This is a genomic window from Halomonas sp. MMH1-48 (assembly GCF_022348105.1).
In the GTDB taxonomy this organism is placed as follows: domain Bacteria; phylum Pseudomonadota; class Gammaproteobacteria; order Pseudomonadales; family Halomonadaceae; genus Vreelandella; species Vreelandella piezotolerans.
Genome location: NZ_JAKRFL010000001.1, coordinates 398,565 through 440,444, shown reverse-complemented (window position 1 = coordinate 440,444; position 41,880 = coordinate 398,565). Strand labels below are relative to the sequence as shown.

General features: G+C 58.4%; 43 protein-coding genes. 26 read left to right on the top strand and 17 right to left on the bottom strand.

The genetic code is table 11. The annotated features are described in order from the left end of the window. The first annotated feature begins 170 nt into the window (after positions 1 to 170). The gene (locus tag MHM37_RS02100; protein WP_044629929.1) at positions 171 to 827 is read left to right on the top strand and encodes a LysE family translocator; all 657 of its coding nucleotides are present in this window, start codon (positions 171 to 173) and stop codon (positions 825 to 827) included. A 29-nt stretch (positions 828 to 856) separates the two neighbouring features. On the opposite strand, the gene MHM37_RS02095 is transcribed toward MHM37_RS02100, so the two are convergent. Further along, a complete protein-coding gene (locus tag MHM37_RS02095; RefSeq protein ID WP_137093097.1) occupies positions 857 to 2,806 on the bottom strand; it encodes a transglycosylase SLT domain-containing protein in 1,950 nt (649 codons plus the stop codon). Positions 2,807 to 2,923: 117 nt separating this feature from the next. On the opposite strand from MHM37_RS02095, the gene MHM37_RS02090 reads away from it, so the two are divergent. The 4 genes from MHM37_RS02090 (at position 2,924) to sixA (ending at position 6,989) form a co-directional block, all read left to right on the top strand. Next, on the top strand, positions 2,924 to 3,271 hold the full coding sequence (locus MHM37_RS02090) for a YkvA family protein (RefSeq protein ID WP_044629931.1): 348 nt from the start codon (positions 2,924 to 2,926) through the stop codon (positions 3,269 to 3,271). A gap of 98 nt (positions 3,272 to 3,369) precedes the next feature. Beyond that, positions 3,370 to 5,274, top strand: coding sequence for a molecular chaperone HtpG (htpG, locus tag MHM37_RS02085; RefSeq protein WP_058577867.1), 1,905 nt, complete (start codon positions 3,370 to 3,372; stop codon positions 5,272 to 5,274). A 124-nt stretch (positions 5,275 to 5,398) separates the two neighbouring features. Beyond that, positions 5,399 to 6,490 (top strand): NAD(P)H-dependent glycerol-3-phosphate dehydrogenase, encoded by a 1,092-nt coding sequence (locus tag MHM37_RS02080; protein WP_239295606.1) that lies wholly within the window; start codon positions 5,399 to 5,401, stop codon positions 6,488 to 6,490. Continuing rightward, a complete protein-coding gene (gene sixA, locus MHM37_RS02075) occupies positions 6,483 to 6,989 on the top strand; it encodes a phosphohistidine phosphatase SixA (RefSeq protein WP_139527144.1) in 507 nt (168 codons plus the stop codon). The genes MHM37_RS02080 and sixA overlap by 8 nt, the downstream gene beginning before the upstream one ends. A gap of 74 nt (positions 6,990 to 7,063) precedes the next feature. On the opposite strand, the gene gatB is transcribed toward sixA, so the two are convergent. From gatB to gatC, 3 genes are read right to left on the bottom strand one after another with little or no spacing between them, the layout of a single operon-like run. Continuing rightward, positions 7,064 to 8,518 (bottom strand): Asp-tRNA(Asn)/Glu-tRNA(Gln) amidotransferase subunit GatB, encoded by a 1,455-nt coding sequence (gene gatB, locus MHM37_RS02070; protein ID WP_139527145.1) that lies wholly within the window; start codon positions 8,516 to 8,518, stop codon positions 7,064 to 7,066. Beyond that, positions 8,518 to 9,978 carry an Asp-tRNA(Asn)/Glu-tRNA(Gln) amidotransferase subunit GatA gene (gene gatA / locus MHM37_RS02065; protein WP_239295607.1) on the bottom strand — a complete coding sequence of 487 codons (1,461 nt, stop codon included), beginning with the start codon at positions 9,976 to 9,978 and terminating at the stop codon, positions 8,518 to 8,520. Before gatA ends, gatB begins: the two co-directional genes overlap by 1 nt. Positions 9,979 to 10,037: 59 nt before the next feature. After that, entirely contained in the window at positions 10,038 to 10,325 is a 288-nt protein-coding gene (gene gatC / locus MHM37_RS02060; RefSeq protein ID WP_219861103.1) for an Asp-tRNA(Asn)/Glu-tRNA(Gln) amidotransferase subunit GatC, read from the bottom strand. Between the two features lie 229 nt (positions 10,326 to 10,554). On the opposite strand from gatC, the gene MHM37_RS02055 reads away from it, so the two are divergent. Genes MHM37_RS02055 through tldD form a run of 7 tightly spaced genes read left to right on the top strand, consistent with a single transcriptional unit; the run spans position 10,555 to position 20,468 of the window. Then, positions 10,555 to 11,592: a rod shape-determining protein gene (locus MHM37_RS02055; RefSeq protein ID WP_018915723.1), complete on the top strand. Its 1,038-nt coding sequence runs from the start codon at positions 10,555 to 10,557 to the stop codon at positions 11,590 to 11,592. 23 nt (positions 11,593 to 11,615) lie between these two features. Continuing rightward, entirely contained in the window at positions 11,616 to 12,557 is a 942-nt protein-coding gene (gene mreC, locus MHM37_RS02050; protein ID WP_239295608.1) for a rod shape-determining protein MreC, read from the top strand. Next, positions 12,557 to 13,045, top strand: a complete 489-nt coding sequence (gene mreD / locus MHM37_RS02045) for a rod shape-determining protein MreD (protein ID WP_139527149.1) — start codon at positions 12,557 to 12,559, stop codon at positions 13,043 to 13,045. Before mreC ends, mreD begins: the two co-directional genes overlap by 1 nt. Further along, complete coding sequence (locus MHM37_RS02040; protein WP_153842863.1) at positions 13,038 to 13,640, top strand: Maf family protein; 603 nt, start codon at positions 13,038 to 13,040, stop codon at positions 13,638 to 13,640. Before mreD ends, MHM37_RS02040 begins: the two co-directional genes overlap by 8 nt. Before the next feature lie 59 nt (positions 13,641 to 13,699). Continuing rightward, on the top strand, positions 13,700 to 15,163 hold the full coding sequence (rng, locus tag MHM37_RS02035; protein ID WP_139527151.1) for a ribonuclease G: 1,464 nt from the start codon (positions 13,700 to 13,702) through the stop codon (positions 15,161 to 15,163). A 2-nt stretch (positions 15,164 to 15,165) separates the two neighbouring features. After that, positions 15,166 to 19,017: an AsmA-like C-terminal region-containing protein gene (locus MHM37_RS02030; protein ID WP_239295609.1), complete on the top strand. Its 3,852-nt coding sequence runs from the start codon at positions 15,166 to 15,168 to the stop codon at positions 19,015 to 19,017. Beyond that, the gene (tldD, locus tag MHM37_RS02025; protein ID WP_239295610.1) at positions 19,014 to 20,468 is read left to right on the top strand and encodes a metalloprotease TldD; all 1,455 of its coding nucleotides are present in this window, start codon (positions 19,014 to 19,016) and stop codon (positions 20,466 to 20,468) included. The genes MHM37_RS02030 and tldD overlap by 4 nt, the downstream gene beginning before the upstream one ends. A gap of 5 nt (positions 20,469 to 20,473) precedes the next feature. Here the strand turns inward: tldD and yjgA are convergent, their stop codons facing one another. Further along, the gene (gene yjgA, locus MHM37_RS02020; RefSeq protein ID WP_239295611.1) at positions 20,474 to 20,995 is read right to left on the bottom strand and encodes a ribosome biogenesis factor YjgA; all 522 of its coding nucleotides are present in this window, start codon (positions 20,993 to 20,995) and stop codon (positions 20,474 to 20,476) included. Between the two features lie 95 nt (positions 20,996 to 21,090). Between yjgA and pmbA the strand changes: the two genes are divergently transcribed. Beyond that, positions 21,091 to 22,431 (top strand): metalloprotease PmbA, encoded by a 1,341-nt coding sequence (gene pmbA / locus MHM37_RS02015; RefSeq protein ID WP_239295612.1) that lies wholly within the window; start codon positions 21,091 to 21,093, stop codon positions 22,429 to 22,431. A 16-nt stretch (positions 22,432 to 22,447) separates the two neighbouring features. Here pmbA and MHM37_RS02010 read toward each other — a convergent pair whose 3' ends face one another. The 10 genes from MHM37_RS02010 to MHM37_RS01965 form a co-directional block, all read right to left on the bottom strand. Continuing rightward, positions 22,448 to 22,717 carry an HPr family phosphocarrier protein gene (locus tag MHM37_RS02010; protein ID WP_139527156.1) on the bottom strand — a complete coding sequence of 90 codons (270 nt, stop codon included), beginning with the start codon at positions 22,715 to 22,717 and terminating at the stop codon, positions 22,448 to 22,450. A 38-nt stretch (positions 22,718 to 22,755) separates the two neighbouring features. Then, complete coding sequence (gene rapZ / locus MHM37_RS02005; RefSeq protein WP_139527157.1) at positions 22,756 to 23,673, bottom strand: RNase adapter RapZ; 918 nt, start codon at positions 23,671 to 23,673, stop codon at positions 22,756 to 22,758. 58 nt (positions 23,674 to 23,731) lie between these two features. Beyond that, positions 23,732 to 24,199: a PTS IIA-like nitrogen regulatory protein PtsN gene (gene ptsN, locus MHM37_RS02000; RefSeq protein ID WP_139527158.1), complete on the bottom strand. Its 468-nt coding sequence runs from the start codon at positions 24,197 to 24,199 to the stop codon at positions 23,732 to 23,734. A 4-nt stretch (positions 24,200 to 24,203) separates the two neighbouring features. Beyond that, positions 24,204 to 24,512: a ribosome-associated translation inhibitor RaiA gene (raiA, locus tag MHM37_RS01995; RefSeq protein ID WP_027335376.1), complete on the bottom strand. Its 309-nt coding sequence runs from the start codon at positions 24,510 to 24,512 to the stop codon at positions 24,204 to 24,206. A gap of 97 nt (positions 24,513 to 24,609) precedes the next feature. Further along, complete coding sequence (locus MHM37_RS01990; RefSeq protein WP_139527159.1) at positions 24,610 to 26,025, bottom strand: RNA polymerase factor sigma-54; 1,416 nt, start codon at positions 26,023 to 26,025, stop codon at positions 24,610 to 24,612. Positions 26,026 to 26,130: 105 nt separating this feature from the next. Then, complete coding sequence (gene lptB, locus MHM37_RS01985; protein ID WP_139527160.1) at positions 26,131 to 26,889, bottom strand: LPS export ABC transporter ATP-binding protein; 759 nt, start codon at positions 26,887 to 26,889, stop codon at positions 26,131 to 26,133. Between the two features lie 13 nt (positions 26,890 to 26,902). Then, entirely contained in the window at positions 26,903 to 27,397 is a 495-nt protein-coding gene (gene lptA, locus MHM37_RS01980; protein WP_239295613.1) for a lipopolysaccharide transport periplasmic protein LptA, read from the bottom strand. An 8-nt stretch (positions 27,398 to 27,405) separates the two neighbouring features. Further along, positions 27,406 to 27,978 carry an LPS export ABC transporter periplasmic protein LptC gene (gene lptC / locus MHM37_RS01975; protein ID WP_139527162.1) on the bottom strand — a complete coding sequence of 191 codons (573 nt, stop codon included), beginning with the start codon at positions 27,976 to 27,978 and terminating at the stop codon, positions 27,406 to 27,408. Continuing rightward, the gene (locus MHM37_RS01970; protein WP_139527163.1) at positions 27,978 to 28,520 is read right to left on the bottom strand and encodes an HAD hydrolase family protein; all 543 of its coding nucleotides are present in this window, start codon (positions 28,518 to 28,520) and stop codon (positions 27,978 to 27,980) included. The genes lptC and MHM37_RS01970 overlap by 1 nt, the downstream gene beginning before the upstream one ends. A gap of 42 nt (positions 28,521 to 28,562) precedes the next feature. Next, entirely contained in the window at positions 28,563 to 29,549 is a 987-nt protein-coding gene (locus MHM37_RS01965) for a KpsF/GutQ family sugar-phosphate isomerase (protein ID WP_139527164.1), read from the bottom strand. Between the two features lie 271 nt (positions 29,550 to 29,820). Between MHM37_RS01965 and MHM37_RS01960 the strand changes: the two genes are divergently transcribed. The 9 genes from MHM37_RS01960 (at position 29,821) to hisD (ending at position 36,635) form a co-directional block, all read left to right on the top strand. Then, a complete protein-coding gene (locus MHM37_RS01960; RefSeq protein WP_239295614.1) occupies positions 29,821 to 30,642 on the top strand; it encodes an ATP-binding cassette domain-containing protein in 822 nt (273 codons plus the stop codon). Beyond that, positions 30,643 to 31,443, top strand: a complete 801-nt coding sequence (gene mlaE / locus MHM37_RS01955) for a lipid asymmetry maintenance ABC transporter permease subunit MlaE (RefSeq protein ID WP_139527166.1) — start codon at positions 30,643 to 30,645, stop codon at positions 31,441 to 31,443. Between the two features lie 15 nt (positions 31,444 to 31,458). Continuing rightward, on the top strand, positions 31,459 to 31,926 hold the full coding sequence (mlaD, locus tag MHM37_RS01950; protein WP_139527167.1) for an outer membrane lipid asymmetry maintenance protein MlaD: 468 nt from the start codon (positions 31,459 to 31,461) through the stop codon (positions 31,924 to 31,926). A gap of 43 nt (positions 31,927 to 31,969) precedes the next feature. Further along, the gene (locus MHM37_RS01945) at positions 31,970 to 32,629 is read left to right on the top strand and encodes an ABC transporter substrate-binding protein (RefSeq protein ID WP_139527168.1); all 660 of its coding nucleotides are present in this window, start codon (positions 31,970 to 31,972) and stop codon (positions 32,627 to 32,629) included. Further along, positions 32,626 to 32,964, top strand: coding sequence for an STAS domain-containing protein (locus MHM37_RS01940; RefSeq protein WP_239295615.1), 339 nt, complete (start codon positions 32,626 to 32,628; stop codon positions 32,962 to 32,964). Before MHM37_RS01945 ends, MHM37_RS01940 begins: the two co-directional genes overlap by 4 nt. 130 nt (positions 32,965 to 33,094) lie before the next feature. Continuing rightward, on the top strand, positions 33,095 to 33,346 hold the full coding sequence (locus tag MHM37_RS01935; RefSeq protein ID WP_139527170.1) for a BolA family protein: 252 nt from the start codon (positions 33,095 to 33,097) through the stop codon (positions 33,344 to 33,346). Between the two features lie 11 nt (positions 33,347 to 33,357). After that, complete coding sequence (gene murA, locus MHM37_RS01930) at positions 33,358 to 34,620, top strand: UDP-N-acetylglucosamine 1-carboxyvinyltransferase (RefSeq protein ID WP_139527171.1); 1,263 nt, start codon at positions 33,358 to 33,360, stop codon at positions 34,618 to 34,620. A gap of 28 nt (positions 34,621 to 34,648) precedes the next feature. After that, positions 34,649 to 35,302: an ATP phosphoribosyltransferase gene (gene hisG / locus MHM37_RS01925; RefSeq protein ID WP_139527172.1), complete on the top strand. Its 654-nt coding sequence runs from the start codon at positions 34,649 to 34,651 to the stop codon at positions 35,300 to 35,302. A 13-nt stretch (positions 35,303 to 35,315) separates the two neighbouring features. Beyond that, positions 35,316 to 36,635, top strand: coding sequence for a histidinol dehydrogenase (gene hisD, locus MHM37_RS01920; protein WP_239295616.1), 1,320 nt, complete (start codon positions 35,316 to 35,318; stop codon positions 36,633 to 36,635). 24 nt (positions 36,636 to 36,659) lie between these two features. On the opposite strand, the gene MHM37_RS01915 is transcribed toward hisD, so the two are convergent. Further along, positions 36,660 to 37,925 (bottom strand): Do family serine endopeptidase, encoded by a 1,266-nt coding sequence (locus MHM37_RS01915; RefSeq protein ID WP_139527174.1) that lies wholly within the window; start codon positions 37,923 to 37,925, stop codon positions 36,660 to 36,662. Positions 37,926 to 38,065: 140 nt separating this feature from the next. Here MHM37_RS01915 and MHM37_RS01910 point away from each other — a divergent pair, with 140 nt between their 5' ends. Next, positions 38,066 to 38,827, top strand: coding sequence for a Nif3-like dinuclear metal center hexameric protein (locus tag MHM37_RS01910; protein WP_153842871.1), 762 nt, complete (start codon positions 38,066 to 38,068; stop codon positions 38,825 to 38,827). Positions 38,828 to 38,924: 97 nt separating this feature from the next. Here the strand turns inward: MHM37_RS01910 and MHM37_RS01905 are convergent, their stop codons facing one another. Continuing rightward, positions 38,925 to 39,362 carry a DUF1043 family protein gene (locus tag MHM37_RS01905; RefSeq protein WP_239295617.1) on the bottom strand — a complete coding sequence of 146 codons (438 nt, stop codon included), beginning with the start codon at positions 39,360 to 39,362 and terminating at the stop codon, positions 38,925 to 38,927. A 216-nt stretch (positions 39,363 to 39,578) separates the two neighbouring features. Between MHM37_RS01905 and zapE the strand changes: the two genes are divergently transcribed. From zapE to rpsI, 3 genes are all read left to right on the top strand, one after another. Then, positions 39,579 to 40,760, top strand: a complete 1,182-nt coding sequence (gene zapE / locus MHM37_RS01900; protein ID WP_239295618.1) for a cell division protein ZapE — start codon at positions 39,579 to 39,581, stop codon at positions 40,758 to 40,760. 172 nt (positions 40,761 to 40,932) lie between these two features. Next, entirely contained in the window at positions 40,933 to 41,361 is a 429-nt protein-coding gene (gene rplM, locus MHM37_RS01895; protein ID WP_139527178.1) for a 50S ribosomal protein L13, read from the top strand. Positions 41,362 to 41,374: 13 nt separating this feature from the next. Further along, positions 41,375 to 41,764: a 30S ribosomal protein S9 gene (gene rpsI / locus MHM37_RS01890; RefSeq protein WP_139527179.1), complete on the top strand. Its 390-nt coding sequence runs from the start codon at positions 41,375 to 41,377 to the stop codon at positions 41,762 to 41,764. The last annotated feature ends 116 nt before the right edge of the window (positions 41,765 to 41,880 follow it).

The following is a 41,880-nucleotide window of genomic DNA, read 5'->3' as shown; positions in this document are numbered from 1 at the left end:
GAGGCGTGTGGGGTTCTTGCTGGAATTAGCGAAGGAAACATGCACCAGCAGTAGGTGAAGCATCAACCAGATAATCCGATGAGATGCCGGTCTGTCTCACTCTCATGCAAAGGTAAGATCAACCATTTAATCCGCTTACCCGATTTTTTATCACTCAGCGAGCCTGGCCCATGATGGAACTCAATCTTATTGATGCGCAGTTTATCCCTTTCGTTGTGGCAATTACGCTGCTATCGATAAGCCCAGGGGTAGACACGCTCTTGGTGATCCGTAATACAGCGCGAGGCGGGATTCGGGACGGGGTGGCCACTAGCGTAGCGATTTGCTGCGGCTTGTTTGTGCATGCCACCGTTTCTGCGTTAGGGATTTCATTCATTCTGCTGCAGTCGGCTTGGGCGTTTAATATGCTGAAGCTGGCAGGGGCGGCATATCTGATTTGGCTGGGTATCACTAGTCTGCTGGCAGCTCGCCAGGGAACACCGCTGCCGGTGAAAGGTGTTATGAAGGAGTCCATGCCAGTGCCGCTTTGGCAGCCGATCAAAGAGGGGCTTCTTTCGAATGTGCTGAATCCTAAAACCGTGATTTTCTATATGGCGTTTTTGCCGCAATTTATCGCACCCACCGACCCTGCGCTGCTGAAATCACTCTGGCTGGCAGGCGTACATTTTGTCATTGCTAATATCTGGCAGATCAGCGTGGTGCTGATGGTGGGAGGCGCCAGCAAATGGCTGGCCAGCGCGCGCTTTGCACAAACCCTGAATGCGGCCACGGGGGCGGTGCTGGTCATGTTCGGGCTGCGGCTGGCGCTGGAGCAGCGCCCGGTGTGACCGGGCGCGGGAGGGGAGCGGAGACAGGCTTAGCGTTGAACCAGCGCGCGGTCGTAGCGAACGCTCTGCTCGCTGTCGTTCAATAGCGAAACGCCTTCACTGCTACCGCCGTTGGCCAGGCTCTCGAAGATGACCCGATAGCTCAGTACGGCCTGCACGTAATCGCGGGTTTCGCGGAAGGGGATGCTCTCCACGAACAGGTCGAACGACTCCATGCTGTTGCTGCCCAGCCACTGGTCTACGCGACCAGGGCCAGCGTTATAAGCGGCAGTCGCCGCTAAGCGGTTGCCCTGATAGCGTTCTAACTTGTCGCGAAGGTAAGTGCTACCCAGGCGAATATTCAGCTCAGGCTCCAGTACGCCATAAGGCCCGGGGTCGTTAAGCCCCAACTGGCGGCTCACCTGCGCGGCAGTGCCCGGCATTAACTGCATTAAGCCACGTGCACCTGCAGGAGAGAGGGCAACCGGGTTATAGGCGCTTTCTCGGCGAGTGATTGCCATCAGCAGATAAGGGTCAACGCCGGTTTGATGACCCCAAGCCAAAAAGTCATCGCGGTAAGCGGGTGGAAAGCGCCACTCCAACGCATCCCACATCTCGCCAGCAATAGTGGTTTGTACTAGCCGGGCGTGCCACTGCTGATGGGCAGCGTAGTCGGCGAGGGCACGAGCCTGGTAAGGCGACGCTTCGCGCACGGCATGCAGCCACTCGCTGTTGGCCAGGCCCTCTTCGCCAATACGCAGCAGCGCTTGCGTGCGCTGTACGGCGGGCAGTCGCGCGATATCCTCGCGGGTGGCTTCGTCGAAGTGGTGGCGCTCGTGGTTGAGTCGGTACGGCTGGCCGATTTTCTCAGCGGCGGCAAAGCCATAGAAACTACGGTCCTGGGCAGCCTGCTGGTAGCGCGCCTGAGCAGCTTCCTGATTACCCAGCTGTTCGTTGGCACGCCCCAGCCAGTACTGCCAGCGGCTGCTCTCTTGCTGGCTGGAAGGCATTTCAGCAATCCAGTGCATCACCTCTGTCCACTGGCGGTCTGCCAAGGCGCGACGTACGCGCAGCTCCAGCACGCGTTCGCTCTCTAGAGAGGGCAGCACACTATCGACCCAGCCCAGAGTGCCAGGTACATTGCGTACAAGGGCATAGAACGCCAGTTCCTCATCGATCACTTGGCGCTCTAGCGACGTTAAGTTCAAGCGCGGCGAGAGCTGCTGCCAAGCGGCGAAAGCGGTAGGCGTGTCGTCTCGGGTCAGGCGCTGCATGGCGGCTTGGTAGAAAGCCGCCGTGGCTCTGCACTCCGGGCCTAGGCAGGTGGGGGCGCTGGTGATAGCCCTGGTGTTGTTGCTGACCGCGTCCACTGTGTCGAGGGCCGTTTGCCACTCGCTGCTCAGTAGTCCGCCTAGGTAGTTACTCAGGCGCGATTCGCCCGCTTGCCAAGCTAGCATCTTGCGTTCCCAGATGGCGGTCGCATCGATAGTGCCATCGGCCCGTAGGCGGTTGAAAAGGGGGTCACAGGCATCGGGCTGTGAGCTGCCTACTCGCCAAAGCGCCAAGCCCGCGCGGCGCGACTCTTCTGGGGCACGGTCGATGAGCGCCATGTAGTAGTAACACTGACGTGCCGTTCCAGCAGGCTCGCCATCGGCGACGGTGAGTAGATCGCCGTAACGTCCTGCATGACCATATTTGGCAATGGCTTGGCCGCGCATCCATTCCGATAGCGGAGAGTCGGCATGTTGTTCGATGAACTGCAGCACTTGACTGGCGGCCACGTTGGGCAACTGGTTGCGTAAGCGGTGATAGGTGACATAACCGCTGAGTATGTGTCCTTCGATGGCGCGCTCATCGATGTGTTGCCACTGCTGCTGGCGTGCGGCGTTGAGCGCATCACGCATAGCGTCATCAGTGGCTGCCCAACTCCCCGTCGGTAGGCCGATGATGGCTGCTGCGCATAGAGTGCGAAGGGTAGAACGTAATGGCGTAGCCGGCATGGCACTCCCTCTTGCTCGCTGGTAGGGTCAAAGGCGCAATAGTGAACTATACGGACAAGTGAACTATACGCACAGATAAGGTTCTGACAATCGTGACACTAAGAGGATTCGATAACGATGGCACGATTATCCGTTTGGGGATTGTTTCGTCGATTGAAAACACGCGTATGGGCCGTTAAACGTATCGCCCGTGCGCTCAAGCTATTTTTACCCATGACCCGCGATGTGCTGAAAGGAGATTTCAGGCCGATTCCCTGGTCTGCGTTTGGCACCATGGCGCTGGCGTTGGCCTACCTGGTCATGCCATTCGACCTGATCCCCGACTTTTTGGTGCTGCTAGGAGTGGTCGATGACGTATTGATCGTAGGCTGGTTACTAAACCGCGTCGATACGCAGTTGGCCGACTATCGCGCTTGGAAATCGGCTACTGAGGCAGCCACCGCTTCTTCACGCACACCTTCTTGAAATCCCTTCGCTTATCCCCATATTGAGTTCACTACCTTTTCCGCCTCTGCCTATGGGCAGAGGCGTCAAGCAACACGTGATCAATGAGGGCTAAGCGCATGACGACTGCGACCCATGAAGAAACTCTTGGCTTTCAGACGGAAGTCAAACAGCTCCTGAATCTAATGATCCACTCCCTGTACTCGAATCGGGAGATTTTTCTACGCGAGCTGATTTCCAACGCCGCTGATGCCTGTGACAAGTTACGCTATGCCGCACTCGATAACGACGCTCTATACGAAGGCGATAGCGAGCTGCGTATCGAGATCGAGCACGACCGCGACGCCAACACCATCACGCTGCGCGATAATGGTATCGGCATGAACCGCGAAGATGTGATTGCCAACTTGGGCACCATCGCGCGTTCCGGTACGGCAGAGTTTTTGAAGCAGCTCTCCGGCGAGCAGCAAAAAGACGCCAAGCTGATCGGTCAGTTCGGGGTTGGTTTCTATTCGGCCTTCATCGTGGCCGACGAAGTGGTCGTACGTACTCGTAAAGCGGGCACCGCCGCATCTGAAGGCGTCGAGTGGCGCTCCAAAGGCGAAGGCGAGTTTACTGTTGCCGACATCGAGCGTGACGCTCACGGCACGGAAATCACCCTGCATTTAAAAGACGATGCAAAAGAGTTCGCCGACGACTACCGCCTGCAAAGCTTGGTGCGCAAGTACTCTGACCACATCGAAGTGCCGGTGCGTATGCCCAAGGTCGAAACCGCCAAGGATGACGACGGTAACGAGATCGAAGGTAGCGAAGTGACGACGTGGGAAACCGTCAACGAAGCTACCGCGCTGTGGGCGCGCCCGAAGAGCGAGATCAGCGACGACGAGTATAAGGCGTTCTACAAGCACGTTGCCCACGACTTCAGTGACCCGCTTACCTGGAGTCACAACAAAGTCGAGGGTAAGCTCGAGTACACCAGCCTGCTCTACGTGCCGGGCCGCGCACCGTTCGACATGTTCGACCGTGATGGCTCGCGCGGTGTGAAGCTTTACGTGCAACGTGTCTTCATCATGGATGATGCCGAGCAGTTCCTGCCCCTCTACCTGCGTTTCATCAAGGGTGTGCTGGATACGCGCGATCTCTCATTGAACGTCTCTCGTGAGTTGTTGCAGCAAGATCCCAAGGTCGACAAGATCAAAGGGGCGCTCACCAAGCGTGCGCTGGACATGCTCAAGAAACTGTCCAAAGATAGCGAGCAGTATCAAACGTTCTGGAACACCTTTGGCAGTGTGCTGAAAGAGGGCCCAGGTGAAGACTTCGCTAACCGCGAAAAAATCGCCGGTCTGCTGCGCTTTGCTTCCACGCATACCGACACGTCCGCCCAGGAGCATTCTCTGGCCGAATACGTCGAGCGCATGAAGGAAGGTCAGAAGAAGATCTACTACGTGGTGGCGGATAGCTTCAATGCCGCGAAGAACAGCCCGCACCTGGAGATTTTCCGCAAGAAAGGTATCGAGGTGCTGCTCCTCTCCGATCGTATCGATGAGTGGCTGATGAGCCACCTGACCGAGTTCGATGGCAAGCCTTTCGCCGACGTGGCCAAAGGCGAGCTGGACCTGGGCGATGTCGAAGACGAAGCCGAGAAAAAAGCCCAGGAAGAGACGGCCAAGGCGAAAGAGGATCTCGTCAAGCGCGTCAAAGAGGCGCTGAGCGACGGTGTTCAAGAGGTGAAAATCACCCACCGCCTGACCGATTCACCCGCCTGTGTGGTACTGCCCGAGCACGAGATGGGCTACCAAATGCGCCGCATTATGGAAGCTGCAGGCCAGAAGCTGCCGGAGGTGAAGCCCATTCTGGAGCTCAACCCCAACCATGCCCTAGTGGCCCGTTTGGAAAATGCAGAGGGTGATCTATTTGGCCAGTTAGCCCACATCCTCCTGGATCAGGCGATCATTGCCGAGGGCGGCCATCTGGACGACCCGGCTGCCTACGTGAAGCGTCTCAATAGTGTGTTGACGGCTTAATGCCCTAAGCTCGCTAGTCGCGGCCCGCTTGGTCAACCAAGCGGGCCGCTTGTTTTGTTAAGATAGTGCTTATCAAAATGGGGGTTGAGGCCCACCGTTACGTAAAAGAACTCAGGACATGGCTATGGCAGAGCAGCAAAGTAACGTCGCGGTGCTGGGGGGCGGGAGTTTTGGTACCGCGCTGGCCAGTATCGCCGCCGACAATGGCGCTAACGTGCGTCAATGGTTGCGCGACGAGGCGCTGGTCGCGCAGATCAACCGAGAGCACCGCAACGGCCGCTATCTTCCCGACTATGCAATCAACCCTGCCGTCACCGCATCGACCGACTTGAAAACGGTGCTGTCGGGTGCCGAACTGGTGCTGATTGCCATCCCGTCGAAAGCGTTTCGCAGCGTGGTGCAAGCGGCCAAGCCTTGGCTCTCGCCCGAACAAATCCTGGTCAGCACCACCAAAGGGATTGAGCAAGTTGGCTTTTTACTGATGAGCCAAGTGCTGGAGCAAGAGACCGGATTCCCCCATATTGGCGTCATTGCAGGGCCTAATTTGGCCTCCGAGATTGCTGACAAGCAGTTGACCGCCACGGTGATCGCCAGTGCGGATGCGCTAACGCGCACTCGAGTACAGCAAGTGCTGGGCTGTCGCTATTTCCGCGTTTACGCCAGTAATGATCGTCACGGCGTGGAGCTGGGGGGCGCATTAAAGAATATTTACGCCATTGCAGCGGGCATGGCCGCGGCGCTGGGGATGGGGGAGAACACCCGCAGCATGCTGATGACCCGAGCGCTGGCCGAGATGAGCCGTTTCGCCGTTGCCCAGGGGGCCAACCCCATGACGTTTCTTGGTTTGGCAGGCGTGGGCGACCTGATCGTCACTTGCTCGTCTAACTTGTCGCGCAATTACCGCGTGGGCCATGCACTGGGTACGGGGCTGTCGTTAGAGGAAGCGGTGGCTGCGCTTGGCCAAGTGGCTGAAGGCGTCAATACCGTCAAGCTGGTCTGCGCAAAAGCGCGTGAGATGGGGGTTTATATGCCGTTGGCCGAAGGGTTGAATCGTGTACTCTTCGAAGGCGTGCCTGCCGAGGACATGGCGGGAACGCTCATGATGGGCGAGCAGAGTAGCGACGTGGAGTTCATTCTGCCCCGCGAAGCGGTCCAGCAGGCGCATCGCGAGCAGGCTCATCAGGATCAGCAAGGCAGCGGAGATTCCCATGAATAGCCACCGACAGCAAGGTAGTTGCAGCGTATTGATCATGCGTCATGGCGAAGCCGCGCCAGGTTTTCCAGACCACGCCCGGCCGCTGACGCCCAGGGGGGAGCACGAGGCCGAGACCATGGCTCGCTGGCTGGCGACGCGTATCGATCAAGGCGAGCTGTCTAGGCCAACGCTCTACGCCAGCCCTTACGTCCGTGCTCAGCAAACCGCCCAGCGAATCAGCGATGCCCTGGGCGCACCCCTCAATACGCTGTCCTTCATTACCCCGGAAGATCCGCCCGGCGATGTCAGCGACTGGTTGCTCAGGCATCCCGTTGACTCGCCGATCATGCTGGTTAGCCACATGCCGCTGGTGGGCGACTTGGCTGGGCTGTTGGTCGAAGGCGCGCCAAGCCAGGGCGTTGGCTTTCCCACGGCGGCCATTGCCGAGCTAGAGGCTGACGTCTGGGCGGCAGGCTGCGCGCAGCTCAAGCGTTTTACTCAGCCGAGTCAACTGGCTTAACGAGACGCTCGAGACCAAAAAAGCGGCTGCCGAGGCAGCCGCTTTTGGTTGATGGCCGTGCCGACTAGCCGTGGCTAGAGCAGCGCATCCAGCTTCTCTTTCAACAAGCCGTTGACCTGCTGGGGGTTGGCGGTGCCGCGTGAGGCTTTCATCACCTGGCCCACGAAGTAGCCAATCATCTTGCCGCGTTTCTCCGGCTCGGAGTCACGGTACTGCGCCACCTGTGCCGGGCTTTCGGCAATGACTTGGTCGATCATTGCTTCGATGGCGCCGGTGTCGGTGACCTGTTTTAGGCCTTTGGCCTCGATGACGGCATCTGCGCTCTCGCCCTGGCCGTTCCAAAGCGCTTGGAAGACCTGCTTCGCTGCCTTACCGTTGATGGTGTCGTCCAGTACGCGGCTGATCAACTCACCCAGCTGTTGGGCGGATACCGGACTGTGTTGAATGCTCAGGTTCTCCCGGTTCAATGCACCAGAGAGCTCGCCCTGTACCCAATTGGCTGCCTGCTTGGCGTCGCCACAGACGCGATGCACTTCTTCGAAGAACTCCGCCATGTCACGGCTGGCCGACAGCACGTTGGCGTCGTACGCCGAGAGGCCTAGTTCGCTCTGGAAACGGGCGCGCTTGTCGGCGGGCAGTTCCGGCAGTTGGCTGCGCAGGTGGTCCAGATAGGCCTGGTCCAACACCACCGGTAGCAGGTCGGGGCAGGGGAAGTAGCGGTAGTCGTTGGCTTCTTCCTTGGTCCGCATGCTGCGGGTCTCGTCACGCTCTGGATCGAACAGGCGAGTCTCTTGGACGACTTTACCGCCATCTTCGATGAGCTCGATCTGCCGCTCGACTTCGAACGCAATGGCGCGCTCGACGAAGCGGAAGGAGTTGACGTTCTTGATCTCCGCCCGGGTGCCAAACGCGTCTTGGCCTTTTGGACGTACCGACACGTTGACGTCGCAGCGCATCGAGCCCTCGGCCATGTTGCCATCGGAAATACCCAGGTAGGTCACGATGGAGTGAATCGCTTTTAGATAGGCGGCGGCTTCTTTGGCGCTGCGCATGTCCGGCTCGGAGACGATCTCTAAAAGCGGCGTGCCCGCCCGGTTCAGGTCGATCCCGGTCATGCCGTGGAAGTCTTCGTGCAGCGATTTGCCGGCGTCCTCTTCCAGGTGGGCGTGGTGAATACGAATCCGTTTGGTGGTGTCGTCATCCAGCGTGATCTCGACTTCACCCGCGCCCACGATGGGGTGGTACATCTGACTGGTTTGGTAGCCCTTCGGCAAATCTGGATAGAAGTAATTCTTACGGTCGAACACCGAGACTTCAGGGATCTCGGCGTGGACGGCGAGGCCAAACTGCACGGCCATGGCGACGGCCTGCTCATTGAGCACCGGCAGCACGCCCGGCAGGCCCAAGTCGACGGCGCAGGCCTGGGTGTTCGGCTCGGCGCCAAACGCAGTGGAGGCGCCGGAAAAGATCTTAGAGCGCGTTGCGAGCTGAACGTGGACCTCGAGCCCGATCACGGTTTCCCATTGCATTAGGCGTTCTCCTCGGCAAAAGCAGGCAGTTGAAGGTGCCAGTCGGTCGCTTGCTGGAACTGGTGAGCAACGTTGAGCAGCTGCGCTTCGGCAAAGTGGGTGCCCAGAATCTGCAGGCCTACCGGGCGGCCACCGGCAAAGCCAGCGGGAACGCTAATACCTGGGATGCCTGCCAGGTTGACGGCGATGGTGTAGATGTCTTGCAAATACATGGAAACCGGATCTTTCTTGGCGCCCAGGTCGAAGGCAGGCGTCGGTGAGGCGGGGCCCATGAGCACGTCGACATCCTCGAAAGCATCGAGAAAATCTTGACGAATCAAGCGACGAACCTGCTGCGCTTTGGTGTAGTAGGCGTCGAAGAAGCCCTCCGATAGCGTGTGTGTGCCAATGAGAATGCGGCGTTTCACCTCTTCACCGAACCCTTCCGCCCGTGAGCGGGTGTAGAGGTCGACGAGATCCGCAGGCGCATCGCAGCGATGACCAAAACGCACGCCGTCGAAGCGCGATAGGTTCGACGAGGCCTCGGCAGGGGCGATGACGTAGTAAGCCGGAATCGCGTAGTGGGTGTGCGGCAAGCTGACGTCGCGCACCGAAGCGCCCAGCGATTCATACACTTTCACCGCGTCACGAACGGCCTTCTCGACCTCGGGGTCCAGGCCGTCACCAAAATACTCCGTCGGTAGGCCGATTTTGAGGCCAGAGAGCGGGGCGTTGAGCGTCTCGGTGTAGTCCGGCACGCCACGGGCGACGCTGGTGGAGTCGCGTACATCGTGACCGGCAATCACGTTCATCAGGTGCGCACAATCTTCGGCAGTGCGTGCCATGGGGCCTGCCTGGTCGAGACTGGAGGCGTAGGCGATCATGCCGTAACGAGAGACACGTCCGTAAGTGGGCTTCAGACCGGTAATGCCACAAAATGCTGCTGGCTGGCGTATGGAGCCGCCGGTGTCGGTGCCCATCGCCGCGGGTACGAGCCCGGCAGCCACGGCAGCAGCGCTACCGCCCGAGCTTCCACCGGGCACGGCTGAGAGATCCCAAGGATTTTTGACGGCACCGTAGTGGCTGTTTTCGTTGGAAGAGCCCATGGCGAACTCATCCATATTGGTTTTACCCAGGCTAATGGTGCCTGCAGCGCTCAGTTTTTCGACCACGGTGGCATCGTAAGGCGCGATAAAGTTATCGAGCATTTTGGAGCCGCAGCTAGTTTTCACGCCTTGGGTACAAAAAATATCTTTTAGCGCTAGAGGAATTCCGGTGAGCTTGCCTGCTTTACCGCTGGCTCGTGCTTTATCAGCGGCGTCGGCTTTTATGAGCGCCTGCTCGGCGGTCACGGTAATGAAGCTATTGAGCTGGTCGTCGGTTTTCTCGATGCGCTGTAAAAAATGAGACGTCAGCTCTCGGCTGGAGAGTTCACCACTGTCTAAGGCGGCGGCGAGCTGCGTTACGGTTTTGTCATGCATGACCCGGAAGCTCCGTTCAGAGGCGGATGGAAGGAGTGGAAACGAACGACGAGCGTGGCTTATTCGACCACGCGCGGGACAAGATAAAGGCCGTTTTCCACTGCCGGGGCGCAGTGTTGGAACGTATCGCGCTGATTCGTTTCTGTGACTTCGTCGGCGCGAAGGCGCTGGGTCGCATCGAGCGGATGGGACAGCGGCGCGACGCCTTCGGTGTCCAGGCTCTGGAGCTGGTCGACCATGTCCAGAATGCGGCTAAGATCGTCGACGAAGCCGCTGGCTTGGTCGTCGCTAACGGCGAGTCGGGCCAAGTGTGCGGCCCGGCGCACATGAGATTCTTCAAGCGCCATGATCGAGGTTTCCTCGCAATGGTGATGGAACATATTTCGCTTTGAGCGGTATACGTACGGTCATCTTAAATTCGTCTGACGGAGCAGACGTGGAAAATAGCCGCAAAAGGTACCACATATTGGCCTTGGCGGGCAGTGTTCGGGACGACTCGTGCTTGCTGCCAAGGGGTTGCGGTGATACCGTTTGCATCCGCACAGGGTTCCCGGTCTGCACTAGGTAACAACATCCATGTTCAAACGTTTGAGGGGGCTGTTTTCCAGCGATCTGTCGATCGACTTGGGTACGGCCAACACACTGATTTATGTACGCGGTCGTGGCATCGTGCTCGATGAACCGTCCGTAGTCGCCATCCGCCAGTCTGGCAACATGCGCAGCGTCGCCTCGGTGGGTGCCGATGCCAAGCGCATGCTTGGTCGCACGCCTGGCAATATTACGGCCATTCGTCCGATGAAAGACGGTGTCATCGCCGACTTCACCGTTACCGAGCAGATGCTTCAGCACTTCATTCGTAAAGTGCATCAAAGTACGTTCCTCACCCCCAGTCCGCGCGTTCTAGTCTGCGTGCCCTGCATGTCGACGCAGGTGGAGCGACGCGCCATTCGTGAATCGGCGGAAGGCGCCGGCGCGCGTGAAGTGTTCCTGATCGAAGAGCCCATGGCGGCAGCGATCGGTGCTGGCTTGCCGGTGGAAGAAGCGCAGGGCTCGATGGTCGTGGATATCGGTGGGGGCACCACGGAAATCGCGATCATATCGCTCAACGGTGTCGTATATTCAGAATCGATCCGCGTAGGCGGTGACCGTTTTGATGAGGCGATCACCGCGTACGTGCGCCGTCACTATGGCAGCCTGATTGGTGAAGCGACGGCCGAGCGTATCAAAGAAGAGATTGGCTGTGCTTATCCAGGCGGCGAGCTGCGCGAGATCGATGTGCGTGGCCGTAACCTTGCCGAGGGTATTCCACGCAGCTTTACCTTGAACTCCCACGAAATTCTCGAAGCACTGCAAGAGACGCTGGGCTCTATCGTAGCCGCCGTCAAGAGCGCGCTGGAGCAGTCTCCACCCGAGCTGGCCTCAGATATCGCCGAGCGCGGCTTGGTGCTGACCGGCGGTGGCGCGCTGCTGCGTGACCTGGATAAGTTGATCGCCGAAGAGACCGGCTTGCCGGTGATCGTGGCGGAAGATCCGCTGACCTGCGTTGCACGTGGAGGCGGCAAGGCATTGGAGATGATCGATCAGCACACGTTTGAGTTGCTGTCGAGCGACTGATCGCAGCGGTTTATCGCGGGGGATTGCCTATCAAACCGCTGTTTTCACACGGGCCGCTACCCGGTTACCGGCTATTCTTCTGTGTTGTGGCGGCAAGCGCATTGATGTTTGTCGACCACCGTTTCACTCGCATGGAAGATCTGCGCGCCCAAATGACCACGATCGTTGCACCCATTCAGTGGGCGGTTAGTGTGCCCAGCGACCTGCTGAACTGGGGGGCGCTGGCGCTCTCCGACCAGCAGGCGCTGGTGGATGAAAATCGACGCTTGCGCGAGCAAATATTGACACTTTCCCACCGTGGTCAACGCTTGGCGAATTTGACTGCTGAGAACGCGGAGCTGCGCCAACTGCTGGGCGCCGCCGAGCGGCGGGACATTCCCTATATGACGGCGGAACTGCTGTCGTTGGACAACGACCCTTTTAGCCATCAGATGGTGGTCGACCGTGGGCATCGTAACGGTGCCTACGTGGGGCAGCCGGTGATCGATGCATCAGGACTCGTCGGCCAGGTGACGGCCGTCTCGGCATACTCGAGTCGGGTCTTGTTGCTGGCCGATGCCAGCCACGCGCTGCCGGTCCAGGTCAATCGCAACGGTCTGCGCTTCATCGTTCAGGGCACTGGCCGCTACGGCAGTGTGAACGTGCTTCACGTACCGGATACGGCCGATATCCGTGAAGGTGATCTGCTGACCACGTCCGGATTGGCGGGGCGCTTTCCGCCGGGATACCCCGTGGCGAGGGTAACTGAGGTTTATCACGATCCTGGCCAGCCGTTTGCTCGTGTGGTCGCTGAACCATCTGCTCAGCTCCAGCGTTCGCGACATTTTTTGCTGCTTTTTCCACCTCCCCGCGAAGAGTTGGATCCGTCTATTTGGGATGAGTCCATGGAGATTTCAGCCGACGCGCTCCATGCTGCTCAGCGGCTTGGGCAACCATCCCCCCTGTCCGAAGAGGAGGCGCGCTAATGGCACGTGCGCCGATGGTACCGCTCGTGGTGGTCTGGCTCAGTCTCGTATTGGCGCTGTGCCTGCAGGTCATGCCACTTGCTGATGGTTGGCAAGTGTTTCGCCCCGAATGGGTGGGGCTCATGCTCATCTACTGGTGCATGCGTGCCCCTGATAGAGTCGGTGTCTTTCATGGCTTCGTATTTGGCCTATTGATGGATCTCATCGAGGGGACGGCACTAGGGCAGCACGCGCTCATCCTGTCGTTACTGGCGTTCTTAGCGGCGCTGGTCTATCCCCGTTTCCGCGCTTACTCGTTGGTACAGCAATCGGTGCTGGTGCTGGTGCTGCTGGGACTGGTTCAGCTCATCGAGCAGTGGCTGCGCACGTTGACCGGCGACTTCTCGATCCACCTCTCTTTCTTGATTCCTTCGCTGGTGAGCGCGCTGCTGTGGCCGTGGCTGGCGACGATGTTCCACGCCATCGAACGGCGCATGGCCAATGCGTGACGTTGCCACGACTCCCGTGCTCTGCTTGGCGTCTGCTTCACCGCGACGCCAGGCGCTGCTCGCGTCGATCGGGGTGCCCGTCACCGTCATGCCCAGTAACGTCGACGAAACGCCCATCGAGGGAGAATCCCCCGCCGCTTATGTAGAGCGGCTGGCCATTGCCAAGGCAGAGGCAGCGACGGGGAAAACCACGCTGCCCGTGCTAGGGTCGGACACGGCGGTGGTCGTCGACGATACGATTCTGGGCAAGCCGCGCGACCAGCAGCACGCGGCTGATATGTTATCGCTGTTAGCAGGGCGGTCGCACCGAGTACTCACGGCAGTAGCGGTCAGCGGGTCGCGGGGTATACTCTCCTGCTGTGTGACCACCGAGGTCATCATGCGCGCGTTAACGGCAGACGAGATCGAATGCTATTGGCATACCGGTGAACCTGTCGATAAAGCGGGCGGGTATGCCATCCAGGGGCTAGCCGCTATTTTTATCGAACGAATTCAGGGCAGTCATTCCGCCGTGGTAGGGCTGCCTCTTTTTGAAACCACGCGCTTGCTTCGCCAGCAAGGGGTTCCCATTTGGGCGGGCCGTTATCTTACGTAACCACCGACTCATCGCCCGCTGCGCTGGCAAGGAATTGGACACCCAATAAGGAATTTTGCATGAGCGGTGAAGTCCTCATCAATTTAACGCCCATGGAGACCCGCGTTGCGCTGGTAGAAAACGGCGTATTGCAAGAGGCGCTCATCGAGCGCTCTCGCAGGCGCGGTATCGTAGGCAATATCTACAAAGGCAAAGTCGTTCGCGTACTGCCTGGCATGCAGGCTGCTTTTGTCGATATTGGCTTGGAGCGTGCGGCGTTCATCCATGCACACGAAGTCATGCCGCCCGGCACTCCTAGCGAGGAGCAGCAAACCATTGGGCAACTGCTCCACGAAGGCCAAGCCCTGGTCGTTCAGGTCACCAAAGATCCCATCGGCACCAAAGGGGCACGTCTAACCACGCACTTATCGATCCCCTCGCGGTACTTGGTTTACATGCCTGACTCGCCACACCACGGCGTGTCGCAGCGCATCGAGGACGAGCGTGAGCGTGAACGCTTGAAGATGCTGCTAGACAAGAGCATCGAGGAGCAAACCCTCGAGGTGACAGGCGGTTTCATCGTGCGGACTGCCGCAGAGGGCGTGGGCGATGAAGAACTGGCCAGCGATATGTACTTCCTGTTGCGCATTTGGCGAAAAGTCAGCGAGCGCAAAATCACTGCTGCACCGCCCAGCGTCATTTATGACGACCTGCCGCTGTTCATGCGCACGCTCCGAGACGTGATGCGCGATGACATCGAGAAGGTGCGCATCGATTCCCGGGAAAACTTCGTCAAGCTCGTGGAGTTCGCAGAAGAGTTCATGCCCGATGCGGTCGACCGTATAGAGTACTATCCCGGTGAGCGTCCGATCTTCGATCTCTATAGTGTCGAAGACGAGATTCAGAAAGCGCTGGGGCGCAAGGTGCAACTCAAGTCGGGCGGGTATTTGGTCATCGACCCGACCGAGGCCATGACGACCATCGATGTGAATACCGGTGGCTACGTGGGGCATCGCAATCTCGAAGAGACGATTTTCAAGACCAATTTGGAAGCCGCCACTGCCATTGCGCGCCAGCTTCGTTTACGCAATTTGGGCGGTATCATCATCATCGACTTCATCGATATGGTGGATGTCGAGCACCAGCGTCAAGTGTTGCGCGTGTTAGAGAAAGCGTTAGAGCGTGATCACGCCAAAACCAAATGCACCGGTGTTACCGAGCTTGGACTGGTGCAGTTAACGCGTAAGCGTACTCGGGAAAGCTTAGAGCAGACTCTCTGCGAAGCATGTCCGACCTGTGGCGGCCGCGGGACCCTCAAAACTCCAGAAACCATCTGTTACGAAATATTCCGGGAGATCCTTCGCGAAGAGCGTGCCTATAGCGCGGAGACCTATATGGTGCTGGCGTCGCAGCCGGTGGTGGATCGCCTGCTGGATGAAGAGTCTGCCGCTGTCGCCGATCTGGAGACCTTCATCAATAAAACGATCCGTTTCCAGGTCGAGCAGCACTACTCTCAAGAGCAGTACGACATCGTACTGATGTAATGATGTCATCACGCTCTCTCGTTCGTGGCTGTTGGATCAGCGTCGCTGCCGTGCTGGCGACGCTGGCTGTGGTGATGCTGGCGTTTCGTCTATTGGCCAGCCAGACGGATGCCTTGACCCCACGTATCGAAGCCATGCTCGAAGCGCGCATCGGGGTGCCGGTACACGTCGACCGACTAGCACTCTCGTTAGAACGTAATGTTCTGCACCTAGCGCTCGATGAACTTAAGGCGCAAACCCCTGAGGGACAGGCCTTGGTGGAGGTCGACCGCCTGTCGCTACGTCTCGATGTCTGGGAGAGCTTGCGTCGGTTGGCGCCCATCTTCAGCGATGCGCGTATGTTTGGGCTGCGCTTTCATCTTTACCAACAGCAGGATAGCGGATGGGGGTGGCCCTCTCCGGCCGAACTCCCCCTGGGCGTGACGCCCCAGCCCGACGTCGACCTCGACGCCTTAGATGCTTGGGCGGGCCTGTTACTGCGCCAGCGCGTCTGGGTGGATGATAGTCGCGTCACCCTGCATGGCGCGGAGCAAACCGTGATGCTGCACGCGCCCACGCTCTTGTTGAGCGGTGATCGGCGACGGACGCGTCTAGAGGGCGCGCTGACCATCGTCGATACGCCTGATGCGGCGAATGCCGAGCTTCCGGCCATGACCCTTCGTGCCGAAATGCAGCCAGGAAAGCAGGGGTTTAGCGACTTTTCGGCGGCTCTTCAGCTGGACATGCAGCTTGACCACTTGGTGGTACTGGCCGCCCTGTTTCGGCCGGATCGGATGCCCTTTTTGGAGCAGGTGGGTGGCCAGGTACAGCTTTGGGGCCGTTGGCAAGAGGGTGCCTTGGCCGATGCGCGGCTGGCACTGGATGTTCCTGAGCTCACCCTGCGTCAGGATGTCGAATACGCCGTGCTTCGCAATATTCAGGCCAGCGGACAGTGGCTGCGTGATGGCGATGGGGGGGAGGCATGGCTCAGCGGCAGTGCCGAGACCGTCGAGTGGGCACAACCCGAGGGGGGCAGCGCTGGCCCGGCACTACCACGTCACTGGTATCTATCGCATCAACCCGGACAGTGGGAATTGCGCACCAGCGCATTCGAGCTCGCCTCTTTGGCGGCGTGGCGTGAGTATGCACTATTGCCTGAGTCGGTGACGCGGGTTCTGCAAACACTTTCACCCCGCGGGCAGGTGCAGGGCTTACGTCTAGGCCAGCGTGACGGCCGTTGGGGGGTCGATGCAGCCCTGACCAACGTTGCCGTTTTGCCATGGCAGCAGGCACCGGGCGGCGGGCCGCTGGATGCCTGGGTTCAGGCGCGCGATTTGCGTGGGCGTGTGACCTTTAATAGCGCGGGCGATAGCGCGCTTTACTTCCCTGAACTGTTTGATGCGCCGATGCAGCTTGGCCATGCAGAAGGGGTCGTCGAGTGGGTTTACGACGGCCCCAATACCATGATCAGCGGTCGCGATCTGAACGTCGATTGGGAGGGAGCTCGTGTCAGCGGTGGCTTTGGCCTGATCACTGGGCAGCAAAACGGCCAGTTCGGTCTCGACATCGCCTTTGCCGACGTGGATGCGCGCGCTCGTCCGCTCTCGCAGTGGCTGCCGATGAAAGCGTTCGACCCAGCGCTGCGCGATTGGTTGGCCAGCGATATAGGGGGCATGGTGCCTCAGGGCTCTTTGAAGCTCAGCCAGCCGCTGGGGCCGCGCGCGTCATCGGATCAGCTATCGGCAACGCTGGCACTGGCGATCGAGCAGGGCTATCTACCGATAGCGCCTGATTGGCCCCTACTAGAGGATCTTGAGGGGCGCTTGCTCTGGCAAGGAGGCGTATTGCAAGCCGAAGTGGCGCATGCGCAGAGTCAGGGTGTGGAAGTCGCCAATGGTGTGGTACGTATGGAAGAGAAGCAGCCACTGACGCTGTCGGCAGACGTACATAGTCATGGCGCTGCGTTGCTGAGTTTCCTTCGCGCCATGCCCGACATGGATACGCTACCCCTCGACGCGCTGTCGGCGCAGGGACATCTTGACGGTGACGTCGCGCTGGAGCTGCCACTCGAATCCCCAGAGACGCTTCAGCTCGAGATCAATGTCCGCCCGGTGCTATCGGCTGTCGGCTATGCGCCGCTGCCTATTACGCTGCGTGAACTGGGGGGGGAACTTCACTGGCAACAAGTGGGGCAGGCGCATGCCCTGACCGGCGACTTGAGTAGTCAGTGGCAGGGAGGGGATCTGCGGGCGACATTCTTGGCCGATGAGCGCATCGCCCTTGAAGGGAGCGTAGCGACCTCAGCGCTCTGGTCGCTGGCGAGCGTGCCTGCCGAACAAGCTCGTCAAATCATCGACGGTAGCACGCCGTGGCAAGGGGAGGTCACGCTGACGCCTAGCCCCGTGGTGACGTTGCAAAGTCGCCTTCTCGGCGTGACGAGCGAGCTGCCCGAGCCATTTGCCAAGCGCAGCGAAGAGGCCTGGCCGTTACAGTTACGCGCTGAGTTGGCCTCTGGGCGTACTTCCGTTGAGTTGGCCGATAAGCTCGTGGCCAAGGTACACTCTTTAGAGGGTGGTGCACAGGCAGGGCAAGTAGCGCTAGGCAGCGCGGTATCGCGCTCCGGCTGGCCCCGACAGCCGGGCTGGCGCTTGGATGCAGGTCTTGACACACTGGACCCGTTGGCGTGGCAAGCAGCCCTTGCTCCGCTGATGTCAGGAAATCTGGAAAACGCTTCCAGCCGTGGTGACCGTTCGCCTTTCGACGTGCGGCTGCGCACTGAGTGTCTGATGTATCGTGAGACCTGTCTGGGCGCGATGACGGCCTCAGGAAAGATCGAACCTCAGCGTGCAGCCTTAACCCTCAATGGTGATGTGCTGAACGGCCGGGTCGACTACCAACCTGCCAGCGAGCGTCCGCTGGACATCGCCATCACCACGCTGATGCTGGATTCATTGTTCGATCTCCCCGCCAACACCCATGATGCTAGCGTCGCTGCTCCCGACTCCTGGATCGAGGCGGTCGATACCCAGTACGCAGATCCCGTGCCAATCCCAGACGGCTTGGCGGCGCTGCCTAATGGCCGGTTGCGACTGGCGGAAGTGAGTGTGGGTGATCGCCGCTACGGACCGCTTACCGCGTTTTGGCAAGCCGATGAGCGTCGTTTTACGCTTGCGCCGGTGGGGCTGACACTCGGTCAGCTCTCTGCGCGAGGCGAACTGGTGTGGGAGGGCAATGCGGTGAACAGTCGAACCCGCGCCGATATTTCTATTCAGGGAGGCGATGTCGGTACGGCGCTAGAGCGGCTAGGGCAGCCGGTGGCCATGCGAAGCCGTACGACGGATGTATCCGCCAACCTCACGTGGCCCGGCGCACCCTGGCAGGTGGATTTGAGCCGAGCCGGTGGAGAGATGAGCGCGGATCTTCGTGATGGGCGTTTCGTGACGCTCGAATCGACGCCAGCCCGCCTGGTTGGACTGCTCAATTTCGATAACATTCTGCGCCGCTTGCGCTTCGATTTTTCCGATTTGACGGGTCAAGGCACCGCCTTCGATCGTGTGCACGGTACCGCTGACGTGGCCCAGGGGCAGCTGCTGCTGCGCGGCCCCCTACAAATTGATGCCCCTGCGACCACGCTGACGCTGACAGGAAGTGTTAACCTCTTACAGCGTGAACTCGATCAGCGTCTCGGCGTCACACTGCCTGTGAGCCAAAGTTTACCCATCGCCGCCATTGCGGTCGGCGCGCCCATCGTTGGCGGCGCGCTATTCATTGCCGACCAGCTATTCGGCGATGCGTTGGATCAAGCAACCACTCTCTATTATCGCGTGCGAGGTCCTTGGACCTCGCCGCAAGTGACTTTAGAAGGCCCCCAATGACCCCACAAACAAGCGATATCGAGTCTGCCGTTTCCATTTTGCTTACCCCTGGTGGTCTCGATCTTGACGCCCTGGATACTGGCCTTGGTTATGCCCTGGGAGCGGGCATCGATTATGCCGATCTCTATTTTCAGCGAACTTGGCAAGAAGGGTGGGTGCTGGAGGATGGCGAGGTCAAAGAGGCCAGCTATAACATTGATGGTGGCGTGGGCGTGCGCTCGCTGGCGGGTGAGAAAACGGGGTTTGCGTACTCCAATCAAATCACCGCCGATGCCTTGATGGACACCGGGCGAACGGCGGCTGGCATCGTACGCAGCGGCAAGCAGCTGCCGGGCCAGCGCGTCACGCCAGTGAGCGCGGCATCTCGCTATGCAGGTGTCGATCCGCTGGCGGGACTGTCGGCGGAAGAGAAACTCGCCATGTTGAAAGAAGCCGACCGGGTGGCGCGAGCGGCGGATCCCAGCATTAGCCAAGTGAGCGCGTCGCTCTCTGGCACCTACGAAGTCGTGCTGGTACGCGCCAGCGACGGCACCCTTGCCGCCGATATTCGCCCCCTCGTGCGTTTCAACGTCAGTGTGATTGCGGCCAAAAACGGCCGCCGGGAGCGCGGTAGCGCGGGCGGCGGTGGTCGTTACTCGATGTCGCGTCTGCGTGATGAAGGCGTGGCCGAGCGCTACGCAAAAGAAGCGGTGCGTCAAGCGCTGGTCAACCTGGAGGCTGTCGACGCACCGGCCGGGCAGATGCCGGTGGTGTTAGGGGCGGGTTGGCCTGGTATTCTTCTGCACGAAGCCGTTGGGCACGGATTGGAAGGCGATTTCAACCGCAAAGGCAGCTCGGCGTTTGCCGGGCGGATGGGGCAGCAGGTCGCCGCCAAGGGCGTCACGGTGGTCGACGATGCCACGGTGGCCGATAGCCGTGGCGCGCTCAGTGTGGACGACGAAGGCACGCCCGGTCAGTACACGCCGTTGATCGAAGACGGTATTTTGACGGGCTATATGCAGGATAAGCTGAATGCGCGCTTGATGAAAATGGCGCCCACCGGTAATGCGCGTCGCGAGTCGTTTGCGCATTTGCCAATGCCACGTATGACCAACACGGTCATGCTGGCGGGGCAGGATGATCCTGACGACATCATCAAAAGCGTCAAGCGGGGTATCTATGCCGTCAGCTTTGGCGGCGGTCAAGTAGACATTACCTCGGGTAAGTTCGTCTTTTCGGCCAGCGAAGCTTACATGATCGAAGATGGCAAGATCACAGCGCCGGTCAAGGGCGCGACGCTGATAGGCAACGGGCCCGAAGCCATGGGCAGAGTGTCGATGATTGGCCATGACATGGCGATGGATACCGGCATTGGCGTATGTGGTAAAGAGGGGCAGGGCGTGCCCGTCGGTGTCGGTCAGCCCACGCTTAAGCTGGATGAGCTGACCGTCGGCGGTACGCAGTCTTCATGACCGGCTTACAGCGCTAGCGTCTCACGCAGGTGTTTGAACAGCTTGCGCGAGCTGGTGGGGGGCTTGCCCTGTTCGCGTTCTTTACGCGCGTTGCGCACGAGTTGGCGCAGCGCTTGCCGATCCGCATTGGGATAATCGACCATGAAGAGATCGACGGCATCGTCGCCCTCGTCGATCATGCGGTCTCGCCACTTTTCCAGGCGATGAAAAGCATGATCGCGCTGCTCTTTTTCTTGTTCGATGGCGTCGAAAACGCCTTGAATGGCCGTTAGATCCTCTTTGCGGATGAGCTTGCCAACGTACTGCATGTGACGTCGGCGGCCCTCATGGGAGCGAATGCGAGCGGTTTCATCGATGGCGCGCAGCATATCGTCAGACAGCGGAAAGCGTGAGCGTTCGGTGGAGTTCATGGCAATCAGGGTTTCGCCAAGCGCCTGTAAGGCGTGCATTTCTCGCTTTAGCTGCGATTTACTGGGGCGCTCTACCTGTTCGTCGATGTCAATTGGCTCGGGACGTTGCTTGGGCATATAGCTACTCACAGATTAGATTCGTTCGCAGCATTATATCAGGCTGTGACCACAACATTGATCCGCCAACGCGTTTCAGGCGAAAAGGAGGCCACATGGCACAGGCATTTGATGCATCGGCGCAGCAGGCATTACTGACACAGCGCGCTGAAGAAGCGCTTGCCCTAGCAAAGCAGCTAGGTGCAGATGCTGCTGAAGTGGGTGCCAGCGTCGATCAAGGCATGGGCGTCAGCGTTCGTTTAGGCGAGGTGGAAACCGTTGAGCTGTCGCGCGATCAGGGAATTGCGGTAACGCTATACGTGGGCAAGAGAAAGGGGAGCGCCTCGTCTACCGATGCCAGCAGCGCGTCGATTCGCGCAACGGTCGAGAAAGCGCTCGCGATCGCGCGCTATACCGGAGAAGATCCTGCCGCCGGTTTGGCAGACGCGTCGCTGATGGCCACCGAGCTACCCGATTTGAAAGTCCACCACCCGTGGACGCTCACCACGGATGAGGCCATCGACCTGGCCCTTCGCTGCGAGCAGGCTGGACGCAGCGCGGAGGGGATTCATCAGTCGGAGGGTGCGTCACTCTCCAGCGGCGAGGGTGTCCGTGTTTATGCCAACAGCCACGGATTTTTGGGCACTCAAAAAGGCAGCAATCACTCGCTCTCATGCATGCTGATCGCCCAGGACGATCAGGGTATGCAGCGCGACTATGATTACACCGCCGCACGTAATCCACACCATTTACGCAGCCCGGAAGAGGTCGGTCGAGAAGCGGCAACTCGCACGCTTCGCCGACTGGGTGCGCGTCGGCCACCGACCGGTACCTTTCCGGTGCTGTTCGACCCTACGCTAGCCAGCGGCCTGATCGGTCATCTAATGAGCGCCTTGGCAGGCGGTGCGCTATACCGAGAAGCCTCTTTTCTGTGTGACCGTCTGGGAACGCCGCTTTTCCCCGAGTGGTTTGGCTTGGAAGAGCGACCCATGGAAGTGGGGGCGACGGCGAGCTCGCCGTTCGATGCCGAGGGGGTGCAAACCCGTAATAATCGATTCATCGATCGGGGGCAGGTTGCCAGCTACATGCTTTCTGCTTATAGCGCACGGCGTTTAGGTATGCACTCGACTGGAAATGCAGGTGGCGCGCGCAATTTACGCCTGCTGGCTCCGTTAACGCCACGAGCCGAGCTGTTGAGTCAGATGGGGCAAGGTATTTGGGTCACCGAACTCATGGGGCAGGGGGTGAACGGTGTGACCGGTGATTACTCGCGGGGAGCGGCAGGCTTTTGGATTGAAAACGGTGAAGTTCAGTACCCAATCGAGGAGTTCACGATCGCCGGTAACCTGAACAAGATGTTTGCCGGGCTGAGCGGCGTAGGGGATGACACGGATACACGGGGCAGCATTCACACGGGGAGCTGGCTGGTGGATGCGATGACCGTGGCGGGCAGCTAAGCGTACGCTGCATCGATTACTGATCTTCTTCAAACCGAGCGTCGAATAGCGCCTCGATAGCATCGAGCGCTCGTTCGGCGTCTTCCCCTTCTGCAATGACGGTGAGCTCGGTACCGCAGGGCGCGGCGAGCATGAGCAGTGACATGATATTGGCAGCATCCGCTTTTTGCTGCTTCTTGTACACATGAATCTGGGCAGAGAACTGCTGGCCACACTGAACCAGTTTGGTGGCTGCGCGGGCGTGAAGGCCGCGCTGATTGGTAAGGGTCAACGTTCTTTCGGGCACTCTGGTTCCTTTTTGCCGAGTGGGGTTTTAGGGAGGGCTCAGGGAGTACTGGGCGTCGCCGCCGTATGTTGGGTTGTCGGCGTTTCGCTGAGCGTGTACTGCAGCCCTAGCTCGCGATGCCTCAACTGCACTTCCCCTGTTTGTTTGACGAGCCGCTGTGCAAGCTGCTCGATCATATAAACGGACCGGTGTTGGCCGCCCGTGCAGCCAATGGCCACGGTCATATAGCTGCGATGGCTATTTTGATAAGCTGGTAGCCACTTCTCCAGCCACGTTTCAATATCGCTTGCCATGGCCTCTACCACGGGGTAGCCGCTCAAGAAGTCGATGATGTTGGCGTCGCGACCGGTATATTGGCGCAGAGTAGGGTCCCAATAAGGATTGGGCAAGCAGCGTACGTCGAACACGAGGTCGGCATCCAGCGGAACGCCGCGTTTGTAGCCAAAGGACTCGAAGGTGAGCGTCAGTTGATGCTGGCGCTGATGAGCTACTTGGTCGGTAATGCGGCGTCGCAGATCGTGTACGGAGAGTCGAGACGTATCGATCAATAAATCGGCGAGGTCGCGAATGTCATTCAGCGTCTCTTCTTCTTTGTTGATCGCTTCTTCCAGCGTCATGTCGCTATCACGGGTGAGGGGATGACGACGGCGGGTGGCCGAGTAACGCTCCAGCAAAATACGCGCATCGGTTGTCAGGTAGATCACCTGAAAACGAATTTCCCGGTGGCGCAATTCTTCAAGTAGCGCTGGCAGACGCTCCAGCGCAGTAGGTAAGTTGCGTGCGTCGATACTGACGGCAATCCGGGTGCGCTCACCCTGGGCGCGCAACTCGTCGATAAGCGAGCCCAACAGCATGGCAGGCAAGTTATCGATCGCGTAATAGCCAAGATCTTCCAGCGCTTGTAAGGCGATAGACTTACCGGAACCTGAACGGCCGCTAATGATCACCAGTTGCATAGCGTCTCTCTTGGCGTTTGAGCGTAAGAAGTAAAGACAAATTGAAGGAGTAGATCTGTTACGCAGCCTGTTCGCGTATCTTGGCCGTTATCAGCGTCAACAGTTCTTTTTGACTGCCTGCTTTGCGCAGCTGTTGGCGAGTATCGGCGTCGTTCATGATCGTCGCGACTTGTCCGAGCAAAGCAAGGTGCGTGTCATCGGCTTCTTCAGGCACCAGCAAAACGAACACGAGATCGACCGGGTCCCCATCGATGGCATCGAAATCGACGGGTTCCGCCAGTTTCAAAAAGCCAGCAATGGGGGCACTGCAGTGCGGGCTTCTTGCGTGGGGAATGGCAACACCGTTGCCAATCCCCGTGCTGCCAAGACGCTCGCGCCCAATCAAACGACTGAACACTTCTTGGCTGTCAAGGCTGGGCGTGTTTTGGGCGATAAAGGTGCTGAAAAACTCCAGCACCCGCTTTTTGCTGCCCCCGGGTACGTCATAAAGCACGCGCTCCGGGGGGAGAATGGTTTCCAACGTCATTGAGTTAACGCACGCCTGCGCCTTGAGCGCGAGCTTGTGCTTTTTCCTTGTGTTTGACGAGTTGACGATCGATTTTGTCCGCAAGGGCATCGATGGCGGCATACATATCGTTATCGAGTGCCTCGGCATGAAGGTCAGCACCGGCGGCATGTAGCGTGCACGCTGCCTGCTGGCGCTCCTTTTCGACAGATAAGGTCACTTGTACCGTGGTGATATTGTCGTAGTGTCGTTCGACGCGTTCCAGCTTTTCGTTAACGTAGTCACGCAAGGCGTCAGTCAGTTCAACGTGATGACCAGTGATGTTTACTTGCATTGACGTGCTCCTTATCCATCGGGCTGTACTTCGATTGTAACCCTTTTTACGCTATTGCAAAGCCCTTGCGGTGAGTTTGTCACGACCAAGCGTTTAACTAGCGTAAACGGCGGCGCTCGCTCGAAGAGGGAATGCCCATCGACTCGCGATATTTCGCGACGGTACGTCGTGCCACGCTTATTCCGCCCTCTTCGAGAAGCGTCACCAAGCGACTATCGGAGAGCGGTTTGCCTGAGGGCTCCTCTTGAATGAGCTTTTTGATACGTGCGCGAATGGCCGTGCTCGAGTGGCTGTCGCCGCCGTCTTGGCCACTGACTTGACTGGAGAAAAAGTATTTCAACTCGAACACGCCACGCGGTGTATGAATGAACTTCTGTGTCGTCACGCGGGAAATGGTCGACTCATGCATCTCTACGGCTTCGGCGATGTCGGCCAAGATCAGCGGCTTCATGGCCTCTTCGCCGTGCTCTAGAAAGCCAATTTGGCGAGCGATGATTTCACGCCCCACGCGCAGCAAGGTGTCATTGCGGCTAGAGAGGCTTTTGATCAGCCAGCGCGCTTCTTGAAGGTGCTCTTTCAAGAACTGGTTGTCCTGGCTCTTGTCGGCGCGTTTGATCAAGCTGGCGTAGTCGGGTTGGATGCGTAGCCGTGGAAGAGCGTCCGGGTTGAGCTCTAAATGCCAGCCTTCGTTGTCATGGCGCACGACCAGATCGGGAGTGATGTAGCTATCGTCGGTCACGCCGTAGGCGCTGCCGGGTCGGGGGTCGAGGCTGCGAATTAATCGAATGACGTCATCCAACTGCTCATCGTCCAGGCTCAAACGGCGCTTGAGGAGGCGCATATCGTCTTTGCCTAGCGCCTCCAAAAACTGTCGTACCAGCCGTTTGGCTGGCATCAATAGCGGGGTGTCTTCCGGCAACGCAGCAAGTTGAAGCATCAGACATTCGCGCAGGTCGCGAGCGAATACGCCGGTCGGCTCGAACTGCTGCAAGCGCAGTAGGGTATTTTCCACTTCCCGTTGGCTCAAGCCGTCATGACCTTGTGCTTTGAGCCCTTCACGAATGTCGTTGAGCGGCTGGGTAAGATAACCATTGGCGTCCAGCGCATCGATCAGGCTCTCCGCAATTGCATATTCCCGTGAGCTGACATCGGTCATGGCCAGTTGCCACAGCAAATGGCCATGAAGGCTTTGGCCAGCGGCTTGGCGCTCGAAGTCGGGTCCTTCGCTACCACCGCTCAGACTGCCCATGTCTTGGTAGGTGTCCGACCAGTCGCTGTCGACGGAGAGTTCGTTGGGAATGCTGTCAGACCACTCGGCCTCTTGCGGCTCGCTGACTGCCTGCTCTCCAAACTCGTCCTCTTGCTCGAGCATAGGGTTGGCGTCAAGCGCTTGCTGAATTTCTTGACGGAGGTCCAGCGTAGAGAGCTGCAGCAGGGCAATGGCCTGTTGCAGCTGGGGTGTCATGGTCAGCTGTGTGCCGATACGCAATTGGAGAGAAGCTTTCATGACCATCTGAGAACCACTCGTTAATCAGAAAGCTCCACCCTAGAGCGAGTTATGGCTACGTGCAAGTGCAATAAGCATGCCACTAAAAGAAAAGTTTGGTCAGGCCTCGGTTTAGAGCCGGAAATCAGCGCCCAGATAGACGTCGCGAACCTTTTGGTTATTGAGAATCTCCTGGGCGTTCCCACTGGCGATGATGTGGCCATCGCCAACGATGTAGGCGATATCGCAAATATCCAGGGTTTCACGCACGTTGTGGTCGGTGATCAAGACGCCGATGTGGCGTTTTTTGAGTGCACGGATAATGGTTTTGATTTCGCCGACCGAAATAGGGTCGACCCCGGCAAAGGGTTCGTCGAGTAGAATGAACGCGGGCTCGGTGGCCAGCGACCGCGCGATCTCTACTCGACGGCGCTCGCCTCCTGAGAGGCTCATGCCTAGGTTGTCACGAATATGGGTGATATGAAAATCTTCGAGCAGTGACTCCAGGCGAGCTTCTCTGGCACTGCGATCGAGCGTTTTGCGCGTCTCGAGGATGGCCATGATGTTATCGGCTACCGAGAGCTTGCGAAAAATCGAGGCCTCTTGGGGAAGATACCCAATGCCTGCCATGGCGCGTTCGTGCATGGGCGCGTGGGTCAAATCCAGATCGTCGATACCCACATTGCCCGCATCGGATTTGACCAGTCCGACGATCATGTAAAACGAGGTGGTTTTACCGGCTCCATTGGGGCCCAACAGTCCAACGACACTGCCCTGGGCGATTTCCAGGTTGATGTCCTTGACGACGCGGCGGCGTTTGTAGCTCTTCGCTAGGTGGTGGGCGTAGAGCGTTTTGACAGGTGCGGAATCTGCAGACGTTGATGCTGCCACGTGTGGGCGCTCCCTATTGTTCCGGCTGAAGGGTCATGCGAATGCGCTGGTTGTCGCTACCGTTCACGTCGGAGCGAGCTTGCACCACTTCCTGGTCGATGAAGTACTCCAGGCGGCCCCCTTGAAAGCGGTCGCCTTGCTGGGTCAGTTCGGCTCGGTCGATCAGCTCCACGCGGCGTTCGGCGACGTGATAGATGATGCGCCGCGCCCAACCTTCCATGGGGGTCTCCTGGTCGTCGAGACGATTGCGCAAGTAGGCACGCTCACCCGTGGCAATGGCTTGAGAAAGTTCCCCTGCATCATTGCGCTGAATCTCGACGCGTTCGCCGCGCAATTGCATTTCGCCTTGACGAATATCCACGTTACCTGAGTAAACTGCGGTGCCCGCGCGCTGGTCGAGGTCCAGGCGGTCGGCTTCTACTTCGATGGGTGCTTGGCTTTGCGCCATGGCAGCCGTCGCCAGCGGTAGCGTTAAAGCAAAGAGGGTGGTGCGGAGAGAGGCATTCATCGCGACTCCTAGGGGGTACGAGTGGCCGGCGGATGCACGCCGCGCACGTTGTTGGTCAGGCGGACCTGGCTGTCATCCAGCCAAACGTCCATGCGGGAAGCTTCCATACGCTGAGGGGGCTGCTGCAACAGCACGGGCGTAGTGCTCCAGGCGTGGCGGGTCACGCCATCGTAGTTGAGTTGCTGTGTATCGAGCTGCCAACCCTCTTCAGGCGCGAGCAGCCGGGCAGACCCGCGCAGCGTCAAGGCCTGAGTATCGGTATTCAGGGTGCCGGTATCCGCGGTCGCCAACCACTCCCGCTGTTCGCTATCGAACAGCGTAGCACGTGGCGACACGACATCTGTCATGGCCGTTTGAGGTGTATGCACTAGCCGGGGAGTGACCAGCGACTGCTGAATCGCCCCCGATTCCCCAAATAGGGTGATTTCGGCATTCTCTAATACATGACCTGGCTCCTGAGCGCGCGCTTGCTCGTCGATATCTCGCTCTTGGGCGCTGCGCGGGTCGAGCCAAACCAAAAGCATGCCCAGGACGACGACCAGTGCCGTTACCCAAACTCGTTTTCTGAGCTTTACGCCCATCATGAGTGCCTGTGAAGATAGGTGTCGAGTACGGCATCCCAATGCCCTTGGGAGGTGAGCAGCGTATCGCAAATTTCACGCACCGCGCCGTGCCCGCCCAACCGTTCGGTGATCCAATCGGCGTGGGTATGCATATAATCGGGTGCATTGGGGACCGTGATGCCAACGCCTGCGCGCTTGATGGGTGCCAAGTCTGGCAGGTCGTCCCCGCAGTAAGCGACTTGTTCGAGCGTAATATCCAGCCGCTGGCAGAGGGCTCTCAGGGTCGTGAGTTTGTCTTCGCAGCCTTGATGCACATGGCTGATACCTAGTGCCGCAGCGCGCTGGCTGACCATCGGCGAATCGCGGCCGGTGATGAGCGCCACATGAATGCCAACGCGTTTGAGCAGTTTCAAGCCATGCCCATCCTGAGTGTGAAACGCTTTGATCTCGATGCCGTCGGCTTGAAAGTAGAGTCGGCCGTCCGTCAAAACGCCATCTACGTCTAGCGCAAGTAGTTTTACGCGGCGGAGCCGGTCGAGTAGTGCATCGGGTAGGGCCATATAGCCTCCTTAACATCCATGGCAAAAAGCGTTATCACGCAGTTAAATCACACCGCTGGCCAGTAAGTCATGCATATGTAGCGCGCCGATGGGACGCTGTTGCTCGTCGACGACGGCCAGCGCGGTTATCCGGCTATCTTCCATAATACGTACCGCTTCGGCTGCTAGCACGTCAGGACCGATGCGTTTGCCTGGGCGCGTCATGACGTCGTCGACTCGCACATCGCGCAAGTCATGAAATTGGTCCAATGTGCGTCTCAGGTCACCGTCGGTATATACACCTGCCAAACGGCCTTCGCTATCGATGACGCAGGTGAACCCAAGCCCTTGGCGTGTGATCTCTAAAAGCGCATCGCGTAGCGGGCTACCCAATGCAACCTGAGGCAGCCGCGTGCCGTCGTGCATGAGATCGCGGACTCGCAGTAGCAGCCGCTTGCCGAGGCTTCCGCCCGGATGAGAGAGCGCAAAATCTTCCGCTGTAAAGCCACGTGCTTCAAGCAAGGCCACGGCAAGGGCGTCCCCCAGTGCTAGCGCGGCGGTGGTCGAGCTTGTAGGGGCAAGATCCAGCGGGCAGGCTTCGCGCTCGACGCCGCTGTCCAAATGGGCATCGGCGTGGCGTGCCAGGGTAGAGCCTGGACGTCCAGTCATGCTCACCAGCGGGGTGCCAAGCCTTTTAAGCAGAGGGAGTAGCGCCGTGACTTCAGCTGTTTCGCCGGAGTTAGAGAGCGCCAACACCACGTCGGTACGGGTGATCATACCGAGATCGCCGTGGCTGGCTTCACCTGGGTGTACGAAAAAGGCGGGCGTGCCGGTGCTTGCCAGCGTGGCAGCCAGTTTGCCTGCAATATGACCCGACTTGCCCATGCCGGTCACCACCACGCGGCCTTGGCAGGCGAGAATGAGCTGGCAGGCATGGTCGAATTGGTCGTCTAGCTTGGCTTGGAGGCCGCCGATGGCTGCTTGCTCGATTTGCAGCGTGCGCAGCGCACTTTCACGCAGTTGGCTGGGTGTAGAGAGTGGCTGGCCCATGGCATGTCTCGTTTTCATGATGTGAATGGGTAGCTGGTAAGAATAACATCTTGCGGCGCTATTTAGCTAAATCACGACAAGGTCGTCGATGGTATGGAGGGGCTCCATTGCATGAACGATGGTGCGCTCACTGTTAGCGTCGCTGCTGTTGAGAGTAGCGTTGGATCATGATGTTCGATACTATTTCGAAAACACTGTTTTTTAAACTGCCCTGTGGCTTGTCGGTTTATACTGACGCGTTCTGGCATCAACGAGGAAGGTCAAACATCATATGACGGATGTACCCTTCATACAGGTCGAAGACATCTACTTTTCCCGTGGTGAGAGCGAGATTTTTCGCGGTGTCAGCATGACCATACCTCGCGGGCAAGTGACGGCCATCATGGGGCCAAGCGGTACCGGTAAGACGACGTTGTTGAAGCTCATCGGTGGCCAGCTCACACCCGACCGTGGACGTATCCTCATCGATGGGCAGGACGTGCATCGGCTCTCACGTAAAGCGCTATTCACGCTGCGCAAACGCATGGGCATGCTGTTTCAGAGCGGTGCCCTGTTTTCGGATTTGAACGTTTTTGAAAACGTTGCGTTTCCGCTGCGCGTTCATACGGACCTGCCGGACGCAATGATTCGCGATCTGGTGCTATTGAAGCTTCAGGCGGTAGGGCTGCGCGGCGCGAAGCACCTAACGCCCGCCGAGCTGTCCGGTGGGATGGCGCGTCGGGTGGCGTTGGCGCGTGCCGTGGCACTCGATCCTGAGCTAATACTCTACGACGAGCCATTCGTCGGCCAGGACCCTATTTCCATGGGCGTGCTGGTGCAACTGATCAAACGGCTCAATCAGGCGCTGTCACTCACCTCGGTGGTAGTGTCGCATGACATCAAAGAGACGCTGAGCATCGCGGATTACCTCTACTTGATCGCCGATGGTCAAGTCGTTGCTCACGGGACCCCCAGCACGCTGGAAACGAACCAGGATCCTCGCGTCAACCAATTCATGCACGGCAAGCCAGACGGTCCCGTGCCGTTTCACTATCCCGCAGACCCACTTCACCGGGATATCTTCGGTCACGATTCAGTCACAAAGGCAGGGTAGATGCAGGGCAAATTGACACAATATGCGTCGCGCGTGGCCCGTCTGGGGCGAAAAAGCTGCGATGTCGTCGAGGCGCTGGGGCGCGCGACGGTGTTTCTAGCGCAGTCGGCGATAGGCGTGCCGTCACGGGAAGGGTGGTCGCTTTGGATGCGCCAAATGCACTTCGTCGGAGTGCTGTCGCTGGCCATCGTCCTCGTGTCGGGGCTGTTCATTGGCATGGTGCTGGCGCTACAGGGATATACCATTTTGGTGGATTTTGGTGCCGAACAGGCGCTGGGCCAAATGGTGGCGCTCTCACTGCTGCGTGAGCTTGCCCCTGTGGTGGCTGCGCTGCTGTTTGCGGGGCGAGCCGGGTCTGCTTTGACCGCCGAAATCGGACTGATGAAAGCCACCGAGCAGCTCACTAGTATGGAGATGATTGGCGTCGACCCGCTGCGGCGTGTGGTGGCGCCTAGGCTGTGGGCGGGTTTCGTGGCGTTACCGATGTTGACCGTGGGCTTCAGTGTCGTGGGCATTTGGGGCGGCTACTTGGTCGGTGTCGAGTGGCTGGGCGTGTTCGAGGGCTCGTACTGGAGCAACATGCAGGCCAGCGTGTCGTTTCTCGACGATGTTGGTAACGGTATGATCAAAAGCGTGGTCTTTGCCCTCGTCGTAACCTGGATCGCCGTGTTTCAAGGCTATGACCTCGTGCCGACTTCCGAAGGGATCTCCCGAGCCACCACCCGCACGGTGGTATATTCCTCGCTGGCCGTGCTTGGATTGGATTTCGTTTTAACTGCCGTGATGTTCGGCGGTCTTTAAGGGTGGAGTAATGTCATGAAACGCAGCAAAACCATGGAGTTCGGTGTTGGCCTATTTATGTTGGCTGGCATCGTCGGGCTGGTATTTCTCGGCTTGCGGGTCAGCGGCTTAACGCTGTCGGCTCCCTCCGATACGTTCCGCCTGGAGGCCAATTTTGCCAACATCGGCGGGTTGAAGCCGCGTGCTCGGGTCACTATGGCGGGTGTGACCGTAGGCCGAGTAGAGGCCATCGAACTCGATACTCAGTGGTACGACGCCCGTGTAACGATGACGCTGGATAGTGCGCTCGAAGGGCAGCTGTCTCAAGACACCACGGCTGCCATCTTGACGGCTGGCTTACTGGGTGAACAGTACATTGGGTTGAGTGTTGGCGGAGCGCCAGAGGTGTTGGAAGAGGGCGACGTGATTCGCGACACACAGTCCGCTCTAGTGTTGGAAGAACTTATTCAGCAATTCGTATCCAATATGGTCAGCAACGGATGATGGTCAGTCACTCATTGCCATCGGTTTTTTCCTGCAAGAGGTCATGAAGATGTTCAACCTTTATTCTGCTTTTATTCAGCGCTTCGCGTTGGCTGCTGTGCTGATGCTGGCGCCGCTAATGGCGCAAGCGCAAACGCAGTCCCCCGAAGAAGTGGTTCGTGACAATGTCGAATCCTTCATGAGCCAACTCGATGGTAAGAAAGCGTACTATGCCGATAACCTCGATGAGCTAAAAGCATTGGTCGACGAGAGCCTCGATGACGTGGCGGATTTTCGTTACATCGGCGCTAGCGTCATGGGTAGCTATTTCCGCAATGCAACGCCCGAGCAGCGGAGCCGGTTTGCCGACGTGTTCCGCCAAACGTTGATCGATACTTACACGCGTGGGTTGGTGACGTTTGATTACAACGAGCTACGTGTGCTGAATCAGCAGCGCGGCCAGCGCTACGAAGACCAGGCCAGCGTGGATATGGAAGTCGTGGCAAACAATGGTCAGGTCTACCCAGTGAGCTATAGCCTTCGTCTGTCGGATGGTGAGTGGCGTGTAGTGAACGTCATCGTCAACGGCATCAACCTGGGGCTGACTTTCCGTAATCAGTTCGATCAAGCCATGCGTGACAATAACCGCGATTACGATGCAGTCATCCGTGGTTGGGCGCCTGAAATCGGTGTCGATGAGCTGGAGCAGGGAGGCGATGCGTGACATCGCTCCTCTCTCGCCCAGAGGTGACGCTGTCAGCACAGGGCGATTCGCTGATGGTCGCAGGCGACTTGACCATGAGTGTCGCCGCCGACGTGGCCGCTCGCGGCGTTCAGTGGCTGCGTCAGTCCGATCATTCTGAGGTCTGTCTGGATTTTGCGAAAATCAATAAAGCGAGCAGCGCAGCGCTGAGCGTGCTGTTTGAGTGGCTACGTGCCTGCCAGGCGCTCCAGGTCAAGGTGCGATCCATCGTGCTGTCGCCGCCGCTGCAGCGTTTGGCGTCTTTGGCAGAACTCGATACCTTGGTTTCACAAGACGTTTTTGCAGACATCGCGTGATCTCTAGAGCAGCCCCCGGGCTGCTCTCTTTATGGTGGGCACGGCTCGGCATCGCCAAGCGAGCCGCTTTTCTTTATCATGTTCGCCCATTACTCACTATTTCAACGACCCCAAAGGAGTTTCCTGTCTCATGCAACCCAACGAGGTAAAAGCACTGCTTGAATCCCGCATCGATGGGTGTGAGTTTCACATCCAGGGTGAAGGCTGCAATTTTCAGGTGATTGCGGTTGGTGAAGCCTTTGAAGGTCTTTCTCCCGTTAAGCGCCAGCAGCTCGTTTACGCCGCGCTCAGCGACGAAATCGCATCGGGTGCCCTACACGCGATCAGCATCAAAACGTTTACACCGACGCAGTGGCAAACTGCGTCGGAAAACGCTCAGTAACGGTCGCCCCCATGGATAAACTCATTATTACGGGTAATGGCTCGGTCGATGGAGAAGTGTGGGCAAGCGGTGCCAAAAACGCGGCGCTGCCCATTTTATGTGCGAGCCTTTTGGCAGATGGGCCGGTAGTCATCGGTAATTTGCCGCATCTTCAAGATATTACGACCACGCTAGAGCTGCTTGGGCGGATGGGCGTCGAGCCGGTCATGGGTGAGAAGTTGAGCATTCAGCTTGATGGCTCCCAAGTGTCCCAGTGCCATGCGCCCTACGAGCTAGTGAAAAAAATGCGCGCCTCCATTTTGGTGTTAGGGCCGCTGCTGGCGCACTTCGGTAAGGCGGACGTGTCGCTGCCTGGTGGTTGCGCCATTGGTTCGCGCCCGGTGGATCTGCACCTGCGTGGCCTGGAGGCCATGGGGGCGGAGATCCATGTCGAAGCAGGCTATATCCGTGCCCGTGTTGATGGGCGTTTAAAAGGCGCTACGATCTTTTTCGACACCGTGACCGTGACCGGCACGGAAAACCTGCTGATGGCAGCGACCCTGGCAGACGGGCGGACCGTTCTCGAGAACGCCGCCCGAGAGCCCGAGGTCGTCGATCTCGCCGAGTGCCTGATCAAAATGGGCGCGCAGATTCGAGGTCACGGCACCGACACCATCGTCATCGACGGTGTTGCGTCGCTGCATGGCTGTGAGCACGATGTCATGCCCGATCGTATCGAGACCGGCACGTTTTTAGTGGCCGCCGCCATGACGGGTGGGCGCGTCAAAGTGAAGCGTACGCGAGCCGATATCTTGGAGGCCGTGCTTGCCAAATTGGAAGAGGCGGGCGCGACGATCGAGAGTGGCGACGATTGGATATCATTGGATATGCACGGTAAACGCCCGAAGGCCGTCAATATTCGTACGGCGCCGTATCCCGCATTTCCTACTGACATGCAGGCCCAGTTCGTTGCTATGAATGCCGTTGCCGAGGGGCATTCAAGGGTCGTGGAGACCATCTTCGAGAATCGCTTCATGCATGTTCAAGAGCTGAACCGCATGGGCGCCAACATCGTCCTGGAGGGTAACGCCGCGTTGATCAATGGCGTTGATAAACTCTCGGGCGCTCCCGTCATGGCGACGGATCTTCGTGCGTCAGCGTCTCTCGTCATTGCTGCCATGATGGCCGAAGGGGAAACCCTGGTCGATCGGATCTATCACATCGATCGCGGCTATGAGTGTATCGAGGAAAAATTACAGCTGCTGGGGGCGAAGATTCGCCGTATCCCCGGCTAAGCCACGCGGACAACACTGGCCTTTGACCATGAGTAAGCAACTGATTTTGGCCCTTTCGAAAGGGCGTATCTTGGAAGAAACCCTTCCGCTACTGGCAGATGCGGGCATTACACCTGCCGAGGATCTGAGTAAAAGCCGCAAGCTTTTGTTCGATACCAACTTGCCGGACGTCAAACTGGTGATTATTCGTGCCACTGACGTGCCAACCTACGTGCAGCTAGGCGCGGCGGATGTAGGTATCGCCGGTAAAGACGTGCTGCTGGAGCACGGCGCGGAAGGACTTTACGAGCCGCTCGACCTGGATATTGCGCGGTGCAAGCTGATGACGGCAGGCGTGACGGGGCAGCCGCCCGCCAAAGCGCGACGCCGTGTAGCGACCAAATTCGTCAACGTGGCACGTCGCTACTACGCAGAGCAGGGTATCCAAGCAGAAGTCATCAAGCTTTATGGTGCCATGGAGCTCGCACCGCTGATGAATTTGGCCGATGAGATCGTCGATATCGTCGATACCGGTAACACGCTGCGCGCCAATGGTATGGAGCCGCGCGAGCTCATTGCCCACATCAGCACGCGTTTGGTGGTCAACAAAGCCGCTATGACCATGAAGCACGACCGTATCAAGCCGCTGCTAGCGCGTCTGGAAAGCGCCGTAAAATCGCGTCAGGCGCAGCCTATTGAATGACAAGAGGTTCATCATGAGCGATACAACCACAGCCACCATTGCCCGCCTATCGACCCGTGATGCGGCTTTTCATCAGCGCCTAGATGCGCTGTTGGATTGGGAGGGCGTGTCTGATAAAGCGGTGCAGGCTCGTGTTGACGAAATCTTGGCAGACGTCAAACAGCGTGGCGATCAGGCGGTCATCGAGGCAACGAATCGTTTTGACCGTTTGTCCGTCGACGCCATGGAGCAGCTATGCCTCACGCCTGACCAGTTAAAAAAAGCGTATGACGGATTGCCTGCCGAGCAACGGGATGCGCTAGCGACGGCCGCCGAGCGCATCAAGCGCTACCACGAGCGGCAAAAACCGACCTCCTGGCAATACGAAGAGGCTGACGGGACGGTGCTCGGCCAGAAAGTCACGCCGCTCGATCGGGCCGGTATTTATGTGCCGGGTGGGAAGGCTGCCTATCCGTCCTCCGTATTGATGAATGCCATCCCTGCCCACGTGGCGGGCGTGCGTGAAATCGTCATGGTGGTACCTACGCCCGATGGCGTGTTGAATGATCTAGTATTAGCGGCAGCGCATCTGGCGGGCGTGGACTACGTGTTCACCATTGGCGGCGCTCAAGCCGTCGCCGCGCTGGCTTACGGGACACAAAGCGTTCCACGTGTCGATAAGATCGTGGGGCCGGGTAACATCTACGTCGCCACGGCTAAACGGGCCGTATTTGGGCAGGTCGGTATCGATATGATTGCGGGGCCTTCGGAAATCATGGTGGTGTCGGACGGGAAAACCGACCCGGATTGGATCGCCATGGATCTCTTTTCTCAGGCAGAGCATGATGAAGATGCGCAAGCCATTCTCGTGAGCTGGGACGCCGAGCATTTGGATGCTGTGGCGAGTTCCATCGAACGATTGCTGCCGACGCTAGAGCGGGAGCCAATTGCACGCGCGTCGCTGAATCGCCGCGGTGCATTGATTCTGTGTCGCGATCAGGCAGAAGCCGTCGAGATGATCAATCGTATTGCGCCAGAGCATCTCGAGCTGTCAGTGGCCGAGCCCGGCGCATGGCTGGATGATATTCGCCATGCAGGGGCGATCTTCATGGGGCGACACACGTCAGAAGCGTTGGGCGACTACTGTGCAGGCCCGAACCACGTCCTGCCGACGTCGGGAACTGCGCGGTTCTCCTCCCCGCTAGGCGTGTACGACTTTCAGAAGCGCTCCTCGATCATCCATTGCTCACCTGAAGGGGCATCCGAGCTGGGTAAGGTGGCCTCCGTACTGGCGCGTGGCGAATACCTTACGGCTCATGCCCGTTCAGCGGAGTATCGCATTCGCAATCGATGAGCAGTTCGGTCGGGCAGGGCGGTGCTAGGAGCCGCTCTGCCGGTCGGCCGATGTGGCATTGGTCGGCACGGGACGCTCGCCTACCTCAACGGTCATTTCCATGCGTTCGCCGCCGCGTACGATCGTCAGCGGCAGCGACGTCCCTGGTGGGATCGACGCGATATCGCTCATGGTCGCCCTAGCATCCAGAATGACCTGTCCATCGATGGAGAGCAGTACGTCGCCTGGCTGTAAGCCTGCCTGGGCGGCAGGTCCGCCACTCACCACGCCTGCGACGATGACGCCCTGGGGCGTACGCAACCCAAACGACGCGGCCAGCTCGCGCGAAAGCGCTTGGGCCTCGATGCCCAGCCATCCCCGAATGACTCTTCCGCGCGTCACCAACTCATCCAATATGCTGTGTGCGAGGTTGGCGGGAATCGCAAAACCAATTCCCTGAGAGCCCCCGGAGCGAGAGAAAATGGCGGTATTGATACCCACCAGAGCGCCCTCTGGATTGACCAGTGCCCCGCCCGAATTACCGGGGTTAATGGCTGCATCGGTCTGAATGAAGTCTTCGTAAGCGTTCAGACCCAAATGGCTTCGTCCAGTGGCGCTGATGATGCCCATGGTGACGGTCTGCCCCACGCCAAAGGGGTTGCCAATGGCCAGCGCCACATCGCCGACGGCGACTTCCTCCGAGTCAGCAAGCTCGATGACCGGCAAGTCTTCTAGTCCGATCCGCAGCACGGCCAAATCGCTCTCTGGATCGGTGCCGATGACCTCTGCCAGGGTTTCGCGACCGTCGCGAAGCGCGACCTGGATTTGGTCGGCGCCGTTGATGACGTGATGGTTGGTCAGTACATAGCCATCGTTGCTAACGATGACGCCCGATCCGAGGCTCGACAGCATACGCTGGTGGGTCGTGGCATCGTCCCCGCTAAAAAACTGGTTGAAGAACGGATCAGACATCAGCGGATGTTGATCGCGCTCGACGATGCGTGAGGAGTAGATGTTCACCACGGCGGGAGCGGCTTGGTTGACGGCATTGGAGTAACTGGCTGGGCCTTGATGTCGGGTCAGCGGAGCCGCTTGCCTGATATCAGGTGCCGGGCGATTCGCGCTTGATTCACTGCTAGTGGTGGGCACCAATGCGGGCGGAGTCTCGGCGTTAGCAGGCGGAGCCTCCGATACGGGGGGCGTGTGGCGGAACGGGTTGGGTAGCTGCTCAGGAAAGGCGAGCAGGATAACGGCCGCTAACAGAAGCCCCGTAAGTACGGGCCAGAGATAAGGCAGCACTGAACGGTGCATGCGAAAGTTCCTCAGCGTGTGGCAGTCTAAACGGTCGCGAGGTTCGCGATAACGTAAAGCGAGTTTTACAATGGCGCTATGGTAACACCGAATGACGCTGCGCCTCACGGGGCTGTACTTAATTGTGAAAAGGAGGGAACGTGAATCATCGTGATCAACTGGTCGCTGCCTGTGACCACCAGTTACGCTCTGCTCAATTCAAAGATTTCACGGTCAATGGCCTGCAAATCGAGGGACGAGAGCAAGTGCGTCGCGTCATGTCGGGGGTAACGGCCTGCCAAGCGCTGCTCGACGAGGCCGTCGCATGGCAGGCCGATATGGTGCTCGTTCATCATGGCTATTTCTGGAAGAACGAGCCTGTTGCCATCACCGGTATGAAGCAGCGTCGGATCAAAACGTTGCTGGCCAACGATATCAGCTTGCTGGCTTACCATTTGCCGCTTGATGCTCATACAGAGATGGGCAATAACGCGCAGTTGGCCAAGCGAATGGGCTGGAAAGTCGAGGGATGCCTAGACGGTGAGTTGGGAGAGGGGCTGCTCTGGTCGGGCCGGTTGGTGGTTCCACAATCAATTGGCGAGTTGGCCCGCCAAGTAGCGGGTGTTCTCGCCCGCGAGCCGCTGCTGGTCGAGGCGCCGTGTCAGAAGCCAATCGAGCGAGTCGCATGGTGTACCGGTGGTGCGCAAGACATGATTACGGAAGCCTATGAGGCCGGTGCGCAGGTGTTCGTTTCAGGAGAGGTCTCTGAACGGACGACCCATTTAGCGCGTGAAATGGGAATTCATTACTTGGCAGCAGGCCATCACGCGACCGAGCGCTACGGTGTGCAGGCGCTCGGCGAGTGGCTGGCCAGTGAGTTCGATGTTGAGCATCGCTTCGTCGACATTGATAATCCCGCCTAGCGAAAGGCTTCAGCTGTCGCACAGGTGCAGACCAGGGTGATACTGACACGTTGCCCTGGTCGCGTCTGAGTTACGCAAAAGTGCGCTCATGAATAGGTTAGTAGCGTGGCGGCTGAGGAGAGTCGACGTCGGTTGCTTTGCTCTCTTTCAAGCCGAAATCTTCCGATAGCGTACCGTTTTTGCCAGCGGCGTAATCTCTTGGCATGGCAACGCTTGAGTCGCTGTCTGGCATCGCAGTGGGCTCAGAAGGCGTTTTGACGCTGGGTAATTTCCACTGCTTGGCCTCGTCTTCGATGTGCTGTTCGAGGTGATCAGCCTCATGGCGAATGTTCTCAAGGCGCTGCTGTATGCCCGTGAGGTGGCTGCTCATGTTTTTCTTCAAGTCGGCGATCTGGTGTTCACGTTCAAGCAGTGTCTGCTTGAGTGAAGCGACGTCTCGCGCACCTTTGCTAAAGAGCCGATAGCATATCAAGCCGATGACGAACCCTACGGCCAAGCCGATAAGTGCAAAAGTAAATGGCGAGCTTGCTTCCACAGTCCTTCTCCCTAAGTAATGCGCGCCGCTGTGTACAGGGCGTGACTTTAAAAACCGCCCCATTATAGGCGCGTCTCAGTCGGTTGGGTCAATCCGCTCATGCGCTTAGCCTTCAAGCGACGTATAATCACTCCCATTTTTGTCGAGTCCGTTTTGTTAGGCGCCCCTAGCGGTGCCTGCAAAAAGGTAAGGGCCATGCGTTGCGGGAGCACCTTCATGCCATCAGTATCTGAGCGTCAGGCCTCCGGCCACACTCGTCGTCCCACGCCGCTTGAGCGCTATCAAGACGACCTCCAGCGCAGTGATTTTCAGTATGACTCGGCTCAAGAGCAGGCGGTCAAGCATCTACAGCGCCTCTATGATGAGCTGTTGGCGACGCCAACGACGGTGCCCAAGGCTGTGGTGGCCAGCAAAGGAATCAAAGCCAAAATGGCAGGTTTGCTGGGTAAGAAGCATGCGCCTGCCAAACCGCCGTTGCCCCAAGTAAAAGGGCTCTACTTCTGGGGAGGCGTGGGGCGTGGTAAGACCTACTTGGTCGATACCTTTTATGAAGCGCTGCCGTTTCCTGAAAAGATGCGTACGCACTTTCATCGCTTCATGCAGCGAGTTCACAATGAGCTGACCCATTATAAAGGCGAGAAAAACCCACTCACGCTTATTGCGGGTAAGTTTGCCGCCGAAGCGCGTGTCATCTGTTTCGATGAGTTCTTCGTCAAGGACATCACCGACGCCATGATTCTCGCCAACTTGCTTGAAGCGCTTTTCGAGCGTGGCGTGGTGTTAGTGGCGACCTCGAATATCGTCCCCGACGAGCTGTATAAAGATGGATTGCAGCGTGCGAGATTCGTGCCTGCCATTGAATTGCTGAATCGTCATTGTGAGGTGGTCAATGTCGACTCGGGTATCGATTATCGTCTGCGGGCGCTGGAGCGTGCTGAAATTTTTCATGCGCCTCTCGACGCTGCTGCCGAAAGAGAGCTGGCGCGCAGCTTTCGAGAGATTGCTGGTCAGTCAGGTGAGGAGAACGCGCCATTGGAGGTCAATCACCGGGTGCTTAAAACGCGTCGCTTGCATGAGGATGTCGTGTGGTTTGAGTTTGCTGAGCTGTGTGACGGGCCGCGTAGCCAAAATGACTATATCGAACTAGCCCGCGAGTTCCATACCGTTTTGGTAGCCAACGTGCCGCGTATGGACGGCAAGACAGACGATCAAGCACGACGCTTCATCAATATGGTGGACGAGTTTTATGATCGTGGCGTAAAGCTGTTGATGTCGGCAGAGGTGCCGGTGGAATCCCTCTATAGTGACGGGAAGCTGACCTTCGAATTCCAGCGCACGCTATCTCGGCTGCAGGAAATGCAGTCGCGCGAATACTTGGCGCTGGCGCACAAGCCCTAGCGTGGGGGATGTAAAAAAAGTCATGGGACACTTAACTTGAGCAGATGGTTGCTGTAGAATGCCGCCTCGCTGCACGTTGCTGGCATTAGTCGGCAACCAAAAAAAATAGGGATGGTGCTTCACCGCTTGGCGGTGTGAGTTACCCAACACACTTAATCTGGTGATTTCATCCATGAAGACGTTCAGTGCTAAGCCGCAGTCCGTCCAGCGCGACTGGTACATTGTCGACGCTACGGACAAAACGCTCGGTCGTCTGGCAACCGAGATTGCTCGCCGCCTGCGTGGCAAGCATAAGCCCGAGTTTACCCCGCACGTTGATACCGGCGATTACATTGTTGTCGTTAACGCAGAGAAAGTCCAAGTGACGGGTAACAAGGCAAAAGCCAAGACTTACTACCGCCACACAGGTTACCCGGGCGGTCTGCGCTCCATGACATTCGACAAAATGATCGATCACGCTCCCGAGCGTATCATCGAGTCTGCCGTCAAAGGCATGCTGCCGAAAGGTCCGCTGGGTCGCGCCATGTACTCCAAGTTGAAAGTGTACGCCGGTGCCGAGCATCCGCACGCTGCCCAGCAGCCGCTTGAACTGAACATCTGAGGAAATCTTCGCCATGACACAGCAGTATTACGGTACCGGGCGCCGCAAGACTTCCACCGCTCGCGTGTTTCTGAAGCCGGGTTCCGGCAAAATTACCGTCAACAACCGCGAACTCGACCAGTACTTCGGTCGTGTGACGGGTCGTATGGTTGTGCGTCAGCCGCTCGAGCTGACCGAGACGCTGAACCAGTTCGATGTGTACGTCACCGTTGAAGGCGGTGGCGGCTCTTCACAAGCCGGCGCTATTCGTCACGGCATTACACGTGCCCTGATGGATTACAACGAGGACTTGCGTCCTACGCTGCGCGCAGCGGGTTATGTCACCCGTGATGCTCGTCAGGTCGAGCGTAAGAAAGTCGGTCTGCGTAAAGCACGTCGTCGTCCGCAGTTCTCCAAGCGTTAATTCTACGCTATGCGGCAAAAACGCCCAGGTCAAAGACCTGGGCGTTTTTTATTGGAATATCAAAAAATTATAACGCTCCTACCACCATGGTCCGGGGCGGTTGTTCTTGTGCAGAG

What these genes read in the sequence shown, in the direction of transcription:
- MHM37_RS02100 (WP_044629929.1), top strand. Translation starts at nt 171, where the DNA reads ATGATGGAACTCAATCTTATTGATGCGCAGTTTATCCCTTTCGTTGTG.
- MHM37_RS02095 (WP_137093097.1), bottom strand. Translation starts at nt 2,806, where the DNA reads ATGCCGGCTACGCCATTACGTTCTACCCTTCGCACTCTATGCGCAGCA.
- MHM37_RS02090 (WP_044629931.1), top strand. Translation starts at nt 2,924, where the DNA reads ATGGCACGATTATCCGTTTGGGGATTGTTTCGTCGATTGAAAACACGC.
- htpG (WP_058577867.1), top strand. Translation starts at nt 3,370, where the DNA reads ATGACGACTGCGACCCATGAAGAAACTCTTGGCTTTCAGACGGAAGTC.
- MHM37_RS02080 (WP_239295606.1), top strand. Translation starts at nt 5,399, where the DNA reads ATGGCAGAGCAGCAAAGTAACGTCGCGGTGCTGGGGGGCGGGAGTTTT.
- sixA (WP_139527144.1), top strand. Translation starts at nt 6,483, where the DNA reads ATGAATAGCCACCGACAGCAAGGTAGTTGCAGCGTATTGATCATGCGT.
- gatB (WP_139527145.1), bottom strand. Translation starts at nt 8,518, where the DNA reads ATGCAATGGGAAACCGTGATCGGGCTCGAGGTCCACGTTCAGCTCGCA.
- gatA (WP_239295607.1), bottom strand. Translation starts at nt 9,978, where the DNA reads ATGCATGACAAAACCGTAACGCAGCTCGCCGCCGCCTTAGACAGTGGT.
- gatC (WP_219861103.1), bottom strand. Translation starts at nt 10,325, where the DNA reads ATGGCGCTTGAAGAATCTCATGTGCGCCGGGCCGCACACTTGGCCCGA.
- MHM37_RS02055 (WP_018915723.1), top strand. Translation starts at nt 10,555, where the DNA reads ATGTTCAAACGTTTGAGGGGGCTGTTTTCCAGCGATCTGTCGATCGAC.
- mreD (WP_139527149.1), top strand. Translation starts at nt 12,557, where the DNA reads ATGGCACGTGCGCCGATGGTACCGCTCGTGGTGGTCTGGCTCAGTCTC.
- MHM37_RS02040 (WP_153842863.1), top strand. Translation starts at nt 13,038, where the DNA reads ATGCGTGACGTTGCCACGACTCCCGTGCTCTGCTTGGCGTCTGCTTCA.
- rng (WP_139527151.1), top strand. Translation starts at nt 13,700, where the DNA reads ATGAGCGGTGAAGTCCTCATCAATTTAACGCCCATGGAGACCCGCGTT.
- MHM37_RS02030 (WP_239295609.1), top strand. Translation starts at nt 15,166, where the DNA reads ATGTCATCACGCTCTCTCGTTCGTGGCTGTTGGATCAGCGTCGCTGCC.
- tldD (WP_239295610.1), top strand. Translation starts at nt 19,014, where the DNA reads ATGACCCCACAAACAAGCGATATCGAGTCTGCCGTTTCCATTTTGCTT.
- yjgA (WP_239295611.1), bottom strand. Translation starts at nt 20,995, where the DNA reads ATGCCCAAGCAACGTCCCGAGCCAATTGACATCGACGAACAGGTAGAG.
- pmbA (WP_239295612.1), top strand. Translation starts at nt 21,091, where the DNA reads ATGGCACAGGCATTTGATGCATCGGCGCAGCAGGCATTACTGACACAG.
- rapZ (WP_139527157.1), bottom strand. Translation starts at nt 23,673, where the DNA reads ATGCAACTGGTGATCATTAGCGGCCGTTCAGGTTCCGGTAAGTCTATC.
- ptsN (WP_139527158.1), bottom strand. Translation starts at nt 24,199, where the DNA reads ATGACGTTGGAAACCATTCTCCCCCCGGAGCGCGTGCTTTATGACGTA.
- raiA (WP_027335376.1), bottom strand. Translation starts at nt 24,512, where the DNA reads ATGCAAGTAAACATCACTGGTCATCACGTTGAACTGACTGACGCCTTG.
- MHM37_RS01990 (WP_139527159.1), bottom strand. Translation starts at nt 26,025, where the DNA reads ATGGTCATGAAAGCTTCTCTCCAATTGCGTATCGGCACACAGCTGACC.
- lptA (WP_239295613.1), bottom strand. Translation starts at nt 27,397, where the DNA reads ATGAATGCCTCTCTCCGCACCACCCTCTTTGCTTTAACGCTACCGCTG.
- lptC (WP_139527162.1), bottom strand. Translation starts at nt 27,978, where the DNA reads ATGGGCGTAAAGCTCAGAAAACGAGTTTGGGTAACGGCACTGGTCGTC.
- MHM37_RS01970 (WP_139527163.1), bottom strand. Translation starts at nt 28,520, where the DNA reads ATGGCCCTACCCGATGCACTACTCGACCGGCTCCGCCGCGTAAAACTA.
- MHM37_RS01965 (WP_139527164.1), bottom strand. Translation starts at nt 29,549, where the DNA reads ATGGGCCAGCCACTCTCTACACCCAGCCAACTGCGTGAAAGTGCGCTG.
- MHM37_RS01960 (WP_239295614.1), top strand. Translation starts at nt 29,821, where the DNA reads ATGACGGATGTACCCTTCATACAGGTCGAAGACATCTACTTTTCCCGT.
- mlaE (WP_139527166.1), top strand. Translation starts at nt 30,643, where the DNA reads ATGCAGGGCAAATTGACACAATATGCGTCGCGCGTGGCCCGTCTGGGG.
- mlaD (WP_139527167.1), top strand. Translation starts at nt 31,459, where the DNA reads ATGAAACGCAGCAAAACCATGGAGTTCGGTGTTGGCCTATTTATGTTG.
- MHM37_RS01945 (WP_139527168.1), top strand. Translation starts at nt 31,970, where the DNA reads ATGAAGATGTTCAACCTTTATTCTGCTTTTATTCAGCGCTTCGCGTTG.
- MHM37_RS01935 (WP_139527170.1), top strand. Translation starts at nt 33,095, where the DNA reads ATGCAACCCAACGAGGTAAAAGCACTGCTTGAATCCCGCATCGATGGG.
- murA (WP_139527171.1), top strand. Translation starts at nt 33,358, where the DNA reads ATGGATAAACTCATTATTACGGGTAATGGCTCGGTCGATGGAGAAGTG.
- hisG (WP_139527172.1), top strand. Translation starts at nt 34,649, where the DNA reads ATGAGTAAGCAACTGATTTTGGCCCTTTCGAAAGGGCGTATCTTGGAA.
- hisD (WP_239295616.1), top strand. Translation starts at nt 35,316, where the DNA reads ATGAGCGATACAACCACAGCCACCATTGCCCGCCTATCGACCCGTGAT.
- MHM37_RS01915 (WP_139527174.1), bottom strand. Translation starts at nt 37,925, where the DNA reads ATGCACCGTTCAGTGCTGCCTTATCTCTGGCCCGTACTTACGGGGCTT.
- zapE (WP_239295618.1), top strand. Translation starts at nt 39,579, where the DNA reads ATGCCATCAGTATCTGAGCGTCAGGCCTCCGGCCACACTCGTCGTCCC.
- rplM (WP_139527178.1), top strand. Translation starts at nt 40,933, where the DNA reads ATGAAGACGTTCAGTGCTAAGCCGCAGTCCGTCCAGCGCGACTGGTAC.
- rpsI (WP_139527179.1), top strand. Translation starts at nt 41,375, where the DNA reads ATGACACAGCAGTATTACGGTACCGGGCGCCGCAAGACTTCCACCGCT.